The 57671-nt window shown below is 61.7% G+C and carries 49 protein-coding genes (1 of these 49 running past the window's edge); 24 read left to right on the top strand and 25 right to left on the bottom strand.

Annotated features, from left to right (window positions below):
• Nucleotides 1–370, bottom strand: partial view of a Tim44 domain-containing protein gene (locus NTD89_RS06635; protein WP_242201229.1) — the start only. The gene continues 500 nt to the left of window position 1, outside the view; only the first 370 of its 870 coding nucleotides appear in the window; it begins with the start codon at nt 368–370; the stop codon falls past the left edge of the window.
• A 225-nt stretch (nt 371–595) separates the two neighbouring features.
• On the bottom strand, nt 596–2779 hold the full coding sequence (gene uvrD / locus NTD89_RS06630) for a DNA helicase II (protein WP_242201227.1): 2184 nt from the start codon (nt 2777–2779) through the stop codon (nt 596–598).
• 279 nt (nt 2780–3058) lie between these two features.
• On the opposite strand from uvrD, the gene NTD89_RS06625 reads away from it, so the two are divergent.
• The 3 genes from NTD89_RS06625 (at nt 3059) to NTD89_RS06615 (ending at nt 7378) form a co-directional block, all read left to right on the top strand.
• Nucleotides 3059–5932, top strand: a complete 2874-nt coding sequence (locus NTD89_RS06625; protein WP_242201224.1) for a GGDEF domain-containing phosphodiesterase — start codon at nt 3059–3061, stop codon at nt 5930–5932.
• Nucleotides 5933–6094: 162 nt separating this feature from the next.
• Nucleotides 6095–6961, top strand: coding sequence for a transcriptional regulator HexR (hexR, locus tag NTD89_RS06620; protein ID WP_010168370.1), 867 nt, complete (start codon nt 6095–6097; stop codon nt 6959–6961).
• A gap of 222 nt (nt 6962–7183) precedes the next feature.
• The gene (locus tag NTD89_RS06615) at nt 7184–7378 is read left to right on the top strand and encodes a PA3496 family putative envelope integrity protein (RefSeq protein ID WP_145158291.1); all 195 of its coding nucleotides are present in this window, start codon (nt 7184–7186) and stop codon (nt 7376–7378) included.
• On the opposite strand, the gene NTD89_RS06610 is transcribed toward NTD89_RS06615, so the two are convergent.
• A complete protein-coding gene (locus tag NTD89_RS06610) occupies nt 7308–8282 on the bottom strand; it encodes a LysR family transcriptional regulator (RefSeq protein WP_145158288.1) in 975 nt (324 codons plus the stop codon). The genes NTD89_RS06615 and NTD89_RS06610 overlap by 71 nt on opposite strands.
• Before the next feature lie 195 nt (nt 8283–8477).
• Between NTD89_RS06610 and NTD89_RS06605 the strand changes: the two genes are divergently transcribed.
• Entirely contained in the window at nt 8478–9893 is a 1416-nt protein-coding gene (locus NTD89_RS06605; RefSeq protein WP_003213442.1) for an acetyl-CoA carboxylase biotin carboxylase subunit, read from the top strand.
• 11 nt (nt 9894–9904) lie between these two features.
• A complete protein-coding gene (gene oadA / locus NTD89_RS06600; RefSeq protein WP_262206790.1) occupies nt 9905–11713 on the top strand; it encodes a sodium-extruding oxaloacetate decarboxylase subunit alpha in 1809 nt (602 codons plus the stop codon).
• Nucleotides 11714–11792: 79 nt separating this feature from the next.
• On the opposite strand, the gene NTD89_RS06595 is transcribed toward oadA, so the two are convergent.
• From NTD89_RS06595 to NTD89_RS06575, 5 genes are all read right to left on the bottom strand, one after another.
• Nucleotides 11793–13106, bottom strand: coding sequence for an autotransporter domain-containing protein (locus NTD89_RS06595; RefSeq protein WP_262206789.1), 1314 nt, complete (start codon nt 13104–13106; stop codon nt 11793–11795).
• A gap of 110 nt (nt 13107–13216) precedes the next feature.
• Entirely contained in the window at nt 13217–16186 is a 2970-nt protein-coding gene (locus NTD89_RS06590) for an autotransporter domain-containing protein (protein WP_262206788.1), read from the bottom strand.
• Between the two features lie 153 nt (nt 16187–16339).
• Nucleotides 16340–17011 carry a GNAT family N-acetyltransferase gene (locus NTD89_RS06585; protein WP_262206787.1) on the bottom strand — a complete coding sequence of 224 codons (672 nt, stop codon included), beginning with the start codon at nt 17009–17011 and terminating at the stop codon, nt 16340–16342.
• 10 nt (nt 17012–17021) lie between these two features.
• Nucleotides 17022–17468 (bottom strand): GNAT family N-acetyltransferase, encoded by a 447-nt coding sequence (locus NTD89_RS06580; protein ID WP_145158276.1) that lies wholly within the window; start codon nt 17466–17468, stop codon nt 17022–17024.
• Nucleotides 17465–18103 carry an FMN-binding negative transcriptional regulator gene (locus NTD89_RS06575; RefSeq protein ID WP_145158274.1) on the bottom strand — a complete coding sequence of 213 codons (639 nt, stop codon included), beginning with the start codon at nt 18101–18103 and terminating at the stop codon, nt 17465–17467. Before NTD89_RS06575 ends, NTD89_RS06580 begins: the two co-directional genes overlap by 4 nt.
• An 87-nt stretch (nt 18104–18190) precedes the next feature.
• Here NTD89_RS06575 and NTD89_RS06570 point away from each other — a divergent pair, with 87 nt between their 5' ends.
• Nucleotides 18191–19783, top strand: a complete 1593-nt coding sequence (locus tag NTD89_RS06570) for a PLP-dependent aminotransferase family protein (protein ID WP_262206786.1) — start codon at nt 18191–18193, stop codon at nt 19781–19783.
• Here the strand turns inward: NTD89_RS06570 and NTD89_RS06565 are convergent.
• From NTD89_RS06565 to aspA, 8 genes are all read right to left on the bottom strand, one after another.
• Complete coding sequence (locus NTD89_RS06565) at nt 19739–24019, bottom strand: dermonecrotic toxin domain-containing protein (protein ID WP_262206785.1); 4281 nt, start codon at nt 24017–24019, stop codon at nt 19739–19741. The two genes, NTD89_RS06570 and NTD89_RS06565, sit on opposite strands and share 45 nt — an antisense overlap.
• Before the next feature lies 1 nt (nt 24020).
• On the bottom strand, nt 24021–24332 hold the full coding sequence (locus tag NTD89_RS06560; protein WP_262206784.1) for a hypothetical protein: 312 nt from the start codon (nt 24330–24332) through the stop codon (nt 24021–24023).
• 295 nt (nt 24333–24627) lie between these two features.
• Nucleotides 24628–25719, bottom strand: a complete 1092-nt coding sequence (locus tag NTD89_RS06555) for a polyamine ABC transporter substrate-binding protein (RefSeq protein WP_262206783.1) — start codon at nt 25717–25719, stop codon at nt 24628–24630.
• Nucleotides 25716–26750 carry a histone deacetylase family protein gene (locus NTD89_RS06550; RefSeq protein ID WP_262206782.1) on the bottom strand — a complete coding sequence of 345 codons (1035 nt, stop codon included), beginning with the start codon at nt 26748–26750 and terminating at the stop codon, nt 25716–25718. Before NTD89_RS06550 ends, NTD89_RS06555 begins: the two co-directional genes overlap by 4 nt.
• Nucleotides 26751–26882: 132 nt before the next feature.
• The gene (locus tag NTD89_RS06545) at nt 26883–27875 is read right to left on the bottom strand and encodes an AraC family transcriptional regulator (protein WP_262206781.1); all 993 of its coding nucleotides are present in this window, start codon (nt 27873–27875) and stop codon (nt 26883–26885) included.
• 50 nt (nt 27876–27925) lie between these two features.
• Nucleotides 27926–28903 (bottom strand): asparaginase, encoded by a 978-nt coding sequence (locus NTD89_RS06540; RefSeq protein WP_262206780.1) that lies wholly within the window; start codon nt 28901–28903, stop codon nt 27926–27928.
• Between the two features lie 86 nt (nt 28904–28989).
• Nucleotides 28990–30441, bottom strand: a complete 1452-nt coding sequence (locus tag NTD89_RS06535) for an alanine/glycine:cation symporter family protein (RefSeq protein ID WP_145158252.1) — start codon at nt 30439–30441, stop codon at nt 28990–28992.
• 393 nt (nt 30442–30834) lie between these two features.
• Nucleotides 30835–32259 (bottom strand): aspartate ammonia-lyase, encoded by a 1425-nt coding sequence (aspA, locus tag NTD89_RS06530; protein ID WP_025854459.1) that lies wholly within the window; start codon nt 32257–32259, stop codon nt 30835–30837.
• A gap of 182 nt (nt 32260–32441) precedes the next feature.
• On the opposite strand from aspA, the gene NTD89_RS06525 reads away from it, so the two are divergent.
• The 5 genes from NTD89_RS06525 to NTD89_RS06505 all read left to right on the top strand — a co-directional run bounded on the left by NTD89_RS06525 (nt 32442) and on the right by NTD89_RS06505 (nt 36252).
• Complete coding sequence (locus NTD89_RS06525; RefSeq protein WP_262206779.1) at nt 32442–33365, top strand: LysR substrate-binding domain-containing protein; 924 nt, start codon at nt 32442–32444, stop codon at nt 33363–33365.
• 331 nt (nt 33366–33696) lie between these two features.
• On the top strand, nt 33697–34188 hold the full coding sequence (purE, locus tag NTD89_RS06520) for a 5-(carboxyamino)imidazole ribonucleotide mutase (RefSeq protein WP_003195648.1): 492 nt from the start codon (nt 33697–33699) through the stop codon (nt 34186–34188).
• 12 nt (nt 34189–34200) lie between these two features.
• A complete protein-coding gene (locus NTD89_RS06515; protein ID WP_083356067.1) occupies nt 34201–35286 on the top strand; it encodes a 5-(carboxyamino)imidazole ribonucleotide synthase in 1086 nt (361 codons plus the stop codon).
• A 106-nt stretch (nt 35287–35392) separates the two neighbouring features.
• The gene (locus NTD89_RS06510; RefSeq protein ID WP_010168336.1) at nt 35393–35638 is read left to right on the top strand and encodes a GlsB/YeaQ/YmgE family stress response membrane protein; all 246 of its coding nucleotides are present in this window, start codon (nt 35393–35395) and stop codon (nt 35636–35638) included.
• 77 nt (nt 35639–35715) lie between these two features.
• On the top strand, nt 35716–36252 hold the full coding sequence (locus NTD89_RS06505) for a DUF3299 domain-containing protein (RefSeq protein ID WP_262206778.1): 537 nt from the start codon (nt 35716–35718) through the stop codon (nt 36250–36252).
• A gap of 117 nt (nt 36253–36369) precedes the next feature.
• Here NTD89_RS06505 and NTD89_RS06500 read toward each other — a convergent pair whose 3' ends face one another.
• On the bottom strand, nt 36370–37269 hold the full coding sequence (locus tag NTD89_RS06500) for a D-hexose-6-phosphate mutarotase (protein WP_262206777.1): 900 nt from the start codon (nt 37267–37269) through the stop codon (nt 36370–36372).
• Between the two features lie 57 nt (nt 37270–37326).
• Nucleotides 37327–37731: an acyl-CoA thioesterase gene (locus NTD89_RS06495; protein ID WP_003176975.1), complete on the bottom strand. Its 405-nt coding sequence runs from the start codon at nt 37729–37731 to the stop codon at nt 37327–37329.
• Nucleotides 37732–38185: 454 nt separating this feature from the next.
• Here NTD89_RS06495 and NTD89_RS06490 point away from each other — a divergent pair, with 454 nt between their 5' ends.
• The 9 genes from NTD89_RS06490 to NTD89_RS06450 all read left to right on the top strand — a co-directional run bounded on the left by NTD89_RS06490 (nt 38186) and on the right by NTD89_RS06450 (nt 48696).
• A complete protein-coding gene (locus tag NTD89_RS06490) occupies nt 38186–39475 on the top strand; it encodes an MFS transporter (RefSeq protein ID WP_145158243.1) in 1290 nt (429 codons plus the stop codon).
• A 263-nt stretch (nt 39476–39738) separates the two neighbouring features.
• Nucleotides 39739–40725 carry a phosphate ABC transporter substrate-binding protein PstS gene (locus NTD89_RS06485; RefSeq protein ID WP_106575903.1) on the top strand — a complete coding sequence of 329 codons (987 nt, stop codon included), beginning with the start codon at nt 39739–39741 and terminating at the stop codon, nt 40723–40725.
• A 486-nt stretch (nt 40726–41211) separates the two neighbouring features.
• Nucleotides 41212–43245, top strand: coding sequence for an ABC transporter permease subunit (locus tag NTD89_RS06480; protein ID WP_262206855.1), 2034 nt, complete (start codon nt 41212–41214; stop codon nt 43243–43245).
• A gap of 15 nt (nt 43246–43260) precedes the next feature.
• A complete protein-coding gene (pstA, locus tag NTD89_RS06475; protein WP_262206776.1) occupies nt 43261–44931 on the top strand; it encodes a phosphate ABC transporter permease PstA in 1671 nt (556 codons plus the stop codon).
• A 178-nt stretch (nt 44932–45109) separates the two neighbouring features.
• Complete coding sequence (gene pstB, locus NTD89_RS06470) at nt 45110–45943, top strand: phosphate ABC transporter ATP-binding protein PstB (RefSeq protein WP_056860879.1); 834 nt, start codon at nt 45110–45112, stop codon at nt 45941–45943.
• A gap of 111 nt (nt 45944–46054) precedes the next feature.
• Nucleotides 46055–46816: a phosphate signaling complex protein PhoU gene (phoU, locus tag NTD89_RS06465; protein WP_053258703.1), complete on the top strand. Its 762-nt coding sequence runs from the start codon at nt 46055–46057 to the stop codon at nt 46814–46816.
• A gap of 168 nt (nt 46817–46984) precedes the next feature.
• Complete coding sequence (locus tag NTD89_RS06460; RefSeq protein ID WP_262206775.1) at nt 46985–47881, top strand: response regulator; 897 nt, start codon at nt 46985–46987, stop codon at nt 47879–47881.
• 187 nt (nt 47882–48068) lie between these two features.
• Nucleotides 48069–48392, top strand: a complete 324-nt coding sequence (locus tag NTD89_RS06455) for a type II toxin-antitoxin system RelE/ParE family toxin (RefSeq protein ID WP_262206774.1) — start codon at nt 48069–48071, stop codon at nt 48390–48392.
• 4 nt (nt 48393–48396) lie between these two features.
• A complete protein-coding gene (locus tag NTD89_RS06450) occupies nt 48397–48696 on the top strand; it encodes a helix-turn-helix domain-containing protein (RefSeq protein WP_242201190.1) in 300 nt (99 codons plus the stop codon).
• Between the two features lie 45 nt (nt 48697–48741).
• Here the strand turns inward: NTD89_RS06450 and NTD89_RS06445 are convergent, their stop codons facing one another.
• From NTD89_RS06445 to phoB, 3 genes are all read right to left on the bottom strand, one after another.
• Complete coding sequence (locus NTD89_RS06445) at nt 48742–50082, bottom strand: hemolysin family protein (protein WP_010207573.1); 1341 nt, start codon at nt 50080–50082, stop codon at nt 48742–48744.
• A 259-nt stretch (nt 50083–50341) separates the two neighbouring features.
• Complete coding sequence (gene phoR, locus NTD89_RS06440; protein WP_256676331.1) at nt 50342–51628, bottom strand: phosphate regulon sensor histidine kinase PhoR; 1287 nt, start codon at nt 51626–51628, stop codon at nt 50342–50344.
• Nucleotides 51629–51710: 82 nt separating this feature from the next.
• A complete protein-coding gene (gene phoB, locus NTD89_RS06435; protein ID WP_003195617.1) occupies nt 51711–52400 on the bottom strand; it encodes a phosphate regulon transcriptional regulator PhoB in 690 nt (229 codons plus the stop codon).
• Between the two features lie 153 nt (nt 52401–52553).
• Between phoB and NTD89_RS06430 the strand changes: the two genes are divergently transcribed.
• Nucleotides 52554–52934 (top strand): hypothetical protein, encoded by a 381-nt coding sequence (locus tag NTD89_RS06430; protein WP_262206773.1) that lies wholly within the window; start codon nt 52554–52556, stop codon nt 52932–52934.
• A 234-nt stretch (nt 52935–53168) separates the two neighbouring features.
• On the opposite strand, the gene ubiA is transcribed toward NTD89_RS06430, so the two are convergent.
• The gene (gene ubiA / locus NTD89_RS06425) at nt 53169–54059 is read right to left on the bottom strand and encodes a 4-hydroxybenzoate octaprenyltransferase (RefSeq protein ID WP_262206772.1); all 891 of its coding nucleotides are present in this window, start codon (nt 54057–54059) and stop codon (nt 53169–53171) included.
• Nucleotides 54059–54622, bottom strand: coding sequence for a chorismate--pyruvate lyase family protein (locus NTD89_RS06420; RefSeq protein WP_242201184.1), 564 nt, complete (start codon nt 54620–54622; stop codon nt 54059–54061). The genes ubiA and NTD89_RS06420 overlap by 1 nt, the downstream gene beginning before the upstream one ends.
• Nucleotides 54623–54817: 195 nt before the next feature.
• Here NTD89_RS06420 and NTD89_RS06415 point away from each other — a divergent pair, with 195 nt between their 5' ends.
• The 3 genes from NTD89_RS06415 (at nt 54818) to NTD89_RS06405 (ending at nt 56637) form a co-directional block, all read left to right on the top strand.
• Nucleotides 54818–54985 (top strand): rubredoxin, encoded by a 168-nt coding sequence (locus tag NTD89_RS06415; protein ID WP_003213373.1) that lies wholly within the window; start codon nt 54818–54820, stop codon nt 54983–54985.
• 36 nt (nt 54986–55021) lie between these two features.
• Nucleotides 55022–56170: an NAD(P)/FAD-dependent oxidoreductase gene (locus NTD89_RS06410; protein ID WP_106575895.1), complete on the top strand. Its 1149-nt coding sequence runs from the start codon at nt 55022–55024 to the stop codon at nt 56168–56170.
• Nucleotides 56171–56361: 191 nt separating this feature from the next.
• Nucleotides 56362–56637, top strand: a complete 276-nt coding sequence (locus NTD89_RS06405) for an HU family DNA-binding protein (RefSeq protein ID WP_262206771.1) — start codon at nt 56362–56364, stop codon at nt 56635–56637.
• Between the two features lie 87 nt (nt 56638–56724).
• Here NTD89_RS06405 and NTD89_RS06400 read toward each other — a convergent pair whose 3' ends face one another.
• The gene (locus NTD89_RS06400) at nt 56725–57168 is read right to left on the bottom strand and encodes a hypothetical protein (RefSeq protein ID WP_262206770.1); all 444 of its coding nucleotides are present in this window, start codon (nt 57166–57168) and stop codon (nt 56725–56727) included.
• Nucleotides 57169–57178: 10 nt separating this feature from the next.
• A complete protein-coding gene (locus NTD89_RS06395; protein WP_262206769.1) occupies nt 57179–57610 on the bottom strand; it encodes an HNH/ENDO VII family nuclease in 432 nt (143 codons plus the stop codon).
• Nucleotides 57611–57671: the final 61 nt, after the last annotated feature.

Raw genomic sequence — 57671 nt, 5'->3', positions numbered from 1 at the left:
TGCGGCGACGGGCGGCGATGAAGCGGAAGATCAGGAAGGCGATGACCGCCATGATCAGGATGTCGAAGATCTGCATGCCCTGGAAGCCGCCGCCCATGAACATGGACGCAAGCAGGCCACCGGCGGCGATACCGGCCAGAGGGCCTAACCAGCGCGAAGCACCGCCGGCCTTGGCAGCCGCGCCAGCGGCACCGGCTGCACCTGCAGTTGCCGCAGCACCGCCGGCACCGGCGGAAGGAGCCATTTGGCTGGTCTGGTGAGTCGGTGCCGAGCCCATGCTTTTGCCGCCACCGAAGCGCTTGGCGTTGGCGTCGAGGCTCATCGTCAGGCCGATGCACAACGCCATGGCGATGCTAAGAAAACGTTTCATAAAGGGAATTCCCATTTGTGGATTGCACGCGCGCCATGTTGCACAGGTGTCGTGACAGTGGCTAGCGGCATAATGTTTCGGGCTTTTACGTAAGACCAATTCCGAAGGGTCTGTAGGACTAGTTACAGATATTGGCCCGAGCGGGCGAAAAACAAGGGAGGGGCACGATTCTTCACATTGCAGGCGCCCGGCTAGCCGGGCGCCTGACAGTGAGCATGCAGTGTCTCAGATCGCTTCGAGCTTGGCGTAACCCATCATCAGCCACTTGCTGCCTTCGGCGAAATTCACCTGCACCCGCGCCTGGGCACCCGCGCCTTCGAAGTTGAGGATCACGCCTTCGCCGAACACCGAATGCCTGACCTGCTGACCAAGGCTGAACTGGGTTTCCGGAATCTCGGAGCCGGCAAACAGGGTGCTGGAATTTTGCTGCTGGCCGCCGCCGAACGGGCGGCTGACGCTGTTGGACAGGCGCACTTCCTGGATCAGTCCCTTCGGCACTTCACGTACGAAGCGCGACACCTTGTTGTAGGTCTCGCTGCCGTACAGGCGTCGGGTTTCGGCGTAGGTCATCACCAGGTTCTGCATGGCACGGGTGATACCCACGTAAGCCAGGCGGCGTTCTTCCTCAAGGCGGCCGGGCTCTTCCAGGCTCATCTTGTGCGGGAACAGGCCTTCTTCCATGCCCACCAGGAACACATACGGGAATTCCAGTCCCTTGGCGCTGTGCAAGGTCATCAGCTGGATGCTGTCTTCATGCTCATCGGCCTGGGTATCACCGGCTTCCAGCGACGCATGCCCGAGGAAGGCAGCAAGCGGCGTCAGCTCTTCATCGTCATCGGTGTTTTCGAACGCGCGGGCGGCGCTGACCAGTTCTTCAAGGTTTTCTACCCGCGCCTGGCCCTTCTCGCCTTTTTCCGCTTCGTGATAGGCGATCAGGCCCGATTGCTCAATCACGGTCTGGGTCATCAAATGCAGCGGCATTTCCGCGCATTTGGCGGCCAGGTTCTCGATCAGCTCAACGAACACACCCAAGGCACCGGCAGCGCGGCCGGTCAGGCCTTTATTGGCGATCAGCAAGCGCATGGCTTCCCACATCGACACATCGGCGTGGCGCGCGTGGTCGCGGATGGCCTCGACGGTTTTCTCACCGATGCCACGCGCCGGAACATTGATCACCCGCTCCAGCGCCGCATCGTTGCCACGGCCTTCCAGCAAGCGCAGGTACGCCATGGCGTTCTTGATTTCCGCACGCTCGAAGAAGCGTTGGCCGCCATAGATGCGGTACGGAATACGTTCGCGCAGCAGGGCTTCTTCCAATACCCGCGATTGGGCGTTGGAGCGGTACAAGATGGCGATATCGTTACGCGCCAGCCCGGTTTTCAGCGCGCTTTCGATGGTTTCCACCACATAACGCGCTTCATCGTGCTCGTTGAACGCGGCGTACAGGTTGATCGCTTCGCCTTCGCCGCCGTCGGTCCACAGCTCTTTGCCCATGCGCCCGGTGTTATTGGCGATCAGTGCGTTGGCAGCCTTGAGGATGCCGGCCGTGGAGCGGTAATTCTGCTCCAGACGGATAGTGATCGCGTCCGGAAAGTCGTCGGAATACTGGTAGATGTTCTCGATTTTCGCGCCACGCCAGCCGTAGATCGACTGGTCGTCATCGCCCACCACCATCAGGCTGTCGCCACCTTTGGCCAGCAAGCGCAACCAGGCGTACTGCACGGCGTTGGTATCCTGGAACTCGTCCACCAGGATATGCCGGAAGCGCTTCTGGTAATGCGCCAGCAAGCCTGGGTTGTCGCGCCACAGGTCGAGGGCGCGCAGCAGCAGCTCGGAGAAGTCGATCACGCCGGCACGCACGCAGGCGGCCTCGTAGGCTTCATAAATGCTGCGCATGGTGGCCAGGAACAAATCGCCGCTGGCCTGAATATGTTGCGGGCGCAGGCCTTCGTCTTTCTGGCCGTTGATAAACCATTGCGCCTGACGCGCGGGCCAGCGCTGTTCGTCCAGGCCCAGCTCGCGGATCACGCGCTTGACCAGGCGCTGCTGGTCATCGCTGTCGAGGATCTGGAAGGTCTGGCTCAGCCCCGCTTCCTGCCAATGCGCCCGCAACAAGCGGTGCGCCAGGCCGTGGAAGGTGCCCACCCACATGCCGGCCGGGCTGATACCCATCAACTGCTCGATGCGGTGGCGCATCTCGGCAGCCGCCTTGTTGGTGAAGGTCACCGACAGGATGGAATGCGGGGACGCGTTTTCAACCTGGATCAACCAGGCGATACGGTGCACCAGCACTCGGGTTTTACCGGAGCCAGCACCGGCCAGGACCAACTGACGGCCAACGGGGGCTGCTACGGCCTGGCGTTGGGCATCGTTGAGGGAGTTCAGCAAAAGGGAGAGATCATCGCGCATCGGCGCATTCTAGGGTGCCCGGGGGAGTGGGGCAAATCCCAATGCCGGGTGGTCACTCGAAAACGTCGGGCGTGTTTGGAGCCGGACAAACATTCTGGCGGGGCTGATGACCGGTCGGTCATAGGCCACAGCCCGCGCAGCACCTCGCTCAAGCTGTCTGGCTCCGAGTTTTGCGGCGGATTATCGTGCGGTTTTTATGACTTGGAGCAGTTTGGCCCAAGCGTTTGCTTGTGTATGCTCCGTGCACGTTTCGGGCTCACCATTATAAGAACACTGCCTATGACTCTCAGTCCTGACCTGTTCGGCCCCTCGGCGGCGCCTGCGCAGATCATTCGTAAACGTTACGCAACCGAGATGGCGGTCGAACGCACTCGCCTGCTGTACCAGGGCTCATTGCTGCCGACTTTATTGATGTTGGTGAACGGCCTGGTCTGCGCCTGGTTGCTGTGGAACCCCAAGCAATATCTGTTGGACAGCGTGTGGCTGGTTTGGCTGCTCGCCCTGGTGGCCTTGCGCGTTATCCAAGTGGCCGCGTTTGATTCGGCCATGCCCAGCCGCCAGGCCCAACCGATCTGGCGGCGCATGTTCATGCTCGGCTCGGCGGTCAGTGGCCTGACGTTAGCCACCGCTGCCATCGCGCTGGTGCCGGCGGACAGCTTCATGCAGCAGGCCTGGGTGTTCGGCCTGATCGGCGCGGCAACGCTGTCGGCCAGCGTCGCCTACGCGGTGAGCCTGCCAGCGTTCCTGTCCTTTGCCGTGCCGTGTCTGGTGCCGGCCATCCTCTATCTGTTTTGGAACGGCACGGCGCAGCAGCAAGGTTGGGGCGTGCTTGGCCTGATCCTGCTGGGTTCTTTGAGCCTGGTGGCGTGGCAGGTCAACCGCCTGATCCAGCGTGGCCTGCTGCGACGCTTTCAGAACCAGGCGCTGATCGAGCATTTACAGCAGGCGCAGCAGCGCAGCGAGCAGTTGAATCAGGAGCTGGTGCGCGAAGTCGAGCAGCGCCGCCAGGTTGAACAGGACCTGCGCGAGGCCCAGATCGGTCTGCAAGACCGCGTGGCGCAACGCAACCAGGAACTGGACGCCGCCAGCCTGGCCCTGAACAAAAGTGAAGCGCGCCTGGCCATGGCGCTGCAGGCCAGCGAACTGGGGCTGTGGGACTGGAACCTGCAAACCGACGAAGTCCATCACACTCAGCTCAAAGAGTTGTTCGGCCTGGAACCTGAATACGTCACGGCAATGCTCAGCCACCTCAAGCCGCGCCTGCACCCCGACGACTTGCCGCTGCTCAAGCGCGCACTGGTGGAGCATCTCAAAGGCCGTACCGAGGACTATCAGGTTGAATACCGCGTGCGCCACGGCGACGGTCACTGGGTCTGGATCGAAGACCGCGGCCGCGCCGTGGAGCGCTCGCCCAGTGGGCGGGTAACGCGCATGCTTGGCACCCGCCGCGACATCAGCGCCGGCAAGGCCCTGGAAGAACAGCAGCGGCTGGCCTCGACCGTGTTCGAGGCGGCCAGCGAAGGCATCGTGATTCTTGACCCGAACTATGCGCTGATCGCCGTCAACCAGGCTTTCAGCCGTGTCACCGGCTTTGAAATCGACGACATGCTCGGCCGCAACGTCGTGGAACTGCCCAGCAGCCGCGACGCCCGTCGTCACTTTCCGGTGATTCGCCAGGCCCTGCTCAGCCACGGTACCTGGCAGGGCGAGCTGGTCGAAACACGCAAGAATGGCGAACTGTATCCCCAATGGCTGCAACTGAACGTGGTGCGCGATGTTCGCGGAAATGTCAGCCACATTGTGGGCTTCTTCGCCGATCTGTCGGCGCGGCGTGAGTCTGAGGAGCGCATGCGCTACCTCACGCACTATGACGAGTTGACGGGCCTGGCCAACCGTTCGCTGTTCCGCGAGCGACTGCGCGAAGCCCATGCGCGTGTGCGTCAGGGCGGGCGTAGCCTGGCGTTGCTGCATATCAACCTGGACCGCTTCAAGTTGCTGAACGACAGCCTGGGCCATGAAGTCGCCGACCAGCTGTTACAGAAAATGGCGCGTCGCCTGATCAACGCGTTGCCCGAGGCTGACACCATTGCGCGTCTGTCCGGCGATGAGTTCGCCGTGCTGTTCGACGCCTACGGCAACCTGTCGAGCCTGGCGCGAGTGGCCACGCGGCTGCTGGCAAAGCTGCGGGTGCCAGTGACGGTAGACGGGCATGAGCTGGTGGTCAGCGCCTCAATGGGTGTCAGCCTGCTGCCGGACAATGCGCGGGAAATTTCCGCGTTGGTCAGTCAGTCGAACATGGCCATGCAACATGCCAAGCACTTGGGCGGCAATAACTTCCAGTTCTACACCGACAGCCTGCAAGCCAGCACGCTTGAGCGTTTGCAGCTGGAGAACCACTTGCGCAAGGCCATCGACGAACGCCAGCTCACGGTGTTCTATCAGCCGAAACTGTGCCTGGCCACGGGCAAACTGAACGCCGCCGAGGCGCTGATTCGCTGGGAGCATCCGCAGTGGGGCATGGTGCCGCCGGGGGACTTTATTGGCCTGGCCGAAGAAACAGGCCTGATCGTGCCGCTGGGCGAATTTGTCTTGCGCCAAGCCTGTTGGCAGGCGTGTGAATGGCAGCGCCAGGGGTTGGCGCCGATTCGGGTGTCGGTGAACCTTTCCGTGCACCAGTTGCGCCAGGGCAAGTTGGTCAGCCTGGTGCGCCAGGTGCTCGAAGAAACCGGCCTTGACCCGCAATACCTCGAATTGGAGCTGACCGAGAGCCAGTTGCTCGACAGCGTCGAGCACATCATTGCCACCTTCCAGCAACTGCGCGACCTGGGCGTGAAGCTGGCCATTGACGACTTTGGCACCGGCTACTCGTCCCTCAGCTACCTCAAGCGTATTCCCGTGGATTACGTGAAGATCGATCAGACGTTCATTCGCGGCCTGGGCCAGGGCCGCGAAGACGCCGCGATTACGCGTGCAATCATCGCCATGGCCCATGGGCTGGCGCTCAAGGTGGTGGCCGAAGGCGTGGAAGATCAGCAGCAGTTGGATTTCCTGCGAGGGGAGCGCTGCGACGAGGTGCAGGGCTATCTGATCAGTCGGCCGGTGGAGGCCGAGGGGCTGGCAGATTTGTTACGCAAAAATGCAGACTTTCCTTAAAGACGGCCAGCCCGCCTGTGTGGCTACACGGCGGCTGCCCGCTGATTCAAAGGGCATCAGGGCGATTTAGTGATGCATCGGACGGGCAAAACGGCAATTCTTGTAGTATAACTACAAGCTTGCTACATCCCTGGCGCCTGCCAATAACAAGAGTCCTGCCCTTTGAACCTGTTGCAACATATCGCCCAGTCGCGCCACCTGTTACGCAAATCGGAACTCAAGGTTGCCGATCACGTGCTGCTTGACCCTGCGGCCGTGATGCACAGTTCCATGGCCGACCTGGCCCACAGCGTGGGCATCAGTGAGCCGACCATCGTGCGTTTTTGCCGCGCCATCGGTTGCTCCGGGTTTCAGGACTTGAAACTCAAGCTGGCCCAGAGTCTGGCGGCGGGTGCGAGCTTTGGGCAATTTGCGATTCACGAAGACGATTCCGTCGCCGACTACAGCCTGAAAATCTTCGACACCACCTTGCACACCCTGATGGAAGTGCGAGAAAAGCTCGACCCGGTGGAGTTGCAGAAGGCCGTGACCGCAATGTCCCAGGCCCAGCGCGTCGAATTTTACGGCTTCGGTGCGTCGGGCGCCGTTGCTGCGGACGCCCAGCACAAATTCTTCCGCCTGCTACTCACAGCAGCGGCTTACAGCGATCCGCACATGCAGGCGATGTCGGCGGTCACGCTGAAGCCGACGGATGTGGCGATCTGCATCTCCCAGTCCGGTCGCTCCAAAGACTTGCTGATCACCGCCAACCTGGTGCGTGAAAGCGGCGCGACGCTGATCACGCTGTGCCCAAGCCAGACGCCATTGGCAGAGCTGTCGACGGTCAACCTGGCGATCGACGTGCACGAAGACACCGAAATCTACACCCCGCTGACCTCGCGCATCGCCCACCTGGTGGTGATCGACGTGCTGGCGATGGGCGTGGCCATGGCGCGCGGCCCGAGCCTGGTCAACCACCTCAAGAGCGTGAAGCGCAGCTTGCGCAGCCTGCGTCTCTCGCCAAAATCGGTCAAAGCCCTCGACGACTGATTCAGGATCGCACCCGGTCAAAATGTGGGAGCTGGCTTGCCTGCGATAGCGTCATCTCGGTTTAACTGAAAAACCCACGGTGGCTGCATCGCAGGCACGCCAGCTCCCACAGGGAATCTCCTTCAATTCCGGAATATTCATCGTCCTGTAACCCCCACGCCGCCAAACCGTCATCCGCCGCGCCCATCCTGAACTCCCCGTACTCGCATTGGGAGACTCAACATGGCCCGGCAATACGAAGACAGCAGCACCGTCAAAACCCGTCGTCAGCAAGAAGACCAGCGCCGCATGGCGTTTCGTCGCGCAATCGAAGACCGTTGCGAAGAGCGCCAATTGCTCCAGAGCATCACGGACTACCCTGAACTCCACTGGCAGGCACCCGCGGCTGCCCAGCGAAACGCTCAGCCAACGCGCTGATCTGCACCCGCTCGCTGCGGATAAAGCCCAGGAACGCATGGGCCACCGGTGACAGGCGCTTGGCCTTGGCCTGCACCAGGCACCAACTGCGGTACAGCGGCAGTTCTTCCACCGGCAGCTCCTTGAGCCCGCCGGTGGCCAGTTCCAAGTTGATCGCGTGGCGCGTCAGCAGCGCCACGCCCAACCCCGCGCTCACGCATTCACGCTGCGCCTCGGCCGAGGCCACTTCCACCGTTTGGGTGAAATGCACGCGCTTTTCCTTGAAGTACTCCTCGCAGGCCAATCGCGTGCCGGAACCCGGCTCGCGCACCAGCAGCGTGTAAGGTTCCAGGTCCTGCAGGCGCAGCGGGCCTTGAAGGCTCAAAGGGTGGTCGAGCGGCGCCACGGCGACAATCGGGTTGTTCAGAAACGGCAGAAATTCCAGGCCCATGTCCTGCGGCACCATGGACATGATCACCAGGTCATCACGGTTGTCTGAAAGCCTTCGAATCACTTGAGCGCGATTGACCACCGTCAGGTGCAACTGCACCTCGGGGTGCTGGCGCTTGAAGGCGGCAAACAGGTGCGGCACGAAGTATTTGGCACTGGATTCGATCGCCAGCTTCAGCTGGCCCTGCAGCGAGCCCTGCATGTCCGACAGCTGCATATCGAGGTTTTCCAGGCGCCCGAAAATATCCCGGCTGGCGCGTTGCAAGGCTTCGGCGGCCTCGGTCATGTAGAGCTTTTTGCCGACGTAATCGAACAACGGCTGGCCGATCAGCTCTTCCAGCTGACGAATTTGTAGGCTTACGGCCGGTTGTGTGAGGGACATTTCCTCGGCGGCACGGCTGTAGGAGCGCAAATCACAGACTTCGTTGAAAATCTGCAACTGGCGTAATGTCATACGCATCAATGACTTACGCATTATTTGAGTCCTCTCGCCCCAGGCCGTTCGGCCAACTATAAGTGTTTACTTATACACAACCCAATAATTATTGATTTTTGTTAATCCTCCGTTGCGCCTAGTGTGTGTCTCGCGACTGTCATGAAACATTTGGTCACGCGCCGACCCGGACTCAGCGGGTCGAAGACGCAGCAATCGGCTCAAGGGAATTTCCAAGTGATAAAAAAGATCCTGATCGCCAACCGTGGTGAGATTGCCGTACGAATCGTGCGTGCCTGCGCCGAGATGGGCATTCGCTCGGTCGCGGTGTACTCGGACGCCGACCGCCATGCGTTGCACGTCAAACGTGCCGACGAAGCCCACAGCATTGGTGCCGAGCCTCTGGCCGGCTACCTGAACCCGCGCAAGCTGGTGAACCTGGCCGTGGAAACCGGTTGTGATGCGCTGCACCCCGGCTACGGTTTCCTGTCGGAAAACGCCGAACTGGCAGACATCTGCGCCGAACGCGGGATCAAATTCATCGGCCCGTCGGCCGAAGTGATTCGCCGCATGGGCGACAAGACCGAAGCGCGCCGCAGCATGATCAAGGCCGGCGTACCGGTGACGCCCGGCACCGAAGGCAACGTTGCCGACATCGCCGAAGCCCTCACCGAAGGTGACCGCATTGGTTACCCGGTGATGCTCAAGGCCACCTCCGGTGGCGGCGGGCGTGGTATCCGTCGCTGCAACAGCCGCGAAGAACTCGAACAAGCCTTCCCTCGCGTAATTTCCGAAGCCACCAAGGCCTTCGGTTCGGCGGAAGTGTTCCTGGAAAAATGCATCGTCAATCCCAAGCACATCGAAGCGCAGATCCTCGGTGACAGCTTTGGCAACGTGGTGCATCTGTTCGAGCGTGATTGCTCGATCCAGCGCCGCAACCAGAAGCTCATCGAAATCGCTCCAAGCCCGCAGCTGACCCCGGAACAGCGCGCCTACATCGGCGACCTGTCGGTGCGCGCAGCCAAGGCCGTGGGTTACGAGAACGCCGGCACCGTGGAGTTCCTGCTCGCCGAGGGCGAGGTGTACTTCATGGAGATGAACACCCGCGTGCAGGTGGAACACACCATCACCGAGGAAATCACCGGCATCGACATCGTGCGTGAGCAGATCCGCATCGCCTCGGGCCTGCCGCTGTCGGTAAAACAGGAAGACATCCAGCACCGTGGTTTCGCGTTGCAGTTCCGCATCAACGCCGAAGACCCGAAAAACAACTTCCTGCCCAGCTTCGGCAAGATCACCCGTTACTACGCGCCCGGCGGCCCCGGCGTGCGTACCGACACGGCGATCTACACCGGCTACACCATCCCGCCGTTCTACGACTCCATGTGCCTGAAGCTGGTGGTGTGGGCGTTGACCTGGGAAGAAGCCATGGACCGCGGCCTGCGTGCCCTGGACGACATGCGCCTGCAAGGCGTGAAGACCACCGCCGCCTACTACCAGGAAATCCTGCGCAACCCGGAATTCCGCAGCGGCCAGTTCAACACCAGTTTTGTGGAAAGCCATCCTGAGCTGACCAACTACTCGATCAAGCGCAAACCCGAAGAGCTGGCCCTGGCCATCGCCGCCGCCATCGCCGCCCACGCAGGCCTGTGAGGAATACAACAATGTCCAAGAAAATCTTTGTCACCGACACCATCCTGCGCGACGCCTACCAATCGTTGCTGGCGACCCGCATGCGCACCGACGACATGCTGCCGATCTGCGACAAGCTCGACAAAGTCGGCTACTGGTCGCTGGAAGTCTGGGGCGGCGCGACCTTCGACGCCTGTGTACGTTTCCTCAAAGAAGACCCGTGGGAGCGCCTGCGCAAACTGCGCGCCGCATTGCCCAACACGCGCCTGCAAATGCTGTTGCGCGGCCAGAACCTGCTGGGCTACCGCCACTACAGCGACGACGTGGTCAAAGCCTTCGTCGCCAAGGCGGCCGTGAATGGCATCGACGTGTTCCGCATCTTCGACGCCATGAACGACGTGCGTAACCTGCGCGTGGCCATCGAAGCGGTGAAAGCCGCCGGCAAACATGCCCAAGGCACCATCGCCTACACCACCAGCCCGGTGCACACCATTGACGCGTTTGTGGCCCAGGCCAAGCAAATGGAAGCCATGGGCTGCGACTCGGTCGCCATCAAAGACATGGCCGGCCTGCTGACGCCGTACGCCACGGGCGAGCTGGTCAAGGCGCTCAAAGCCGAGCAGAGCCTGCCGATCTTTATCCACTCTCACGACACGGCGGGTTTGGCCGCGATGTGCCAACTCAAGGCCATCGAAAACGGTGCCGACCACATCGACACCGCCATCTCCAGCTTCGCCTGGGGCACCAGCCACCCAGGCACCGAGTCGATGGTTGCCGCCCTCAAAGGCAGCGAATTCGACACCGGCCTCGACCTGGAGCTGCTGCAGGAAATCGGCCTGTATTTCTACGCCGTGCGTAAGAAATACCACCAGTTCGAAAGCGAATTCACCGCCGTCGACACCCGCGTGCAAGTCAACCAGGTGCCGGGCGGGATGATTTCCAACCTGGCCAACCAGTTGAAAGAGCAGGGCGCGCTGAACCGCATGAGCGAAGTGCTGGCCGAAATCCCGCGCGTGCGTGAAGACCTCGGTTTCCCGCCGCTGGTTACCCCGACCTCGCAGATCGTCGGCACCCAGGCGTTCTTCAACGTGCTGGCCGGCGAGCGCTACAAAACCATCACCAATGAAGTGAAGCTCTACCTGCAAGGCGGCTACGGCAAGGCGCCGGGCACGGTGAATGAAAAACTGCGCCGCCAGGCCATCGGCAGCGAAGAGGTGATCGACCACCGCCCGGCTGACTTGCTCAAGCCGGAAATGACCAAGCTGCGCGGCGAAATCGGCACGTTGGCCAAGTCCGAAGAAGACGTGCTGACCTACGCAATGTTCCCGGACATCGGGCGCAAGTTCCTTGAGGAGCGTGACGCCGGCACCTTGAGCCCGGAAGTGCTGTTGCCGATTCCTGAGGCCGGCGGCGTAGCGCGGGCCGGTGGCGAAGGCGTGCCGACCGAGTTCGTGATCGACGTGCACGGTGAAAGCTACCGCGTGGATATCACCGGGGTTGGCGTCAAGGCCGAAGGCAAGCGCCACTTCTACCTGTCCATCGACGGCATGCCCGAAGAAGTGGTGTTCGAACCGCTCAACGAGTTCGTCAGCAGCGGCGGCAGCAAGCGCAAGCACGCGACCGAGCCGGGCCATGTCAGCACGGCAATGCCGGGCAATATCGTCGACGTGCTGGTCAAGGAAGGCGACGTGGTCAAGGCCGGCCAAGCCGTGCTGATTACCGAAGCCATGAAGATGGAAACCGAAGTGCAGGCCGCGATTGCCGGCAAAGTTTCTGCCGTTCATGTGGCCAAGGGCGACCGGGTCAACCCTGGCGAAATCCTGATTGAAATCGAAGGCTGAGTAACAGCCTTCAAGACGACCGCTTAATCCTCGGGGGGGCAGGTGCCCCCCTTTTTTTTCGCCTGAAATAAAGCGTGGGTCAAAAGCCCATGGCCCATTGGCCCATCAACCCCTGATTGCGGCTGTTGCTGCCAACGTCAGCGGTGTAGGTCAGGCCCAACGTGTGCTGGGTCGACAGTGCAAGGTCGAGACCGGCGCGCAGGCCCAGGCTGTTGCGATCCAGGGCGGTGCCTCTGAGGGTGAAGCCGCTGTCGAAATCATCGCGTTTATCCCATGCCGAAGATTGGCGAACCGTGCTGCTGACGTCGCCATAGAGGTGCTGCCAGCGTGTACTCAAGTGGGGCGTGAGGCTCATCTGATTGCCCAGGGCATACAGGCTCGACAGGCGCAGGCCGAAAGTGCTGCCCAGGTTCTGTTGGGTTTGTTCGCCGACGTTCAGGGCCGTCACGCCACCTTTTTCCGTGAAGCTGTCGCGGTGATAGCGCTGCCAACCGAGACCGGCAAAGGGTTCGATGCTGATTGCGGCACCGCCCAGCTGATAGCCCAACTCGACGAATACGTTCTGGCTCTGAGCGCTGTACTTGCCCTTGAGTTGGTTGCGCAAGTTGAGGAAATCGACGTCGACGCTGCGTTTATTTCGCCCGTCGTGGTGGCTGTAAATCGCCCCCAGGCGCAGTGCCAGCGGGCCGTCCTGGCGCAGGGCATAGGCGCCCAGGTGCCAGCTTTCCAGTTCGGCCTTGAAACGTTTGGCGTCCAGGTTGCTGCCTGACTTGGCCCCCATGACGCCGACGCGCCAGGCGGGGTTCACCGACCAGTCGGCGCCGACCATCAAGCCTTGTGTGCGTTGCTGCAAACCGGCGCTGCCGCGATGGTCGTCGAGCTTGCCGCTGTTGCCCAGGCCGTTGAGCCACACCCGAGCGCCTTCGCGTGTCTGGCCGCTCAGCTCGCGGATCGCCGACAGCAGGTTGGCGTTCAGCTGTTTCAGGCTGTCTTGGGTGGCGGTGCCCAGGTTGGCATGCTGGCTGCCCGCCAATTGCTCAAGCACCGCGCCGACGTTGCCTGGCGCCAGGCTGCCCAGGTAACTGCCCAGGTGCTCAAGTGCATCCTGTTCCCGCTTGCCCAGCGCGCCAGACTCCAACAGTTGATCAATGGCGTAATCTAGCATGATCGCCGCCTGTTTACCGTTATGGGTGGTGGCATGCTCGACGAAGTAGAACTCATCGCCAGGCGCGGGAGGCGCGCGGTCGTGCACGGCGGGCAGGTCGCCCAGAGGGATCTCGTTAAGCCAGTCGCTGTCGTGCTCCAGGTTCCTCTGCGCCTGTGCAAACGGAGCAGCAGTGACCACCAGCATGAGGGTAAGGGCTATAGCGAACTGTTTTTGTGCGAGTGACATGTAAATCCAGCCTCATGGAATAAGAGGCCGGGAATTTAGCGAGATGACGGGGCGATAACTGTCAGGCTACCGACCCCTGATTCGCGGGAGTTGTCTTTAGTGCTGAGCGATTAAAAACTCATCTGCCATTGGCCGACCAACGCGTGATTGCGGCTGTTGCTGCCCATCTCTCCGGTGTAGCCCAGGCCCAGGCTGTGGCGCGCCGACAAGCCGACGTCCAGCCCGGCTTCGAGTAGCAGGCTGTTGCGGTCCAGGGCGCTGCCTTGGACATTGAACGCCGTGCCGCCGGCCAGGAAAGCCTGACGCGTGCTGCTGTCGACATCGCCGTAGGTGTGCTTCCAGCCGGCGCTGACACGGGGCGTGAGGCTGATGCCGTTGTCCAGTTGGCTCAGGTGCGCCAGGCGCAAACCGAATGTGCTGCTGAAATTGTCCTGGGTCTGGCCATCGACATGCAGCGCGGCGGCGCCGCCTTTTTCGTTGTAGCTGTCACGCTGGTAGCGCTGGTAGCCGAGGTTGGCGAATGGCTCGGCACTCAGGTGGCCGCTGCCCATGGCGTAGCCGAGTTCGGCAAAGGCCTGCTGGCTGTTGGCGTCATAGTCGCCTTTGGGGCGGTCGTTGAAACCGTTGAAGGCCACCGTGCGTTTGCTGTCGCCCTGGTGCCCGCTGTAAGCCGCGCCCAGGCGCAAGGCCAGAGGCCCACTCTGGCGCATGGCGTAGACGCCGGCGTGCCAGCTGTCGACGCTGCCGTCCACGCCGGAGGTGTCCAGGTCGGTCTTCGAATAACCGCCCAGCAAACCCACGCGCCAGTCGCTGTCGAGGGCCCAATCGGCTCCCAGCACCGTGCCTTTGGTGCGTTGGGTCAGGCCGTTGCTGCCGTGCTCGCCATCGAGCTTGCCGTAGCTGCCGATGCCCTGCAGCCACAGGCGACCGCGCGCGTTCGGGTCATTGAGGTTGCGCGCCTCGCTGGGTACGCCGCTGGCGGCGAGCACTGGGGTGTCGCGCTGATCAAGCCCGACCATCAAGCCTGCGCCGCCGCCCAATTGATGCATCGCCGCAAGCATGCTGTTGCCTACTTGGGCGCTGGCGCCGAGGGTGGCGCCCGTGAGGTTGGCAGTGCTGCTGCCGGCCAATTGCTCGATGGCTGCACCTGCCGTGGCGGTGGTGGTGGAGAGCAAGGCGTTATACAGCGGATTGTGGGTGCCCAGGCCTGCCAGGCTGTTGGCCGCGCTGGCGCCGTTGCCGGTACTGGCGAACTGATTGAAGGCAATGTCGTTACGGGTGTACGTCAGGCCGACTTGAGTCGGGCTGTAATCCAGGCTCGGCGTGAGGAATGCATAGTCGCTGGTGACGGTACCGAATTGACCCGTGATGCTGCCGGCTTGCAGCACGGTGTAATGGCTCTGCCATGGATACGTGCCGCTGGCAGGGTTGATTACCAGCGCCGCGCCATTGAGGTTGGCCGTGCCGCCGACCTTGAGCGGCGCGCTGCTGCCATCGGCATTCACGCCATAGGCCAGGGTCGCACCACTGCCCATGGTCACGTCGCGGGCGATGGTGGCGGTGCCCAGCGCCGTACTGGTTTGCAGCGTGCCGTTGACCACCAGGCTGCCCACCGAGCCACCCCCGGCGTAAATACCGCCGGCATCGACTGTCACGTTACCGGCAATGCCACCCTGGTTGATCAGTTTGGCACCGCTGTAAATCTCGCCGCCGTCGCTGAAATCGCCGCTGCCGGTGAGGGTCCAGGTGCCTTGTTTCACGGCCAGCCATTCGACGTTACGGCTGTCACCGAAACTGCCGCCTGCAGCATCATCCAGGCTCAGTCGGTCGTAGCCGGCGCCGCCATCCACCAGGCCGACAAAGCGGCTGCCATTGAGCAACACCAGCGTGTCATCGCCGCCGCCCAGATCCAGAGCCAGGCCATTGCTGCCGCTGATGGTGCCGCCGTTGATCACGGTGTCGGCAAAGTTGCCGACAAACTTCACGCCAAAGCCATTCAGACCCTCAATGACGCCGTGGTTTTCCAGGGTGGTCGCGGCAACGCCCGGGCCGTCGCTACCGTCGTCCACCAGGATCGCGTTGTTGGCGCCGCTGACCCGCGCACCCTTGGCGTTGTACACATAGCCGCCGCCCAGGGCGATGCCTTCGCTGCCGTTGGCAAAACCATTTTTGTCGACACCGCCGGCACCGATGCCCTGGATGATGCCGTAGTTTTCGATATGCGCGATTTTGTCGATGTCCACGCCATCGCCGTCGCCATCCGGCTGCAAACCGGAGAACGCGCCGGTGATGGTGCCGTGGTTGATCACCGTGCCGTCGCCGTCGGAGCCAAAGCCCGAGCCGTTGCGGCCAATCACCGTGCCGTAGTTGGTCAGCGACGCACCCAGGTCAGTGGTGATGCCATGGCGACCGCCGGAAATCAGGCCGTAGTTGGTCACCGTCACACCGGTGGCGGAGTCGATATCGACGCCGTCGAATTTGTCATCGCGCGAGAACGTGTCGCCGGTGGAGATCTCGCCGTAGTTGGTAATGTTCGCGTTGGCGTCGGTCTTCATGCCGTCACTGGCATCGCCACGAATCAACCCACCGGCGCGGTTGATGATCGTGGTTGTCACGTTGGCGCTGCGGATCGCATCCAGGTCCAGCCCTTGGCCGGTGGCCGAGCGAATGGTGCCGCTGTTGTCGATCAACAAACTGCCGCTGGCAAAATTGCTGTTGATGCGCAGCGCGTCATTGGCGCCCTGGATCACACCGCCCGCGAGGTTGTAGACGCTGTAGTTGCGCGCCCCGGTGAGCGTGCCCGAACTGTCGATAGCGCGCCCGCCGCTGGAGACCAGCTTGCCCGCGTTGGTGATCACCACGCCCGCACCGCTGGTGCCGTCCTTGAGCGTGACGGCCACGCCGGAGGTAGTGAGGCTGCCCGGCGCTGTGGTGGTCAACGAATCACTGCCGGTCAGGGTTTGCCCCGTGGTGGTGGGCGTGTCGATCTGCACGGTTTTGGTCGGCGCAGGCGCCGCTTCAGCAAGGCCGCTGGCCAATAACGTGATGGCGAGTGCGAGGCGGTGGGGCGAGGGGGGCATGGCGGACGACCTTGTTATGGAAACGAGTCGACCTGTATAGCGAAGGGTGGTTGCAGGAATGTGTCGGAGAGATGACAGCAGTGGGCCCGCAGCAGATCAACTGTGGGAGCGAGCAAGCCCGCTCCCACAGTGGTTTTGTGTTGTGGCTGAGAATCAGGCCCGGCACTCGACCAGTGTTTTCAGTTGGCCAGAACCATGCTGGTTCGCCTCGGACAGCCACGCTTCAAACCCCGCCCCAAGGGTTGGCCATTCCGAATCCAGGATCGAATACCACGCCGTATCGCGGTTCTGTCCCTTGACCACCATGTGCTGGCGGAACACGCCTTCAAAGCTGAAGCCCAAGCGCTGCGCCGCGTATTTGGAACGGGCATTGGCGTTGTTGCACTTCCATTCCAGGCGACGGTAGCCCTGCTCGAAAGCGTGTCTGGCCAGCAGGTACACCGCCTCGGTGCTTTTGGGCGAGCGTTGCATCGACGCGCCGAAGGTCACGTGGCCGATTTCGATGCGGCCCTGGGCCGGGACGATGGACATCAGGCTGAGGATGCCTTGCACCTCGCCGCTCTGGCGGTCGATCACGCTGAAGAAATACGGGTCGCTGTGCTGGGCATGGTTGTTGAGCCAGGCATCAAACGCGGCGCGCTCGGGGAAGGGGCCGTAAGGCAAGTAGTCCCAGAGTTTCGGATCGGCGCCCGGGCCTTCAAGGGCCCGGAACAGGCCATCGCCATGGCGCGCGGGGTCGAGTTTTTCCAGGCGGATGAAACGCCCTTCGAGCACTTGAACGGTGGGCGCGGGAACGCCTTTCCAGTCGGCGGGTGAGATAGGCATGCGGGGCTCCTTAAAGACCTTTGCGAAATTGGATAAAGCCAGGACGTTCGGCAATACGTTCGTAGAGTTGAATCGCGGTGGCGTTGGTCTCGTGGGTCAACCAGTGGACCTTGCAGCAACCGTCAGCCTTGGCGGTGGCGTAGACAAACTCGATCAGCTTGCGACCCACGCCGCTGCCGCGTTGGGCCGGCTCCACCAGCAGGTCCTGCAGGTAGCAGGAATTTTCAATGCTCCAGTTGGAGCGGTGGTAGATGAAGTTGACCATGCCCACCGCCTTGCCGTCCTGCCAGGCCAGGGCGGAATGGGTCGGCTCACTGGCATCGATCAGGCGCTGCCAGGTGCTTTGGCTGACGGCGTCGGGCAATTGGGTTTCGTAGAACCTCAAGTACGCCTGCCACAGTGGCAGCCAGGCGGCATGGTCGGCGGCGGTGACGGGGCGGATATCGATCTGGCTCATTCTGTGCCTCCTTGAGGGATAAAGCGCGCGAGCGTCTGATCGCGCACATCAATGCTGGCGGCCAAGCCCTCGCGCACGCCGTTGATATCGGCCTGGCTGCGGTTCTGGCTGAGTTTGCGTTTGCCGATCAGGCGCTCGATGGGCAGGGCGAAGCCGACGATGGCTTTGAGCATGCCGTCAATGTAGTCGGCGGGGGCATCGCTGACGCTCCAGGGCTGGGCGCGGTTGCCTTCGTGGCGGTCGGTCAGCGCCGTGACCACCGCCAGCAAGCGCTCGGCATCGGCAAATACCTCGGCCTTGCCGTACGCATGCACGGCGATGTAATTCCAGGTGGGCACCACTTTGCCGTGCTCGGCCTTGGCCGGGTAAAACGCCGGGCTGATGTAGGCGTCGGCGCCGGCAAAGATCACCAGGGCTTCGCTGCCATTTTGCAGGTCGCGCCATTGAGGGTTGGCCTTGGCCATGTGCCCGTAAAGCGTACCGTTCGGGCCCTGATCGGGGTTGAGCAGCAGCGGCAGGTGGCTGGCCTGCAGGCCCTGCTCGCCAAAGGTCACCAACTGCGCCAGGCGAGTGTGCTGGATCAGTTGCTGCAGTTCGGGCAAATCGTCGAGGGCAAAGGCGCGGGGTGTGTACATGGAAATAATCCTTGGCGAATGCCTGCATCCTAGGCAGGCTATTGGTCTGTTGTAAGAGCCAACTGGCGCCAATTTCATAGGTCCAATATGTCGTGCATCACGCCGCCGCTGTCATTCAACCCCGCTGGGATTGAGCTGGATCGCCGCCTGGGTTTAACGCGCCAGCTGTATGACGCCCTGCGCCAGCGCGTGTTGGACGGGCGGCTGGTCAGCGGCACGCGGTTGCCCGCCACCCGTGACCTGGCGGCGGCGTTGTCGATTTCCCGCAACAGTGTGGTGCGCGCCTATGACCAGCTGTATGCAGAGGGATTTATCGAGAGCCGCGTTGGCGACGGCACCTACGTTGCCCAGTTGCCGACGCCGAAAAAACTATCCACAAAAGTATCCACAGGGTTTTCAACAGGCTTATCCCCAGTCTTATCCACAAAATGCGCGGATTTGCCGGAAGATCTGGACCATGAAGTTATCCACAGCACCAGCCTGGCGCGGGTAAAAACCAACCATCTGTCCCAGCCTCCGTCGGGGCCGCCACGGGCATTTCGCGTGGGTGTGCCTGCCTTTGATCTGTTTCCGTTTGAGGTCTGGGCCAAGCTGAATGGGGCTTTTTGGCGCAAACCGGACCTTGAGCAGCTGTGCTACGGCGACCCGGCGGGTGACGCGCGCCTGCGCGGTCTGATTGCCGCTTATTTGCGCAGCTCCAGGGGCATGCAATGTGCGGCTGAGCAAATTGTGATCACCTGCGGCGCGCAACAGGCAATCAGCCTTTGTGCACAGTTGCTGGTAGAGCCGGGCGATGGCGTGGCGGTAGAAAATCCGGGCTACCGCGCCGCCGGTCACGCGTTTGCCTTGGCCGGTGGGCGCCTGCACGGCGTACCCGTGGACGGCGAGGGCATTGACTGCCAGGTGCTCAATACCCTGAGCGATTGTCGCGTGGCGTATGTCACCCCCTCCCACCAGTACCCGTTGGGCGTGGTCATGAGCCTGGCCCGCCGCCTTGAACTGCTGGCCTGGGCCGAGCGCACGGGCGGTTGGATCATCGAGGATGACTACGACGGCGAGTACCGTTACAGCGGCGCACCCTTGTCGCCCTTGGCCGCGCTGGATCGCAACGGGCGGGTGCTGTACGTGGGCACATTCGGCAAAGTGGCGTTTCCCGCGTTGCGTCTGGGTTACCTGGTGTTGCCGCCGGCCCTGGTGGATGCGTTTGCGCGGCGCCGTGCGGTCGACATGCGCCACTCGGAGGTCAGTACCCAGGCGGTGATGGCGGAGTTCATGGCGGCGGGGCACTTTCAGCGGCATATCCGGCGTATGCGACGCGCTGCGCTGAGCCGGCGTGACGCGCTGTTGAGCGGCTGGCCCGGTGAGCTGCCGGGCGTGAGCAGCCTGCCCACTGTCGCGGCAGGCTTGCACCTCACGGTGCGAGTGGACAGCCTCGCCCGCGAACAGCAACTGGTGGCGCAGGCCCACGCCGTGGGGGTCGAGGTCAATGGCTTGAGCGCCTATTGGCTGCCGGACTCCAGCACTGCTCCCGACCAGCGCGCCGGGCTGGTCTTGGGGTTTGCCGCCGTGCCGCCGGCGAGCATCGCGCAGGCGCTTGGACGGTTGTACCGCGCCTGGGAGTGTCAGCCGCCACCTTCAGCGCCGGGGCACCGGCAAGGCGGCAGTCTTGAAGAACAGTGATCGCGCCAGCAACGGCCCGATCTCACTGCGGTACACCGCGATATTGTCGCGGTCATCGGCCTTGGCCGGCGCTTCATACTTGCCGCCCAGACGCCGCTGCGATTGGGTCTTGAGGTGCGCGGCGGTGTAGGCCTCCTCGGGACTGACCAGGTCCTTGTAGTGAAAGTGGGCGTACCACAGCGCATTCGAGTGTTTGGCGTCGAGGATTTCGTACTCCTTCAAATAGCCCTTGTGGCGGCCGGAAAGCTTGCTGCGTGGGCCTGGCAGCGGTTTGATGATGATCTCGTTTTCACGGTAAAGCAGTTCGACATGCGCGGCCGTCGGTGGGCGCTGCTTGAGCATGTCGAGCCGGGTGCGCAGGCCCTCGGCGTAGAGGCGTTTGATCGCGGCATCGAGGCTGCGGTTGATCAAGGCGGCCGACGGTGAGCCGCTTTCGGTCATATTGCTGGCGGTCAATGCCTCCTCAATGTCCTCGCCGGCCTGGGCCAGCTGCGCGGCGCGGCGGTGGAAACGCTCTTCAATCTCCACGGGCAGGCGTCTTGCCTCGCCGGCCAGGCGCTGGGTGCGCGTGATGAACTGTTCGACATCGTCGAGCAGCGCCTGAGCACTGGCGATACCGGCGGCCACGTTTCGCGACTGCGCCCGCGCAGTGGGCCGCGCCCCCGTACGCTCACGCTCAACCCATACCCCGTCCTTTTTATGAAACAGAGCAATCACCTTGCCGGTCAGTGCTTGCTTGACCTCCACCAGCGGGGTCGGTTCTCCCCGTTGTGGCGGGCGTTCTTCGCCGACCACGATGCCCTGGAAGCGGGTCTTGATCACCTTTTTCTGCGGTCTGGGCACAGGCGCGGAGGGGCCGGCAATCGCCGACTCCAGGGCCTTGCGCTCGCGCAGCAGCGTGGTCATTTGTTTGACCGCCCGTTGGGCGAACTCTTCGGTGAGCTGCTGCAAGGTCTCCAGGGCCGGGCGATGCACATCCAGTGGAAAATCGGCCGGCAAATCGGCCAGGCTTTGATCCAGGCCAGTGAACTGGTCTACCAGGCTGTCGAGGACCTCGATCTGTTGATCCAGCGTGGCCAGATTGTCTGGCTGCAAGGCTTCGCACAGGCTCTGTACCGCCAGTTCCGCCCGGTCGACCATCTGGGCGATCACCGAACGCGCAGTGTCTTTGCTGGCCGAGGCGGCTTCATTCACGCAGAGGAAGCGTGACAGGGTGATCCGGAATGCCTTGAGGTCATCCAGCGTTATCTTGGGCAGCACTTGTTCGTGGCGCAGCACCAGTTCCACGCCTTTGACCCCCAGGGCGCGGGCCTCCTTGAACCGTGATTGCAGGTAACTGATGCGCTCGACCATGGCCTGGGTCGACGCGTCGACGGCACGGCAGTCTTCCAGGGCCATCGGGGTGTCTGGCAAGTCCTCGTTGTCCAGGTATTCAGACACGGTGTGCAGCCCGTCTCGAAAGCGGATCATCTGTTCGGTGGTGGCACTTCGCGCCAGGATCATCTGGTCATGCAGGTAGCCGAGCATGGCTTCCTGATACGTCGGCACGGTATCGAGAATGTTCAGCGATTTGAGCTGGGCAATCGGTACGTCCAATTCTTCCAGGCGCCTGCTGACGTGCGTCAAGTAGGTGGTGCGGGCCTCTGCGCGATCGGCCGGTGGCGCGTGATCGATGGCCTGCTGCAAACCCATCATGTCCTGGCGTCGTTGTTCGACCTGTGTGTCGAAGGCTGCCAGTTGCTCACGCAGTTCGCGGATTTTCGGCGGCCTCAGGCGCTGGCCTTTCTGTCGCCGGCTGCGCATTCCGCCGCCGCGCAGGCGCAACCGGGTGTCGACAAACCATTGGCCGAGACGGTTGCCAATCAAGGCCGGGCCTTCGCGGTTCGGGTCCTTGGGGTCGATGATCAGCACGGTGTCGTTTTCATCGAGCGTCACTTCGAACCAGCGCTGCGCCACCGGGACGTACCACGCCTGGCCCTTGGGGTAGAGGTGCAGATGAGGGCCGGGCTGGGTGATTATGTCGCCCAGCCCTGCGGGTTTGGCCAGGCTGAAACTGTCCAGTGTCGCGTCCAGGCTGTTGCGGTTACGCGTGAGGGCGCCGCGGGTGTGGAGGTTGATGTCATGGTCAGTCGGCAGGTGCGCGGTGTCGAGCGTAGGGTGCTGGATGATCGACGGTTTGGCCGGTAACGACGCTGCCGGCGGCGGGCGTTTTTCAGGCGCACGCGCCGGCGCGCGCTGCAGGCTGATGTGCAGCGCCAGGGCCATGCCCAGGGTCAGAAAAAAGTCCACGGCAGCACTCACGCCCGCTGCTTGATCGCCGCTTTCTCGGGCCTCGATAACCTGCTGCAGGTCATCCATGAGTTGCCAGATCCAGGCTGCGGCGCCCGCTGTGCGGCCCATGAACGGCAGCGCCGCATTCAGAACAATCCAGCCTGCATGCTTGAAGCTTTCCCAGCGAGCCTCGGCATTGGACACCGATTGACGGTCGGCCAGTGTCACCAGGGCGCGGGCGTTGGCGTTGTACAGCACCGCGAGGCAGTCCGCGCCCAGCGCCTGGGTGCCGAACTCAATCGGGCCGCTCATCACCATCGAACTCACCGGCTCGCTGAGCAGCGTCGGCAGGACCCAGGGTGAAGGCACGCTGCCGGGGAAGACAAACTGGGCGTAATCCTGGCGCACAGCGTCGGGCAGCCAGGCCAGTACCGACTGGCGTAACGGCGTGTCCTGCTTGATGGCGTAAAGCAGGTTGGCCTGTGAGGGAAACTGCACCAAGGGTTCGTTGGACAATGGTCGATACAACAGGCAAGGGCCACTCGCAGGGTCCTGTGGCCCAATGAGAAACATGTTATCGACGCTGTCGGTGGCGCCGCTCACGCGCCACCGGGGGCGCAGTACCAGCGGCCGGATCACCACGGTGACGCCATCCACTCGGCGGTGTTGCGCGCTGCTGGCCATGACCGCGTGCACGTAGCGATAACCCTGTTCGTCAACGTCGAACAGGCCTCGAATCTTGTACTGCAGCGCCAGCAAGGGCAGTTGCAGGCTCAGTTGTCCGGCGTACAACTGTTGGCGCCGCAAGGCTTGCTCGGGATTGGCCAGCAGCAGTGTGTTGACCCGCTCGGGGTAGTGCTTGCCGATGTCTGCCTGGGTGACCAGTTGCTCCAGGTAGTCTGCGGTCATCCACGCGGGTGTCGGGCTGCCGTTCTGGTAACTCACAGTCTTGTTGCCCAGCGGCAGCGCGACGAGGTTTTGCAAGGCCAGCTCGACCAGGCTCAAGGTCAGGGTTTGCGTCTGGCCAGGCAGCGCGACGGTCCCCCACACGACTTGGCTGGTGACCGTTATTGTCACGCGGTCCAGATCCAGTGATGAGGCCTGCGGATGGTCCTTGATGAGCGCTGTGCGCAAGGCCGTGCGGGTGAAGTCGGTGAGGGTTGGCAGTTCGTCCATGAAGGTCTTGCCGTCGCTTTGAAGGCTCAGCGCGGCCAGGTCCATCATGTAGCGCCCGTAGGCTGATTGATCGGTTTCCGAGGCCTGCAGCAGCCAGGCCGGCAATGCCCGTCGCGTGGTGCCAATACGCGACTGATCGAGACGCGCCAGCTCGGCCCCTTGCATGCCGATAGCGCGGGCGGGCAACAGCGATTTGGGGGCCGCATCGGCCAGGTCGAGATCGCCCATTGCTTCGATTTGCAAGCTGATCAGGCTGCAGGCCTGGTGTTCGAAAAAGTTGCCGTCCGGTTCCAGCAAGCGCCAGTTCAGGGTTTTGCCGGGCAAGTCGGCGATATAGGGCAGCAGTGCCTGGCCGAAGGCCTCCAGGCTGGCAAATTTTGCATAGCCGGTATCGATCGAGTAGCTGAGGATGATGGTCTGTTCACCGTGATGCGCGATCAGTACGGCCATGGCCGTAACGCTGATGTGCTGGGCGCCGCTGGCGTCCTGCGCATCGATGTCCACCAGGTAGGCGCGTGTCGCGTACGGGTCGTGGGGCTGGCGCTTGATGAACTCGGGACAGTGGAACACCGCCCGTGCCACGGCGCAGTCGTCGGCGTTCCAGCCATGAACCTCCTGCACGTTCCACACATCGCGCAGCGACTGGGCAAATAGCTGCCAGCGTGGGCCGGTGGTGCCTGCGCTCTGGTTCCAGAAATCTATCTGTTGCTCCTGGAAGGCCACGAACAGCAGCGGCGCGAGCTCATTGATCAGTCGGCCTATCGCGTCGATCCTGACGGGCAGGTGCACGTCAGGGCCATTGCCTGAGGGGGTACGCCAGGTAGTGTTCGCGATCAAGGTAAGTCACGGGCATGCGGGAGATTGCACTGCGTGTCAGGGCGCCGGTGAGGGTGTCCGTTGCCGGCTTGGCGGGGATGATGTCGCCGCCCAGTTCGAGCCATTGCGGGGCGTTGACGATGGCCAGGTCCGGGTTGATATCCAGCTCCGGATACAGCTCGCGCAGCGCCGCACGCAAGGTGGTGCAAGCCACTTCACGCAGGGACGGGCCGGTGGCCAGCTGCGCTAGTAATCCGCTGTTTTCGGTTGGAACGAGGTCTTTCATGGGCACTCCTTGGCCTTGAGAAATACGCGAGGTCGCCCGTGGGCCTCAGCGCGCAGACCCTGGCTGTAGCGGTTCCTGGCTGATCTTGCGGCGACGATCGCGCTCACGTTAGGCGCGATGAGGAGGGGGCGGGCATTACTTAGTTAGCGGCGGCGGGGAGTGTGCGTTGCCTGTGGCCAACGGGCCCAGCGACCAGGCAGGCTTGCAGCGCTGCTCGGGTGGCAGGTTCTTTTGTGAGCAGCTGGGTGGCGGACAGTCGTCTCAGGGGCACTGACTGTCCGTTGGCGGTGGGGTGTCAGGTGCCCGACTTGATCTTGGTCCAGGCCCGCGTGCGAGCGCGCTCGGCATCGCGCCCCAGTGGTTTCAAGGTGTAGAGCGTGGCCATGGCCGCCTCGGTCGGGTACAGGTTGGGGTTGTTGCGAATCGACGCATCCACCTGCTCGGTCGCGTCTTTGTTGGGGTTGGGGTAGCCGACAAAATCGCTGATCGGCGCGATCACCTGCGGTTGCAGCAGGTAGTTGATAAAGGTGTAGGCGTCCTGCGGGTTCTTGGCGCCTTTGGGGATGGCGAGCATGTCGAACCAGATCGGCGCACCTTCCTTGGGCAGGCGCATGTCCACGGTCACGCCGTTCTTCGCCTCTTTGGCGCGGTTGGCGGCCTGGGAGAAGCTGCCGGAATAGCCGACGGCCACACAGATGTCACCGTTGGCGATATCGGCCATGTATTTGGAGGAGTGGAAGTACGTGATGTAGGGGCGGATTTTCATCAGCAGCGCTTCGGCTTTTTCATAGTCCTTGGGGTTGCTGCTGTTGGGGTCAAGGCCCAGGTGTTGCAGGGCCAGCGGCAGAATCTCCGAAGGCGAGTCCAGCAGCGCGACGCCGCACTGCTTGAGCTTGCTGATGTTTTCTTCCTTGAAGATCAGGTCCCAGCTGTCCACCGGTGCGTTGTCACCCAGCGCGGCCTTGACCTTGGCCGGGTTAAAGCCGATGAGGATGGTGCCGTACATGTAGGGCACGGCGAATTTATTGCCCGGGTCGTTGGCTTCGATCAGCTTCATCAGCTTGGGATCGAGGTGGTTCCAGTTCGGCAGCTGGCTGCGGTCCAGCGGCTGGAATACGCCGGCTTCGATCTGTTTGGCCAGAAACACGTTGGACGGCACCACCACGTCATAGCCGGAGTTGCCGGTCAGCAGCTTGGCTTCCAGCGCCTCGTTGGTGTCGAAAATGTCGTACACCAGCTTGATGTCGGAGTGCTGTGCCTTGAAGTCATCCAGCGCTTTGGGCGTGATGTAGTCGAACCAGTTGTAGACCCGCAGGGTTTTCTCTTCGGCATGCGCCGCGCCACTGATAACGGCGGCGCAGAGCACGAGTGACTTGAGCATGTTCATTGGGCTGCCCCTTCAAAACCTTCGAGAACGTTGACGGCGTTGATGCCGATTTCTTCCACCGCATAACCGCCTTCCATCACGAACAGCGTGGGTTTGCCCAGCCGGGCGATACGCGCGCCCATGGCCAGGTAATCCGGGCTGTCGAGCTTGAACTGCGAGATCGGGTCGTCCTTGAAGGTGTCCACACCCAGGGACACGACGATGATGTCGGCGCCGTAGCGCGTAATTTCCTGGCAGGCCTGCTCCAGCGCGGCGCTCCAGGTGTCCCAGCCGGAGCCGGCGGGCAGCGGATAGTTGAAGTTGAAACCTTCACCCGCGCCGTGGCCCAGCTCATCGGCATAACCCAGAAAAAACGGAAATTCCGCTTCCGGATGGCCGTGGATCGAGGTGAACAGCACATCGCTGCGCTCATAGAAAATCGACTGGGTGCCGTTGCCGTGGTGGTAATCCACATCGAGAATCGCGACTTTTTTGTGGCCCTGATCGAGAAAGGCCTGGGCGGCGATGGCGGCGTTATTGAGGTAGCAATAACCGCCCATCAAGTCGCTGGCGGCGTGATGCCCCGGCGGGCGGCACAGGGCGAAGGCGCTGTGGGCGCCCTGTTGGATGGCGGCCTGGGCGGTGAGGGCGACTTGCGCCGCGCTGTAGGCCGCTTGCCAGGTGCCGTCGGTAATCGGCGCGCCGCCGTCGAAGCTGTAGTAACCGAGCTGCCCGTGCAGGCTGGTGGGCAACACGCGGCGCAAGGTGCGGGCGGGCCAGGTGTAGGGCAGCAGGTCGCCGTCCTGGCCGAATTCGGTCCAGCGCGCCCAGGCACCTTTGAAGAAATCCAGGTAGTCACGGCTGTGAATGCGTTGCAGCGGTGCCAGGCCAAAGTCCTGTGGCGCGTTGACCGGCCCCAGTTCACGGTCCTTGACCCGTTGCAGCACGTGGTCGGCACGCGAGGGCATCTCAAAGCACGGCATCAGTTGCCCGTCCATCAGTTCGCAACGGCCGTGGTGCAGGTGGTGGTCGTCCGAGTAGATCGTCAGCATTTGTTGTTCTCCGCAGGCTGTATCGGTGGATGCAGTCTTGCGGCGGACGCGGTTTATGAGAATGGCAGGAGCGGCCAAAAGGGGATGAATATGGCCAAATTGTCTGTCCGAAATTCGCCCCTCAATGGGGCGTCACGGTCGAAATTGGCTCGGCGCCACGCCACTCCAGCGGACAAACGCATGCCTGAAACTCGCGGTTTCGCTGAAGCCCAACGCCTCGGCAATCCGATAGATCGGCCATTGGTCTTCGGCCAGCAGTTGCTTGGCGCGCTCAAAGCGCAGCTCGTCAAGCAGTTCCTGATAGCTGCAGCCCAAGTCGTGCAGATGCCGACGCAGGGTGCGCGCCGAACAGTTCATTTGCTCGGCCAGGCCTTCCAGGCCAGGTGCTGCGTTGAGTTGGGCGGTGAGCAGCTGGCGAATCCTGCCCAGCCAGGCCTGGCGCCCGGTGAACTCCAAATTCTGTTTGCGGCAGCGCTCGGCCATGGCCTGGTGGGTAATCGCATCGGCCAGCGGCAGCGGCCGGTCGAGCCAGTGCTTGTCGAACGCAAAGGCGTTGGCGGTGGCCTGAAACTGCAACGGGCAAGGGAAGCGCTCGGTGTAGCGCGTGCGGTAGTCCGGGGCGTCATGTTCAAAGCGTGCGGCGAGCAGCGGCAGGGGCTGGCCGAGCAGGTCGTCGCAGATCACCTTGAGCGAGGCCAGGCACAGTTCGACGTTGAACATTTCCAGCGCAGGGTTTTCGCGGTAGTCGCTGGCGGTGAACCAGATGCGATCGCCGTCCTCTTCAAGGCTCAGCTCGAAAAGTGTTCCCAACAGCGCCGGATAACGCAGGGCCAGGCGCAAAGCGTCACCGAAGGTGGCACTGGTGAGCAGGGCGTAACCGAGCATGCCGTAGGCCGACACATGCATTTGGCGCCCCAGCTCCAGGCCGACATCCTGGCGCAGGGCCACGGCGTTGGCACACACACGCATCTCCTGATTGGTGGTGATGCGCGTGTCGGAGCGGCTCAGGTCCGCCGCGCAGATACCACTGCCGGCCAGCAGCGCCTCAAACGGCAAACCTTCGGCCTTGAAAGTGTTGAGCACCAAAGAGACGGCATTGAGGGTGGTGAGGTGGGAGTGCAGCATGGGAACTTCCAGCCAGGGGATGGCTGGAAGGGGAGCAAGTTACATGCCGGTCAGCTCAGTTCGCCGCACAGGTCCAGTTCTACCAGGCGGCGGACCTCGCTGATTTCGAGGCCGGCGCCGAGCAAGGCGTTGAGCTTGCCGAACACCGCTTCGCGGGTCATGCCGCCACCGGAAAGCACGCCCACGCCGCGCAGACGGCTGCCAGCTTCGTACACGTCCAGTTCCACGCCGCCCTCATGGCATTGGGTGATTGCGACGACGACCACACCCAGGTCCTGCGCACGCTTGAGGCTCGCGAGGAAGGCCGGGTTGTCACTCGGCCCGGTGCCGCTGCCGAAGCATTCGAGCACCAGCGCCTGAATGCCGCTGTCGATCAGCGCATCCAGTTGGCCGGCGGCGATACCCGGCACCAGCGGCAGCACGCCGACGTTGGCCAACGCTTTGGGCTGACGGTAATGCAGGGCGGCCGGGATCATTTCGGCCTGGGTGACACCCCCGTTGCGTTGCAGGGCAGCAAACGGGTGACGACCGAAACTACGGATTTTCGCGCAACGGGTCGGCGCCATCAGCGCGCCATGGAAATACAGCTGAACGCCCGGCGACAGGCCTTCGCCCAACGCGTGCAGGGCGCCACTGACGTTTTCCCAGGCGTCGCTGTCGGGCACGCCGGCGGGCAGCATGGAACCGGTGAACACCACCGGCGCCGGCAGGCCGAGCAACTGGAAGCTCATGGCCGCCGCGCTGTAAGCCAGGGTGTCGGTGCCGTGCAGGATCAGTACTGCGTCGCAGCCCTCGTCCACGGCTTCAATCACCGCGACGTGCAGGCGCTGCCAATAGGCCGGGGTCATGTTGGCGCTGTCGATCAGGGGCGCCATTTCCCGGAAGCGCCAGGCAGGCAGTGGCAGGGTGGCAAGTTGTTCGCGCATGCGCGCTTCAAAACCGGATGCCGGGGCCAGGCCGTTGGCGCTGGCTTGCATGCCGATGGTGCCGCCGGTGTAGAGCACCATGATGGTGTTAGCTGTGGTCATCGAGACTTCTCCTGAACGAAAAACGCCGCCGGGCCCAGAGCATGCCCAAGGCCGGGCGGCGTGTCATCTATCTAGGCTTGCTGCGCTCAGCGTGGCGCTTGAGCGTTCAGTTCAGCCGAGGCTTGAGCGCCAGGCTCAGGCTTCACCGGGTTCGCAGGCCAGGCCTTGCGGTCCAGGTCCAGGTCAGGGAACTGGCTGGAGTCGAACACCGGCGTCTTGATGCCCGCCGCGCGCTGGCCGTCGTAGTCGTTCAGGATGCGCATGGCGATCTTGAACAGGAACGCCAGGGCGAACAGGTTGACGAACGCCAGCAGGGTCATGGTGATGTCGGCGAAGGCGAACACGGTGCCGAGGTTCTCGATGGAACCCCAGAAAATCAGCACCAGCACCAGCGCGCGGTAGCCCATCAGCACTTTGCGGTTGTCGCCCACGATGAAGCGCAGGTTGCTCTCGCCGAGGTAGTAGTTGTACATGATCGAGGTGAACACGAACAACGCCAGGGCCACCGAGATGAACATCCGGCCCCAGTCGCCGACGACCGCCGCCAGGGAGTTCTGGGTCAGGGCAATGCCGTCGCCTTCAAAGCCCGGGGTGTAGAAACCGGAGAGCAGGATCAGCAACGCGGTGCAGGTGCAGATCACGAAGGTGTCCAGGAACACGCTGAACGCTTGCACCACACCTTGGGCGATCGGGTGTTCTACCGAGGCCACTGCCGCCACGTTAGGCGCACTGCCCAAACCGGCTTCGTTGGCGAACACGCCGCGCTTCACACCCATGATGATCGCGCTGCCCACCAGGCCACCGAAGGCCTGGTCGAGGCCGAAGGCGCTCTTGACGATGGTCGCGAGCATGGCCGGCACATGGTCGAATTGCAGCACGATCACGTACAGGGTCACGGCGATGTAGACCAGCGTCTTGACCGGCACCAGCAGGTCGGCGATCGAGGCGATACGCTTGATCCCGCCAATGAACACCAGGCCCAGCAATACCGCCAGCGCCAGGCCTGTGTAGGTGGTGTCCAGGCCGAACGCGTTGTTCAGCGAGTGGGTCACAGCGTGGGCTTGCAGGCCGTTGAAGGCGAAACCGAAGGTCACCAGCAACAGGAACGCCATGACCATACCCAGCCAGCGCTTCTGCAGGCCGTGCTGAATGTAGTAGGCCGGGCCGCCACGGTAGGTGCCTTCAGCGTCGGTGCGCTTGTACAGCTGGCCGAGGGAGCATTCGATAAAGCTCGAGGACATGCCCACCAGCGCGGTGACCCACATCCAGAACACGGCACCGGGGCCACCCAGCGTCACGGCGATACCGACGCCTGCGATGTTACCGGCGCCCACACGGCCGGCCAGGCTGAGCATCAGCGCCTGGAACGAGCTGAGCTGGCCGGAGCTGCTCTTCAGGCTGTCTTTGAACACCGAGAACATGTGGAAAAAGTGGCGCAACTGAACGAAACGCGAGCGAATCGTGAAATAGCCGCCGAGCCCGACAATGAGCACGATCAGTACTTTCCCTGAGAGGAAGTCGTTGATGACTTCGAGCATGGAGTGTTCCTCGCTGATTTTTCTAATGGCAAAAACGCAGGACGGTGCGACGCATCGCTCGGCACCAGGCAGTGCACGACGCTTCGACCCCAATCCTTTTGCGGGTGTTGTTATTCATGCGGTTTCGCGCTGTCCAGGACCTCGTTACCGACGATCTCTGACGCGAAGAGGGGCGGCACTATACCTAGGAGCGCGTGATCCGTCTGCACGGGGCGATTAAAGGTTTCAGCCAAGCTGTTGCAGGCAAGGAGGGTTTGCAGGGCGATATTGGATTTTTTATGGGCGTCATTTCACAACCTTGAGGCAAAAAAAAGGGCCTGAAGAACGAGCCTTCAGGCCCTCAAAAGGTGAGAGGTGTCTAGTCCCTCAACCTGGTGAGCAGTGCAACAACCGTCAGGCCTTCAGCGGGACCAGACGTGGGGCAATCATGTTTTCGGGGCGCAGGATGTCGTCGAGCATGGCGTCGTCGAGCAAGCCTTCTTCGCGCACCAGTTCCAGCACGCCGCGGCCGCTTTCAAGGGCGATACGCGCAATGCGGGTGGCGTTTTCATAGCCGATGTACGGGTTCAGCGCGGTCACCAGGCCGATGGAGTGCTCCACCAGTTCGCGGCAACGCGCTTCGTTGGCGGTGATGCCGACGATGCAGTGTTCGCGCAGCATGTCCATGGCGCGTTGCAGTAGGCGGATCGAGTCGAAGATCTTGAAGGCGATCAGCGGCTCCATCACGTTCAGCTGCAGTTGGCCGCCTTCGGCTGCCATGGTCAGGGCCAAATCGTTGCCGATTACCTGGAACGCCACCTGGTTCACGGCTTCCGGGATAACCGGGTTGACCTTGCCGGGCATGATCGAGCTGCCTGGCTGGCGTGCCGGCAAGTTGATCTCGTTGATGCCAGTGCGTGGGCCGCTGGACAGCAGGCGCAGGTCGTTGCAGATCTTCGACAGCTTCACCGCGGTACGCTTGAGCATGCCGGAGAACAGCACGAAGGCGCCCATGTCAGAGGTGGCTTCGATCAAGTCGGCAGCCGGGACCACTGGCTGGCCGCTGATAACGGCCAGGCGTTGTACGGCCAGGGCCTGGTAACGCGGGTCGGCGTTGATGCCGGTGCCGATGGCGGTGCCGCCCAGGTTCACTTCGGTCAACAGCTCTGGCGCCAGGGTTTTCAGGCGGGCCAGGTCTTCACCCAGGGTGGTGGCGAAGGCACGGAATTCCTGGCCGAGGGTCATCGGCACGGCGTCTTGCAGTTGGGTGCGGCCCATTTTCAGCACGTGGCTGAATTCGACGCCTTTGGCGGCGAACGCCTGGATCAGGCTGTCGAGGCTGGCCAGCAGTGCGTCGTGGCCCAGCAGCAGGCCCAGGCGGATCGCGGTCGGGTAGGCGTCGTTGGTCGACTGCGCCATGTTCACGTCGTTGTTAGGGTGCAGGTACTGATATTCGCCCTTGTTGTGGCCCATGGCCTCCAACGCGATGTTGGCGATGACTTCGTTGGCATTCATGTTGGTTGAAGTGCCGGCGCCGCCTTGAATCATGTCCACCACGAACTCTTCGTGGAAATCGCCGCGGATCAGACGGGCACAGGCTTCGCTGATGGCAGCGTGCTTGGCTTCGCTGAGCTGGCCCAACTCGCGGTTGGCGTCAGCGGCCGCTTGCTTGACCATTGCCAGGCCGACCACCAATTTCGGGTAATGCGAAATCGGAACGCCCGAGAGGCGGAAGTTGTTCACCGCTCGCAGGGTCTGGATGCCGTAATACGCTTGAGCAGGTACTTCTAGTACGCCAAGCAGGTCTTTTTCTGTGCGGAATGATGCAGCGGAGGACATGACGGAAATCATCTCGATATGGACCCGGAACTGGCCGGAACGCTGCGAATGCTAGGCTTGTGGGAGTTTTTGGGCCAATGCTGTTAAACACTGGCCTATGCACAAACGGCATAATGTCGGTGTGACCCGGTTATCATGGCGGGCGTGTGTGCCAAAATGGTGCGTACCCGTGGGAGGAAGTGATGAACCTTGAGAGCAAATGGCTGGAAGACTTCAGCGCCTTGGCGGCGACCCGCAGCTTTTCCCAGGCGGCGGAGCGGCGCTTTGTCACCCAGCCGGCCTTCAGCCGGCGTATTCGCAGCCTGGAAGCCGCGCTGGGCCTGACCCTGGTCAACCGCTCGCGCACGCCCGTCGAACTGACGGCGGCGGGGCAGCTGTTTCTGGTCACCGCGCGCACGGTGGTCGAGCAACTCGGCGAAGTGTTGCGCCATTTGCATCATCTGGAAGGCGGGCAGGGCGAGGTCATGCAAGTGGCGGCAGCGCATTCCCTGGCGCTGGGCTTCTTCCCGCGCTGGATCGCGCAACTGCGCAATGAAGGCCTGAACATCGCCACGCGGCTGGTTGCCACCAACGTCGGCGACGCGGTGCATGCGCTGCGCGAAGGCGGTTGCGATTTGATGCTGGCGTTCTACGACCCGGACGCGGCCATGCAAATGGACCCGGAAATCTTCCCGTCGCTGCACTTGGGCAACACCGAAATGCTCCCGGTGTGCGCCGCCGATGCCGACGGCAAGCCGCTGTTTGACCTGGAAGGCGAGGGCAGTGTGCCGTTACTGGCCTACAGCGCCGGGGCATTCCTGGGGCGCTCGGTAAACCTGCTGCTGCGCCAGCGCTCCCTGCGCTTTACCACCATCTACGAAACCGCCATGGCCGATAGCCTCAAAAGCATGGCGCTGGAAGGGCTGGGCATTGCCTGGGTGCCGCAACTGAGTGTGCGTGCCGAATTGGCGCGGGGCGAACTGGTGGTGTGCGGCGGGCCGCAATGGCATGTGCCGTTGGAGATTCGTTTGTATCGCTGCGCGTTGGTGCGCAAGGCCAACGTACGGTTGTTGTGGCGCAAGTTGGAAGGTGGCGCGGCGCAGTCCCCTACAGTTGAACGCGGTTAGTGTGGGAGCTGGCTTGCCTGCGATGCAGACGCCTCGGTACATCAGGCATATTCAGGTGATGCTACCGCAGGCCAGACAGCTCCCACACTGACCCCGTTTCCATGGGGAATTTGCGCTGGTTTCGCTGACCCGGGAGTCAATAAAACCGCTGGTTTGCGCCACTGGACAGATGGTCATTCCAGGGGCTGTTTATCTGGATTATTACGGTATACTGCGCGGCCTTCGGCCGGTCCAACCGGCCAAATTTCGTACAACAAGCCACGCCGGATTTCCTGCGTGGCTTGTTGTTTTTTGACGCGCCTGCGGGCGCCCAGAGAGAAGAGGCACGACGATGAGTGCATTGGTTGGCGTGATCATGGGCTCCAAGTCCGATTGGTCCACCCTTAGCCACACCGCCGATATGCTGGAAAAACTCGGCATTCCGTATGAAGTGAAAGTGGTCTCTGCCCACCGCACGCCGGATTTGCTGTTCCAGTATGCCGATGAAGCAGAATCCCGTGGCATCGAGGTGATCATCGCCGGTGCCGGCGGTGCGGCGCACCTGCCAGGCATGTGTGCGGCCAAGACCCACCTGCCGGTGCTCGGTGTGCCGGTGCAGTCGTCGATGCTCTCGGGCGTGGATTCGCTGTTGTCCATCGTGCAGATGCCGGCCGGTATCCCGGTGGCCACCCTGGCGATCGGCAAGGCCGGCGCGATCAACGCCGCTTTGCTGTCTGCCAGCATCCTGGGCGCCAAGCACCCGCAGTTTCATGCGGTGCTGAAAAAATTCCGTGCTGAGCAGACAGACAGCGTGCTGGACAATCCAGACCCACGCATCGCCTGAGGTTATTGATTGATGAAAATCGGTGTAATCGGTGGCGGCCAACTGGGCCGCATGCTGGCCTTGGCGGGAACCCCGCTGGGGATGAACTTCGCTTTCCTGGACCCGGCGCCGGACGCTTGCGCGGCGGCCCTCGGTGAACACCTGCGGGCTGACTACAGCGACCCGGACCACCTGCGCCAACTGGCCGATGAAGTCGACCTGGTGACCTTCGAATTCGAAAGCGTCCCGGCTGAAACCGTGGCCTTCCTGTCGCAGTTCGTGCCGGTGTACCCGAGCGCCGAAGCCTTGCGCATCGCTCGCGACCGCTGGTTCGAGAAGAGCATGTTCAAGGACCTGGGCATCCCGACGCCGGCCTTCGCCGACATCCAGTCCCAGGCGGACCTGGACGCTGCAGTCGCCTCCATCGGCCTGCCGGCCGTGCTGAAAACCCGCACCCTGGGTTACGACGGCAAGGGCCAGAAAGTGCTGCGTACCGCCGCCGATGTGGTCGGCACCTTCGCCGAGCTGGGCAGCGTCGCCTGCCTGCTGGAAGGCTTCGTGCCCTTCACCGGCGAAGTCTCGCTGATTGCCGTGCGTGCCCGTGATGGCGAAACCCGCTTCTACCCGTTGGTGCACAACACCCACGACAGCGGCATCCTCAAGCTGTCCGTGGCCAGCACCGATCACCCGTTGCAGGCCCTGGCCGAAGACTATTCCAGCCGTGTGCTCAAGCAGCTGGATTATGTCGGTGTGATGGCATTCGAGTTCTTTGAAGTCGACGGTGGCCTCAAGGCCAACGAAATCGCGCCGCGTGTGCACAACTCCGGGCACTGGACCACCGAAGGCGCCGAGTGCAGCCAGTTCGAAAACCACCTGCGGGCGGTGGCGGGCTTGCCACTGGGCTCCACGGCCAAGGTCGGCGAAAGCGCCATGCTCAACTTCATCGGCGTTGTGCCGCCGGTTGAGCGCGTGATCGCGATCGATGATTGCCATCTGCATCACTACGGCAAGGCCTTCAAGGCCGGACGCAAGGTCGGCCACGCCAACCTGCGCTGCAAGGACCGTGCGACGCTGCAAGCCCAGATCCTCAAGGTCGAAGCGCTGATCGCCGAGCAATAACCTGAGGATCGGCGGGAACCATTGGTCACCGCCGTCTCTCTGATTGCAGGATGGCAAAGCCTGACTAGGCTTTGGCATGACTCACATTCAATCAGAGGGAAATGCCATGGGTATCATCGGAACCATCTTTATCGGCTTGATCGTCGGCCTGCTGGCGCGTTTCCTCAAGCCAGGCGACGACAGCATGGGCTGGATCATGACCATCCTGCTGGGTATCGCAGGTTCTCTGGTCGCCACCTACGGTGGTCAGGCCCTGGGCATCTACCAGGCAGGTCAAGGCGCAGGCTTTATCGGTGCGCTGATCGGCGCCATCGTGCTGCTGGTGATCTACGGTCTGCTGCGTAAAAAGTAATTAAGCGACAAAGCCCTCTGCGCTGCGCAGGCGCAGAGGGCTAGAATGCTCGCCACCTGTACTTGCCGAGCCTCACCATGCGCCGTCTTCTGTTGACTCTCTTCTTGCTGGGCTCTGGCCTGGCGCACGCTGGCGAACTGCCGGAAACCGACTGGCTCGACCTGATGCCGCTGTCGGACCAGAAAGCCCTCGAAGCCATGCCCGAGATCGACCACAACTCCCCCGAAGCCCAAGGCACGTTCACCGACAAAGGTGGCCTCAAGCAAAGCAAAGGCTTGCCGGCGGTGATGTATTCGACCAAGACCGTGGCCGCCATGAATGGCAAGAACATCCGCATCGGCGGCTACCCGGTACCCCTGGAAACCGACGCCAAGGGCCGCAGCACGCTGTTCTTTTTGGTGCCGTACCCAGGCGCCTGCATCCACGTGCCGCCTCCGCCGCCCAACCAGTTGGTGCTGGTGCGTTATCCCAAGGGGTTGAAGCTGGATGACATCTACACGCCGTTGTGGGTTACCGGCACGCTGAAGGTGGAGAAGGTCAATAACGATTTGGCGGATGCGGCGTATGCGCTGGATGCGGGGAAGGTGCGGGCAGTGAAGGAATCCGACCTCTAAGCCACAACGCAAATCAGTGTGGGAGCTGGCTTGCCTGCGATGCGGCCACCTTGGTGTGACTGATACACCGCGGTGATGCTATCGCAGGCAAGCCAGCTCCCACATTTTGCTCGTTATTTACAAGGCGAGACTTGTGATGCTCACGCCCAGTGTGTGGCTTTCACCCGGCGCCAGTGCCACCACATCATCCAGCACATTCGCCGTTTCGATGCACAGCATGCCCTGCCAGCCGTCATCGGCCATGTCGTCGAACGCCTTGGCGCGTTCGGTCCAGGGGTTCCAGATCACGGTCGAGTTCGAGCCTTGGCTGGTGAGCTGGAGACGACGCTGCCAGTCTTTATCGACAATGCTCAACTGCGCCGGCGTGTCCAGGTAGATGCGGTCGGTCTCCGCGCTGAAGTGCAGCAGGCCCGACTGGGTCTTTTCGCTCCAGCCGTCGGCGGTGTCGATATAGGCCAGCCCGTCCAGGCCTTCGACCTGCACGTTGCGTACGTCGCTCACGGCGAAATAGGTGTGCAGCGCCTGGCTGAGGGTCACGGTGTCGCTGCCACGGTTGTGGCTGGTCAGGCGGATATGCAGTTGATCGTCCAGCAGCAGGCTCAGCTTCAGGCCGACCTGATGCGGCCAGCCGGGAAAGCCGCCCGCCGGCACCGGCAATACCAGGTCGACGCGCAATGCCTGGCCTTCAAGTTCGGTTGCAGCCAGTTCCCACAGTGCCGTGCGCACAAAACCATGGGCACCCGCGGGTTGGTCGCTTTGGCGCATCGCCTTCACGCTTTGCGGGTTACGGTCGAATACGCCAAACCATGGCCAGCACACCGGCACGCCGGTACGAATGCCTTTGCCCTGCTTAAACACCGCCTCAGGGTTCGGCCAGATCACTGGCTGCTCGCCCTGGCGCTGGTAACTGAAGATGTGCGCGCCCTGTTGGGCCACCATCACTTCGGCACCGTTGTGGCGGACGCGCCAGCAGTCCAGCTCGTCGATTTTCACGGTTTCAACGTGGGGCGTAGGCATAGCAGTGCTCTCTCATGGCAGGCAATGGGGCAATTGACCGTCAAAACCCGGCGATGTTTAACGCGCGCGCGATGGCACCGAGCGGGTACGGCCGCTGCCGTCGATGGCGACAAACACAAATACCGCCTCGGTCACCTTGCGCCATTCGCTGGACAGCGGGTCGTCGCTCCACACCTCGACCATCATCTGGATCGAACTGCGGCCGATTTCCAGGGCCTGGGTATAGAAGGACAATTGCGCGCCGACCGCCACCGGCACCAGGAACGCCATGCGATCGATCGCCACCGTGGCGACACGTCCGCCGGCCACTTTGCTGGCCATGGCGGTGCCGGCCAGGTCCATCTGCGCGACCAGCCAGCCGCCGAAGATATCGCCAAAACCGTTGGTTTCACGCGGGAGTGCGGTGATTTGCAGGGCGAGATCGCCTTGCGGGATAGGATCTTCTTGTTCGAGTTCGATCATGCCGAGGGTGCCTCTGACCCGTGACGCTTCATGGGTATTTCAAGTGGATAGCCGTCTCTGGAAAAACGTTTCAGCACCAACATACACCGCTCGATGCGTTTCTCGTAAGGCGTACTAAAGGGAAACTCTGCCAAATCGGCTGGATGGCACCCAACGACGTTTTGGCACAGCAGCCCCTCAAGACTGGGGTTCTTGCGCTTGCAGGGGCCGAGTATATCGAGACGCTGGCGCCACGACGACCTCCCGGCGCTCATTTGGTCGGCAAATCCTGGCTGTAATGCGGCTTTTTCCCGCAACTGTGCTTCTGATGGCTAATAAAGGGAAGAAACGGGTGTTAACGCGCGCCTGCAAAGTGTTATTCGGTGGGCGCTGTGCTTTTTCAAGCGATTTGCTATCTTGCCAGACCCGCCGCAAGTCCCGGGCTTGCCGTCATTACTATAAGAGAAGCCTTGCCATGTCCTCCGTGCCCGCAAGCAGCGCGCAACCGTCGCGCCCGCTGACCCGCAACGACTACAAAACCCTGTCGCTGTCTGCCTTGGGCGGGGCGCTGGAATTTTACGACTTCATCATTTTCGTGTTTTTCGCCACCGTGGTCGGGAAACTGTTCTTCCCCGTCGATATGCCGGAATGGCTGCGCATGATGCAGACCTTCGGCATCTTTGCCGCCGGTTACCTGGCTCGTCCGTTGGGCGGCATCATCATGGCGCACTTTGGCGACCTGCTCGGCCGCAAGAAGATGTTCACGTTGAGCATCTTCATGATGGCCGTGCCGACCCTGATCATGGGCCTGCTGCCGACCTACGCGCAGATCGGCCTGTGGGCGCCGCTTCTGCTGCTGTTGATGCGCGTCATCCAGGGCGCGGCCATCGGCGGCGAAGTACCGGGCGCCTGGGTGTTTGTCTCTGAACACGTACCGCCGCGCCATATCGGCTATGCCTGCGGCACCCTGACCAGCGGCCTCACCGCCGGCATCCTGTTGGGGTCGCTGGTGGCCACCGCCATCAACACGCTCTACAGCCCGGAACAAGTGTCCGATTACGCCTGGCGTATCCCGTTCCTGCTGGGCGGCGTGTTTGGCCTGCTCTCGGTGTACCTGCGCCGCTGGCTGCATGAAACGCCGATCTTCGCCGAAATGCAGCAGCGCAAAACCTTGGCCGCCGAGCTGCCATTGCGCGCGGTATTGCGCGACCACCGTGGCGCCATCGTGCTGTCGATGCTGTTGACCTGGTTGCTGTCGGCCGGTGTTGTCGTGGTCATCCTGATGACCCCGACCGTGCTGCAAACCGTCTACCACTTCAGCCCGACCATCGCATTGCAAGCCAACAGCCTGGCCATCGTGACCCTGAGCCTGGGCTGCATCGCTTCCGGCGCCCTGGCTGATCGTTTTGGCGCTGGCCGCGTGCTGGTCATCGGTTGCCTGTTGCTGTTGGCAACGTCGTGGACGCTGTACCACAGCCTGATCGATCACCCCAACTGGCTTTTCCCGCTGTACACCCTGACCGGCCTGTTTGTCGGGGTGATCGGCGTGGTGCCTTACGTGATGGTGAAAGCCTTCCCGCCGGTGGTGCGTTTCAGCGGGTTGTCGTTCTCCTACAACGTCGCCTACGCCGTGTTTGGTGGTTTGACGCCGCTGGCGGTGTCGCTGCTGATGAAGGAAAGCCCGATGGGCCCGGCCTACTATGTCGCCGTGCTGTGTGTGATGGGGATGCTGGTGGGTGGCTACCTGTGGAAGCGCGGGCGCTAAAACCCTGCGATGACGCTGTGGCGAGGGCATTCGCTCGCCACAGGGTTTATGGTTGGCCAACGATTACAGAGTATTTCTGAAACACCGCTTCATGCGCTTCAACCTCCTCGCAAGTCCCGGATTTACTGGTCTTTCCCCTTCCTGTCAGGTTTTTCACAAATGCTGGCCTTTCATCTAATTGTCACATTGCGGACATAGAGTGTTCACACGGCCTACCGATACTTGGCCCCGATCCAACTATCCCTATCTGCTAGGAGCAAGGCATGAAACTGAAACGTTTGATGGCGGCAATGACTTTTGTCGCTGCTGGCGTTGCGACCGCTAACGCGGTAGCCGCTGGTGTTGACCCGGCAATTCCGGCTTACGCCAAGACCACCGGTGTATCGGGCAACCTGTCCAGCGTTGGTTCCGACACCCTGGCTAACCTGATGACCCTGTGGGCTGAGTCCTATAAAAAGGAATACCCGAACGTCAACATCCAGATTCAGGCTGCCGGCTCCGCCACTGCACCGCCTGCGCTGACTGAAGGCACCTCCAACCTGGGCCCGATGAGCCGCAAGATGAAGGACACCGAACTGGCGGCCTTCGAGCAGAAGTACGGCTACAAGCCAACCGCTATCCCGGTTGCCGTGGATGCCCTGGCCGTGTTCGTGCACAAGGACAACCCGATCCAGCACCTGACCATGGAACAAGTCGACGCGATCTTCTCCTCGACGCGTCTGTGCGGCGCCAAAGCTGATGTCAAAACCTGGGGCGACCTGGGCGTGACCGGCGACCTGGCCAACAAGCCGGTGCAACTGTTCGGTCGTAACTCGGTATCCGGCACCTACGGCTACTTCAAGGAAGAAGCCCTGTGCAAAGGCGACTACAAACCTAACGTGAACGAACAACCAGGTTCGGCGTCGGTTGTGCAGTCGATCAGCTCCTCGCTGAACGGCATCGGTTACTCGGGCATCGGTTACAAAACCGCCAGCGTGAAGACCGTGGCCCTGGCCAAGAAAGGCAGCACTGACTTCATCGAAGACAGCGAAGAAAACGCCCTGAACGGCAAATACCCGCTGTCGCGCTTCCTCTACGTGTACGTCAACAAAGCCCCGAACAAGCCTCTGGCTCCGCTGGAAGCTGAGTTCGTGAAGCTGGTTCTGTCCAAACAGGGCCAGGAAGTGGTCGTCAAAGACGGCTACATCCCGCTGCCAGCCAAAGTGGCCGCCAAGGCCCTGGCTGACCTGGGTTTGAAAGAAGGCAACTAAGCCTGCAAGACCTGGTGTAGATGCATGCTTTTGTGTGGGAGCGGGCTTGCCCGCGATGCTGGCGACGCGGTGTAGCGTTGAGACCGCATTGATGCCATCGCGGGCAAGCCCGCTCTCACATTAAACCGTCTACACCCCTAATTTTTTAGTCCGCTGCCAGCTCTGCTACGCGGCGGCTTTGCTGCGTCACTGCATTGTCATCTTTCTGTCATACAGGATCGCTAGGGTGTGCGCATGAATGATCTGGCCAATTCCACCATGACGACGACTTCTCCTCCCAAGCGCATTGATTTCAATACGCCTGAGCTGCAACGCAAGCGCCGCATTCGCGCGCTCAAGGATCGCCTGACCCGTTGGTACGTGTTGATCGGCGGCCTCGCCGTCCTCGGCGCCATTACCCTGATTTTCTTCTTTCTTGCCTACGTCGTCGCGCCACTGTTCCAGGGCGCCTCGCTGACCAAGGAAGATGCGCTGACGCCCGCCTGGATGCAGGACGCCGGCAAGCCGTTGATGATCTCCCTCGAAGAGCAGAACCAGGTTGCCATGCGGGTTTCCGACAAGGGCCAGGCGCTGTTCTTTGATGTGGACACGGGTGCTGAACTCAAGCGTGTCGACTTGCCGCTGCCGGCAGGCGCCAGCGTTGCGTCCATTGGTGAAGACCAGCCGGGCAGCCCGCTGGTGATCCTGGGTTTGTCCAATGGCCAGTCCCTGGTGTTCCGCCACACTTATAAGGTGTCCTACCCGGACGGCAAGAAAACCATCACCCCGGCCATTGAATACCCTTACGGCGAAACGCCGATCGTGCTCGACGAGCAGGGTCGCCCGCTGGAGCACGTCGCACTTAACGCCACCGATTCCTCGCTGGTCGTTGCCGGTTCCGCAGGTTCCTACTTGAACGTGCTGAGCCTGAGCCGCGAAGAAAACATGATGACTGGCGAAGTCACCAGCGAGCAGAAGCGTATCGAGCTGCCGCAAATGACCGAGCCGGTTAAGGCGATCTTCATCGACCCACGCCAGCAGTGGCTGTACGTGATCAACGGTCGTGCCCTTGCTGACGTCTTCAGCCTGCGCGACAAGAGCCTCAACGGTCGCTACAAACTGCTCGAAGACGGCAACGCCGAAATCACCGCCAGCACTCAGTTGGTGGGCGGTATCTCGCTGATCGTGGGTAACTCCAAAGGCGGCCTGGCCCAGTGGTTCATGGCCCGCGACCCGGACGGCGAGCAACGCCTGAAACAGATCCGTACCTTCCAGATGGGCAGCGCGCCTATCGTTGAAATCACCGCTGAAGAACGTCGCAAAGGCTTCACCGCCCTCGACGCATCCGGCAAGTTCGGCGTGTTCCACAGCACCGCGCACCGCACGCTGCTGGTCGACCCGGTGGTCGATGGCCAAGGCGTGTTCGGCCTGTCGCCACGCGCCAACCACGTCATCGTCGAAGCCGGCGGCAAGCTGCAACCGCTGCTGCTGGACAACCCGCACCCGGAAGTGTCCTGGAGCGCGTTGTGGAGCAAGGTCTGGTACGAAAACTACGACGAGCCTAAATACGTCTGGCAATCGACCGCCGCCAACACCGACTTCGAACCCAAGATGAGCCTGGCGCCGCTGACCTTCGGTACCCTGAAGGCCGCGTTCTACGCCATGTTGCTGGCCGCACCACTGGCAGTGGCCGCCGCGATCTACACCGCCTACTTCATGGCCCCGAGCCTGCGCCGCAAGGTCAAGCCGGTGATCGAACTAATGGAAGCGATGCCGACGGTGATCCTCGGCTTCTTCGCCGGCCTGTTCCTGGCGCCGTATGTCGAAGGGCATTTGCCGGGGATTTTCAGCCTGCTGATGCTGTTGCCGATTGGCATTCTGGTGGCCGGCTTCGTGTTCAGCCGCTTGCCTGAGTCGATCCGCCTGCGCGTTCCCGATGGCTGGGAAAGCGCGATCCTGATCCCGGTGATCCTGTTTGTGGGCTGGCTCTCGCTGTACATGAGCCCGTACCTGGAAACCTGGTTCTTTGGCGGCGACATGCGCATGTGGATCTCCCACGACCTGGGCATCACCTACGACCAGCGCAACGCTCTGGTAGTCGGCCTGGCCATGGGTTTTGCGGTGATCCCGAACATCTACTCCATCGCCGAAGACGCCGTGTTCAGCGTGCCGCGCGGCCTGACCCTGGGCTCGTTGGCCCTGGGCGCCACGCCATGGCAGACCATGACCCGCGTCGTCATCCTGACCGCCAGCCCGGGGATTTTCTCGGCGCTGATGATCGGCATGGGCCGTGCGGTCGGTGAAACCATGATCGTGTTGATGGCCACCGGTAACACCCCGGTGATGGAGATGAACCTGTTCGAAGGCCTGCGCACCCTGGCGGCTAACGTCGCAGTGGAAATGCCCGAATCGGAAGTCGGCGGCAGCCACTACCGCGTGCTGTTCCTCTCGGCGCTGGTGCTGCTGTTGTTCACCTTCATCATGAACACCCTCGCCGAGCTGATTCGTCAGCGTCTGCGCAAGAAATACTCGTCGCTTTAAGAAAGGTAGAAGTCTGTGAAACAGAACTCCCTGAATGGATGGTTCAAGAGCGGCGCCCCGGGCGTCTGGATCAGCGGTGGCGCGGTGTCCATCGCGGTCATCATGACTATTGGTTTGCTGGCCGTGATTGCCGTGCGTGGCCTGGGCCACTTCTGGCCGGCCGACCTGATCCAGGCCAACTACAACGTGCCGGGCCAGGAAAACCATATCGTCATCGGCGAAGTGGTACAGAAGGAAGAAGTGCCACGCGAGCGCCTGAAAAGCGCTGGCCTGCCGGTGCCCGACCAGGGCCCGGAGTTCATGACCCGCGAGCTGATCAAGGTCGGCAACCGCGACCTGAACGGCAACGACTTCACCTGGATCGTCGGCGAGTGGCTCAAGGACCAGACCAAGCCGGCCAACCTGATGGCCATCGAGCGGCGTGAGTGGGGCAACTTCTACGGCACCCTGGTCAACGTCAAACAGGACGGCAAGGTCATCGCCGAAGGCGAAGCCGCGTGGCCGGAGCTGCAGGCCCGCGTTGACCGCGTGAACAAGCTGGCTGCGCAACTCAAGAGTCTGGAAAAAACCGACATCGGCGCGATCAACGCCGGGCTGGAGCGTATCCGCCTGCACGGCCGCAAGCTGGAGCTGGAAGGCAAGCTCGACGCTACCGCCCAAGCTGATATGGACTCGGGCCGCGCAGAATTGAACAACCGCTACAAGGACATCGAAGCGCGCCTGGCGGACCTGCACACCCAGTTCAACCGCGACAGCCTGACGGCGCGCGACGCTAACGGCAAAGAAGTGGAAATCGGCATCGGCAAAGTGGTGCATGCCTACCAGCCGAACGCCATGGGCACGATGACCAAGGTCGGCTTCTACTTCAGCAAGGTCTGGGAATTCCTCAGCGATGACCCACGGGAAGCCAACACCGAGGGCGGGATCTTCCCGGCGATTTTCGGCACCGTGATGATGACCCTGATCATGGCGATGATCGTGACGCCGTTCGGCGTACTGGCGGCGGTGTACCTGCGTGAATACGCCAAGCAGAACACCCTGACGCGGATTATCCGCATTGCGGTGAACAACCTGGCGGGCGTACCGGCCATCGTCTACGGCGTGTTCGGCCTGGGCTTCTTTGTGTATGTACTGGGTGGCTCGGTTGACCGTCTGTTCTTCGCCGAGGCCCTGCCGGCACCCACGTTCGGTACGCCGGGCCTGCTGTGGGCCTCGCTGACCCTCGCGCTGCTGGCGGTGCCGGTCGTGATCGTGGCCACCGAAGAAGGCCTGGCGCGGATTCCTCGCACCGTGCGGGAGGGTTCGTTGGCACTGGGCGCGACCAAGGCAGAAACGCTGTGGAAGATCGTGCTGCCGATGGCCAGCCCGGCGATGATGACCGGCATGATCCTCGCCGTGGCCCGCGCCGCCGGTGAAGTGGCGCCGCTGATGCTGGTGGGTGTGGTGAAACTGGCGCCGTCGCTGCCGGTGGACGGCAACTACCCGTACCTGCACCTGGACCAGAAAATCATGCACCTGGGCTTCCATATTTATGACGTCGGCTTCCAGAGCCCCAACGTCGAAGCCGCGCGGCCACTGGTGTACGCCACCGCCTTGCTGCTGGTGCTGGTGATCGCCACGCTCAACTTGTCGGCGGTGTGGATTCGTAACCACCTGCGCGAAAAATACAAGGCGCTGGATAGTTAACACGGCCCAATGTGGGAGCTGGCTTGCCTGCGATGCAGGCAACTCGGTTGAACAGGTACACCGCGGTGATGCCATCGCAGGCAAGCCAGCTCCCACACTTAACCGCGTCACACGCAGATTTTTGAGTAAACCGCTCCGGCGGTTCAACGAAACGAATTGGTAGCACAGGGAGCATCCCATGCAACACGAAACCCACACCCACGGCATCAACATGTCGGCCCTGGGTCGCGACAAGCAGAGCCTGAGCCTGGCCCAGGAAACCGTGGCCATCGAAGTGCCGGGCCTGAGCCTGTACTACGGTGAAAAGCAGGCGCTGTTCGACGTCAGCATGAACATCCCCAAGCAGCGCGTGACCGCCTTCATCGGCCCGTCCGGCTGCGGCAAGTCGACGTTGCTGCGCACCTTCAACCGCATGAACGACCTGGTCGACGGTTGCCGTGTAGAAGGCGCGATCAACCTCTACGGCACCAACATCTACCGCAAGGGCGAGGACGTGGCCGAGCTGCGCCGCCGGGTGGGCATGGTGTTCCAGAAGCCCAACCCGTTCCCCAAGACCATCTACGAAAACGTGGTCTACGGCCTGCGCATCCAGGGCATCAACAAGAAACGCATCCTCGACGAAGCCGTTGAATGGGCGCTCAAAGGCGCGGCACTGTGGGATGAGGTCAAGGACCGCCTGCACGAGTCGGCCCTCGGTTTGTCCGGCGGCCAGCAGCAACGTCTGGTGATCGCCCGCACCATCGCCGTGGAGCCGGAAGTGCTGCTGCTCGACGAACCGTGCTCGGCACTCGACCCGATCTCCACATTGAAAGTCGAAGAGCTGATCTACGAACTCAAATCCAAGTTCACCATCGTCATCGTGACCCACAACATGCAACAGGCGGCGCGGGTTTCCGACTACACCGCGTTCATGTACATGGGCAAGCTGGTGGAATTTGGCGACACCGATACCCTGTTCACCAACCCGGCGAAGAAGCAGACCGAAGACTACATCACCGGTCGCTATGGCTAGCCCCAGCTGCACGCCGCACGTTTCAAGCGGCAAGTAAAAGCAGTTTGATCAACGACACACATCAGCTTGCAGCTTGTAGCCTGCGGCTTACAGCTTTTGCGGAGCAAACCCATGATTAGCAAAGAAGGCCTTACCCATCACATCTCCGCGCAGTTCAACGCCGAGCTTGAGGAAGTGCGCAGCCACCTCCTGGCGATGGGCGGGCTGGTGGAGAAGCAAGTCAACGACGCCGTCACCGCGCTGATCGAGGCCGACTCGGGCCTGGCCCAGCAAGTGCGTGAGATTGATGACCAGATCAACCAGATGGAACGCAACATCGACGAAGAATGCCTGCGCATTCTGGCGCGTCGCCAGCCGGCGGCGTCTGACCTGCGTTTGATCATCAGCATTTCCAAGTCGGTGATCGACCTGGAGCGCATCGGTGACGAAGCCACCAAGATCGCCCGTCGCGCCATCCAGTTGTGCGAAGAAGGCGAAGCGCCGCGCGGCTACGTGGAAGTGCGCCACATCGGCGACCAGGTGCGCAACATGGTGCGCGATGCCCTCGACGCTTTTGCGCGCTTCGACGCCGAGCTGGCATTGTCGGTAGCGCAGTACGACAAGACCATCGACCGCGAATACAAGACCGCACTGCGCGAGCTGGCCACCTACATGATGGAAGACCCGCGCTCTATCTCGCGGGTCTTGAACATCATCTGGGTGCTGCGTTCGTTGGAGCGTATCGGCGACCACGCGCGCAATATCTCGGAACTGGTCATTTACCTGGTACGCGGTACCGACGTGCGGCACATGGGCCTCAAGCGCATGAAAGCCGAAGTTGAAGGCACGGCCGATCAAATCCCTAATGTTCCGGGCGAATCTGACGATAAGTAAGGTTGCCCGAGAAATTAACGCCCGGCCTTTGGTCGGGCGTTTTCGTTTGCGGCATCTGAATTTTTTGCGCGGCAGGAACGATAAAGTCCTTCTGTGAATCGCGAGTTTTGGCAAAATGCCATCAGTCAGGCGTTTTGCGTGCCGAAGTTTTTATAGGATGAAGGGTCGATGAGTAAAGTCAGTGTATTGGTGGTGGACGACGCCTCGTTTATCCGCGACCTGGTGAAGAAGTGCCTGCGCAACTACTTTCCGGGGATCAAGATCGAAGATGCGGTGAACGGCAAAAAGGCGCAATCCATCCTGATGCGCGAGACCTTCGACCTGGTGCTGTGCGACTGGGAAATGCCCGAGATGTCAGGCCTGGAGTTGCTGACCTGGTGCCGTGAGCAGGCCCATCTCAAAGCCATGCCGTTCGTGATGGTGACCAGCCGTGGCGACAAGGAAAACGTGGTGCAGGCCATTCAGGCCGGCGTCTCCGGCTACGTCAGCAAGCCGTTCACCAAAGAGCAATTGCTGAACAAGGTCAAGCAGGCCCTGCACAAGATTGGCCGCCTCGACGCGCTGATCGCCAGTGCGCCGACCAAAATGAATTCGGCTTTCGGCAACGACTCCCTGAGTGCCCTGACCGGCGGCAAGCCTGAAGCCGTCAAACCGGCGCCGGTGGCTGCGCCAAGCAAAGGCCTGCTCAACAGCCCGCCGGTGCAAACGCCAGCGGCAGCGCCGGCCGGCGGCCGTGGCCAAGGCCAGCTGCGCCTGTCCAGCGGCACCCAGCAATGCGTGATCAAGGCGCTGAGCATCAAGGAAGCGCTGCTGGTGGTACGTCGCGGTGAAGTCCTGCCGCAGGTACTGGAAAGCGCGGTGCTCGACCTTGAGCAAGGCGACAACGCCGAAGTGGCACGCCTCAACGGCTACCTGCACGCCGTCGTCGCCTACGAGCCCAAGCCCGACAGCGACTGGCTGCAACTGACCTTCCGGTTTATCGACCAGGACGCGCAGAAACTCGACTACATCTCCCGCCTGATCGCACGCGGCACGGCGCAGAAGCACTTTGTGCCGGGTGCGTGATTGACTGCATAACGGGAATCAACCGACCGTCTGATTCCCGGTGCTTGGCTTGATTTATATCTGTTTCGATATAGGCTCTCGATAACGCATCAGTGTTATCGAGCTTTTGCTATGCCTTGAAACAAAGCTCCACCGCCATGGCCTGAATCGTCTATTACGCTTTTTCTTTCCAGCAAAGGAGAAGCCAATGCCCAGGCACAAGGATGTGGTGTTTCTAGGAAGCTCACTCAAGGATCTCAAGGAATTTCCTCTCGACGCCCGAAGGGCAGCCGGTTTTCAGTTGGATCTTCTGCAACAGGGCGAACAGCCTTTTGATTGCAAGCCTATGAGAACTATCGGACGGGGCGTCAGTGAGATTCGGATCACTGAGCAATCAGGCGCGTTTCGAGTGTTCTATGTGGTCAATCGCCCAGAGGCTGTCTATGTGTTGCACGCGCTGCGCAAAACCACCCAGAAAACCGAAGGGCGCGATATCGAACTGGCGCGTGCCAGATTGCAGGAGTTAGGTTAAGCCTATGACAGACCCAAAGATTCACACCGAACGCTTCAGCAACGTCTGGGATGCTCTGGAGGACACTCCCCAGCAAGCCGCCAATATGCGCCTGCGCTCAAAGTTGCTGCTGGCGTTGTGCAACACCATCCGCAGTTGGGAGCTCTCTCAGAAAGCGGCCGCTGAGCGGCTCAATATCAGCCAGCCTCGGCTCAATGACGTCCTCAATGGCAAGATCGACAAGTTCTCGCTGGACGCGTTGGTCAATTTGTCTGCCGCAGCGCAGTTGGAAGTCGATATCTGCTTCTCCCCGCTGCCGGCCTAATCATCGGCGCGGGGGCGAGTTGCTCACCCCCCGCGCTCTATCTGATCAATCCAGCAACAGCACCTTGGCCAGCACGATCTTCGGCCCTTTCATCTTCTTGATGATGATTCGCAAGCCTTCAACCTCCAGCACTTCTTCCTCTTCCGGCACGCGTTTGAGGGTGTCGTAGATCAGCCCGGCGAGGGTTTCGGCTTCGATGTGGTCCAGGTCGACACCCAGCAGGCGTTCTACCTTGAACAGCGGCGTGTCGCCACGCACCAGCAGTTTGCCCGGCTGGTAGGCGAGGATGCCGCGCTCGGCCTTGCGGTGTTCGTCCTGGATATCGCCGACCAGCACTTCCAGCACGTCTTCCATGGTCAGGTAGCCGATGATCTTGCCGTCGGCTTCCTCTACCAGAGCAAAGTGCGCGCCGCCTTTGCGGAACTGCTCCAGCAACTGCGACAACGGCATATGGCGCGATACGCGCTCCAGCGGGCGGGTCAGCTCGGCCAGGTTGAACGACTCGGGGATGTGGTCCAGTGCCGCCAGTTCCAGCAGCAAATCCTTGATGTGCAGCAGGCCGACAAACTCATTGCGCACCGCGTCATACACCGGGTAGCGGCTGAATTTGTGGCGGCGGAACAGCGCGAGGATTTCCTTGAGCGGGGCGTTGAAGTCCAGGGTGACCAGGTCTTCGCGAGAGTTGGCCCAGTCCACCACTTCCAGTTCGCCCATTTCCACGGCGGAGGCGAGTACACGCATGCCTTGGTCGCTCGGGTCCTGGCCACGGCTGGAGTGCAGGATCAGCTTGAGTTCTTCACGGCTGTAATGGTGCTCATGGTGCGGGCCAGGCTCGCCTTGGCCGGCAATACGCAAAATTGCGTTCGCACTGGCGTTGAGCAGGTAAATCGCCGGGTACATCGCCCAGTAGAACAGGTACAACGGCACCGCGGTCCACAGCGACAGCAACTCGGGTTTGCGGATGGCCCAGGATTTAGGGGCCAATTCACCCACCACGATGTGCAGGTAGGAGATCACAAAGAAGGCGGCAAAGAACGACACGCCCTTGATCACTTCCGGCGACTCTACGCCCACCGCGCCCAGCAACGGCTCGAGGATATGCGCAAAAGCCGGCTCACCGACCCAGCCCAGGCCCAGGGAGGCGAGGGTGATACCCAACTGGCAGGCCGACAAGTAGGCGTCGAGCTGGCTGTGCACGGTGCGCAGGATCTGCCCGCGCCAGCCGTTCTTGTGGGCGATGGCCTCGACCCGGGTGGCGCGCAGTTTGACCATGGCGAATTCCGCCGCAACGAAGAAACCGTTGAGCAGTACCAGGATCAGTGCAAAAAGAATCATGCCGAAGTCGGCGAAGAGTGTAGCGAGGGTGATGCCAGGGGAAGGGTCCATGATGGGGTTTTGCAGGTTCCGTGTGTTCAATAAGGAGTGACAGAAGTGCCTGAAAGGCAGGCGCAAGTCGGCCAATGTAGCGGCTGACGGGGCGCTTGCCTAGTGCCCGCTGCCGGGCGGGGCCTGCAGAAACGATCCAAATCCAATGTGGGAGCTGGCTTGCCTGCGATAGCGGACTGTCAGTTGGGGGTATGTTCAGCTGACCCACCGCCATCGCAGGCAAGCCAGCTCCCACACTTAGCCCGCCATCGTTCTCAGGTTATTCATCATTCCCGACCAGCCGCGAACGGGTCACCTGTGTCGGCGGAAAGTGGCAGGTAAACGTGCTGCCATGCCCCAGCACGCTGCTGATTTCCAGCCGTGCGCGATGGCGCAACAGCACATGCTTGACGATGGCCAGGCCCAGTCCGGTGCCGCCGGTGTTGGAGTTACGGCTGGAGTCCACACGGTAGAAACGCTCGGTCAGGCGCGGCAAGTGTTTGGCGTCGATGCCGATGCCGGAGTCCTGCACGCTCAGGTGTGCGCCGTGTTCATCGGCCCACCAGCGAATGCGGATATTGCCCTTGTCCTGGGTGTACTTCACGGCGTTGAACACCAGGTTGGAAAACGCGCTGCGCAATTCGCCCTCGCTGCCTTTGAGCAGCACCAACGGGTCGGCTTCCAGGGTGATCTGCTGCCCGCGCTCGCCGGAAAGCGCCTGGGCGTCATTCTTGATGGTCTGCAACAGGCTCTGCACGGCGACGGGATGGTTGTCCGACGGGTAATCGGTGGCCTCAAGCTTGGCCAGCAACAGCAGGTCGTTGAGCAGCGTCTGCATGCGTGAGCCTTGCTGCTGCATTTGCTGCAGGGCGCGGCTCCAGCGCGGGTTGATCTCGTCGACGTTGTCCAGCAGCGTCTCCAGGTAGCCGCAGATCACCGTCAATGGCGTGCGCAGCTCGTGGGAGACGTTGGCAACGAAGTCTTTGCGCATCTGTTCCAGCTGGTGGATGCGGGTCACATCGCGCACCAGCATCAGGTGCTCGTTGTTGCCGTAGCGCGTCAGGTACAGCTGGATGCGCACGCGGTCATTGGTGGGCGAGGGGATTTCCAGGGCTTCTTCGTAATTGTCCTGTTCGAAGTACTCCTTGAAGCGCGGGTGACGCACCAGGTTGGTCACCGGCTGGCCGCTGTCCTGGGGCGTCTTGAGGCCCAGCAGGGTTTCGGCGGCGCGGTTCCACCATTCCAGGTTGCCATCGCTGTCGAGCATGATCACCGCGTCCTTGAGCGCGGCGGTGGACTCCTGCACCCGGTCGATCACCGCCTGCAGGCGCCCGCGAACGCGTTGGTCGCGACGTTGCAAGTGGTAGATGCTGTCGAACACCTCGCCCCACAGGCCGTAGCCGTCGGGTGGTGCTTCGTCGGGTTTGTGCTGGCGCAGCCATTCATGCAGGCGCAGCAGCTGCTTGAGGGTCCAGCCCAGGTACAGACCGATGCCGACGGCCAGGCTCCAGCCGTATTGGCCGCTGACCAGGCCGACCACCAGGCAGCCGGTGATCAATAACAGCATGTGGCGGATCAGGGTGCCATGCCAGTTCTGGTTCACTTAAACATGCGTCCTTGTCAGCTGTTAAGGAAAGGGAAGGGCTGGCTCAGCCTTTGGTGGAAAAGCGGTAGCCGGTGCCGCGCACGGTTTGTACCAGATTCTCGTAAGCGTCGCCCAAGGCTTTGCGCAGGCGGCGGATATGCACGTCGACGGTGCGCTCTTCCACGTACACGTTGCCGCCCCACACCTGGTCCAGCAGTTGGCCACGGGTGTAGGCGCGTTCCTGGTGGGTCATGAAAAATTGCAGCAGACGGTATTCGGTCGGGCCCATCTCGGCTGGCTTGCCATCGATGGTCACGCGGTGGCTGATCGGGTCCAGAATCAGGCCGTCGACTTCGATCGGCGCTTCGCCATCGGTAGGGCCAGCACGGCGCAGCACGGCCTTCAGGCGGGCAACCAGCTCGCGTGGCGAAAACGGCTTGGTGATGTAGTCATCGGCGCCGACTTCCAGGCCCTGGATCTTGTTGTCCTCTTCGCCTTTGGCGGTGAGCATGATGATCGGGATGTCCCCGGTCAGCTCGTCACGCTTGAGGCGGCGTGCCAGCTCGATGCCGGAGGTGCCGGGCAGCATCCAGTCCAGCAGGATCAGGTCCGGCTTGCGGTCGACGATGATGGCATGGGCCTGCTGGGAGTTCTCCGCCTCCAGGCAGTCATAGCCGGCCATTTCCAACGCAACGGCGATCATCTCGCGAATGGGCGCTTCGTCGTCAACGATCAGAATGCTCCTGCCAACCATGCCTAAATCCTCTTGTCATTTAACTGTCTTGCGCCGCATTAGATAACGGAATTATTGCAGTCGTGTGACAGTAATTTAGTCGCTTGGGCAATTCTCGGCACTCTGGACTACCCTTTGGGTCCGAATCCTGACAACCACAAAAGGAAGGTTCCGATGACTCAAACTACTTTTTCCTGGAAAGCCCTGCTGGTAACGGCCGCGTTGACGCTGCCGACACTGGCATTCGCGGCAGACCCTGCGATGACCAAAGACGGCATGTTGGTGGACCACAAGGGCATGACGCTCTACACCTTTGCCAAAGACGCCGATGGCAAGTCCATGTGCAACGACAAGTGCGCCACCAACTGGCCGCCGTTGATGGCCGAATCCACCGACAAGCCAATGGGCAAGTGGACCGTGATCACCCGTGATGACCAAAAAAGCCAATGGGCCTACAGCGGCAAGCCGCTTTACACCTTCGTGATGGACAAAAAGGCCGGTGACATGACCGGTGAAGGCAAAATGGACGGTGCCTGGAAGGTCGCCAAGCCCTGATCGCTTAGCGGCCAGTGAGCTAATTGTGGCGAGCAGGCCTGTTAGGGCTAACAGGCTTGTTATGGTTTGAGGGCTTGTTGTGGCGAGCGGGCTTGCCACGCGTTGGGCTGCGAAGCAGCCCCAAAACCTGACGCCTCGGTCTTTCTGACGCAATGCGGTGGTCCTGAAAAGGGCCGCTGCGCGCCCCAACGCGGGGCAAGCCCGCTCGCCACGACAAGCCCGTTCGCCACAGGGTCAACGGAACGCGTAGTCCGCCACAATTCCGACAAAAATCGCCAACCCGGCCCAGTGGTTGTGCAAAAACGCCTTGAAGCATTTCATGCGGTCCTTGTCGCGGGTGTACCAGAATTCCCAGGCAAAGCAGCCTGCCGCCGCCAGCAACCCCAGGTGGAACCAGCCGCCCAGCTCGAACCGCATACCCGCCAGCACCAGGCAGACCAGCGACAGGCCTTGCAAGGTGAGGATGATCACGCGGTCGGCATCGCCGAACAGAATGGCAGTGGATTTCACGCCGATCTTCAAGTCGTCGTCGCGGTCGGTCATCGCGTAATACGTGTCATAGCCCACCGTCCACAACAGGTTGGCGATGTACAGCAGCCACGCCGTGGCAGGCAGGTGACCGGTCTCGGCGGTGAACGCCATCGGCATGCCCCACGAAAACGCCGCGCCCAATACTACCTGCGGGTAATAGGTGTAACGCTTCATGAACGGGTAGCTCGCCGCCAACGCCAGGCCGCCGAGTGACAGCAGGATGGTGGTGGCGTTGGTCAGCAACACCAACAGGAAGCTGATGCCCATCAGCACCGCAAAAAACACCAGCGCCTCTTTGGAACTGATCTTGCCGCTCACCAGTGGGCGTTGTTCAGTGCGTTTCACGTGACCGTCGACCTTGCGGTCGGCCCAGTCATTGATCACACAGCCGCCGGCGCGGGTCAGCACCACGCCGAGCACGAAAATCACGATATTGAGCAAGGACGGCGAGCCCTTGCCGGCAATCCACAGTGCCCACAGCGTCGGCCACAACAGCAGGTAGATGCCGATGGGCTTGTCCATGCGGGTCAATTGAATGAAATCCCAGGCCCTGGGGTTCAGGTGGTTCAGGGACTTGAGCAGACGTTGATACATCAGCAGTTCTCCGCACGGTCATGCAACGCCTGCCAGAAGCGCGGCAGGAAAATTTCCGCCACCAGCACGCTCAGCGACCCGCGATCAAAGCGCGAGCGGCGTCCCCACAACCCGTCGGCCTGGTCCGCGGTCGGCAGCCATTGCCGTGGGTAGTGGCACACCTCGATGGCCTGGCGGGTGAAGGCGTGGTCGCAAAACAGCAACTCGCCCAGCGAACGGCTGCCCAGTTCGTCCATGTGCAACCCGTCGCCTTGCAAGGCACTGCGCGCCGCCACGCTGCGCGCGAACACCCACGGCTGACCATGGCCGCGCAGATACACCTCGCGCACCCAACCGACAGTGGCCGGGGCCAGGCTCAGCGCCGCGCATTCATCGTCGCGCAACGGCTGCCAGCCTTCGAACAGCGGCGTCACGCTGAAGCCATCGTCGGACAGCCCCGTCAGCCGCCGCGTCAGCGAGCCTTCGTCGAACAGCCAGTCAAGGGTCAAGGGCGCTGGCAGTGGGCTCAGAAGGCTCTGGGTCAGCCATTGGCAAGCATCGGGAGGGGCGATTGAGTGCGGCACGGTGAGTCAGTATTGGCAGCAAAAGAGGCGGCGAGCTTACCATGGCATCCTGAGCTTTTGCCGGGCTGAACCGGCCGTTTGCGCCGAACATGCTTGCATCTGCCGGCTCCGATCAGTACAAAACGCCCTGAGCCGCACGGCAACGTTGGTCTATCGACCGTCGGCCAAGATGCCTGGACCCTGAGGAAGCAAGTAATGAAGAAGTGGCAATGTGTAGTCTGCGGCCTGATTTATGACGAAAAAGATGGCTGGCCGGATGACGGTATCGCACCGGGCACCCTGTGGCAGGACGTTCCGGAAGACTGGCTGTGCCCGGACTGCGGCGTGGGCAAAATGGATTTCGAAATGATCGAAATCGGTTAATCATCGATTTTTGAAACGTACTTCAAGGAGAAAGGAATGAACGCACCTGTCGTGATCATCGGCACAGGATTGGCCGGTTACAACGTGGCCCGGGAGTTTCGCAAGCTCGACAGCGAGACCCCGTTGCTGCTGATCACCGCAGATGACGGGCGCTCCTACTCCAAGCCCATGCTCTCCACCGGCTTTGGCAAGAACAAGGAAGCCGACGGCCTGAGCATGGCCGAACCGGGCGCCATGGCCGAGCAACTCAAGGCCGAAGTGCGCACCCACACCCGCATCAGCGGCATCGACCCGGGCCACAAACGCCTGTGGATCGGCGAGGAAGCGGTGATCTACCGCGACCTGATCCTGGCCTGGGGCGCAGAAACCGTGCGTGTCCCGGTTGAAGGCGACGCGGCTGAGCTGATTTTCCCCATCAACGACCTCGAAGATTACGCGCGCTTTCGCGCCGCCGCCGCCGGCAAACGCCGCGTGCTACTGCTCGGCGCCGGCCTGATCGGCTGTGAGTTCGCCAACGACCTGATCCTCGGCGGCTATGAAATCGACCTGGTGGCGCCGTGCGAGCAAGTCATGCCGACCCTGCTGCACCCGGCGGCAGCCGCCGCCGTGCAAGCCGGGCTGGAAGGCCTCGGCGCGCGTTTCCACCTGGGCCCGGTGCTCAATCGCCTGCAGCGCACGGCTGATGGCCTGGAAGCGCACCTGTCGGACGGTGAAGTGATTCACTGCGACCTGGTGGTCTCGGCCATCGGCCTGCGCCCACGGGTGGACCTGGCTGCCGCCGCCGGCCTGCAAATCAACCGTGGAATCATGGTCGACCGCCACCTCAAGACTTCCCACGCCAACATCTACGCCCTGGGCGACTGCGCCGAAGTCGATGGTCTGAACCTGCTCTATGTGATGCCGCTGATGAGCTGCGCCCGCGCCCTGGCCCAGACCCTGGCCGGCAACGCCACGGCCGTGAGCTACGGGCCGATGCCGATCACCGTGAAAACCCCGATCTGCCCGCTGGTGGTTTCCCCACCGCCACGCGGCACCGAAGGCGTGTGGAGCGTCGAAGGGCAGGGCGCCGACATCAAGGCCTTGTGCCGCGACGCCAGCGGCCGCCTGCTCGGCTACGCCCTGACCGGCAGCGCCGTGATGGAAAAACTGGCCCTGAACAAAGAACTTCCGCCGTTACTGGCGTAAATACCGGTCGTTCTGTCGGAATCAGCACGTTCTTACCTCTATAAAGGTCGCCGCGAGACTGGCGGAGCGTGCGTGGGCATGCCATCCTCACTCCCGTCTGCCGCAGAGTAGAGCCTGCGGCGCCTTGGGCGCTGCTCCACAAGAGAGCAGCACGGACATAACAACAAAAAACCGTCAAAGAGGCTTCACTTATGCGTAAACCAGAACTCGCAGCCGCCATCGCTGAAAAAGCGGATCTCACCAAAGAACAGGCCAACCGCGTACTCAACGCCGTTCTCGAAGAAATCACCGGCGCCCTGCATCGCCAGGACAGCGTCACCCTGGTTGGCTTCGGCACCTTCCTGCAACGCCACCGCGGCGCCCGCACCGGCAAAAACCCGCAAACCGGTGAGCCAGTGAAAATCAAGGCCAGCAACACCGTTGCATTCAAGCCGGGCAAGTCGCTCAAAGACAGCGTCAACCCGTAATCGCGGGACCGTCTGAAGGGAGGCGGGATGGGAAAAAAATGGGCACGCCGACTGGGTTGGGTGCCCATTTTTTGTGGGGACGAGCAATCAATGCTTCTTTTTCTTTTCATCCAGATAGAAATTCAAATATTTCTTTGGTCTTTCTTGAAAGGCGCGTGCCTTACCGAATTTATAAGCTTCATCAAAGTATTTATACGCCTCGGCACTTCTTCCCAGTTCGAGAGATACCATCCCCACATTAATTAATGGACCAGTATCTATATCCGACTCTCGGCCCTCAAGAGTCTTTTGAGCCCATGGCTCGGCTGCGTTGAACTCGCCATTTTCGAAGTGAAGGTTGAAGAGGGAGCCAGTGACCCAAGACGATAAGGGGGTCCACTCAAGCTTTGGTTCCGGCAGTAAACTCCATGCCTTTTGGTATAGGGTGTGCGCTTCAGTTTTACGGTTTTGTTCATCGAGATCGTTGCCTGCCGCCATAGTGGCCATGATCTCATCTGCCAGTGTTGGATTCTCGTCCGCCAAATCTTTCATACAATAATCCTTAATAATATTTAGGCTTTTCTGCGGGGCCGATAAAGTCACCGGGGTCTTTGTACCTGTCAGTCAGCAGCGCGCCTTTGGATCGGTTGTGGGAATAATATTTCAGCTCGTAGTTATCAGGGTCATGCATCCAACCCCGTACTTCTTTTGTTTTAGCTCCGTGATAACCGCCTTTGCTGTTCCAATACTTAACGGCGTCGGTTTTATGAGCCATATCCGCGTCTTTGATCGAATACCATTTTTTATCAGTACTCTGGAACCGCATGTTTTTTCCGGAGCCAATTATTTTGCCTTCAGCTCTCATCCTAGCAATTACGGCTTTTCCTGTGCGGCTGCCTTTACCTGGTGTTCTACCCACTGAGTTCAGGCGGCAGGACAACCCTAGTGGGTCGTTCCAACCGAACGGGTTGAGCGCGTACGCGTAGAAATTCAATCCCCCCGTTTAACCCAATCGGATCCGGCGTCGAAAACCGCCCCACACCCGGTAAGTCGCT

It is taken from the genome of Pseudomonas sp. 14P_5.3_Bac1 (assembly GCF_025466135.1).
Classification (GTDB): domain Bacteria; phylum Pseudomonadota; class Gammaproteobacteria; order Pseudomonadales; family Pseudomonadaceae; genus Aquipseudomonas.
This window is presented reverse-complemented; position numbering and strand designations above follow the sequence as displayed.

What these genes read in the sequence shown, in the direction of transcription:
- uvrD (WP_242201227.1), bottom strand. Translation starts at nt 2,779, where the DNA reads ATGCGCGATGATCTCTCCCTTTTGCTGAACTCCCTCAACGATGCCCAA.
- NTD89_RS06625 (WP_242201224.1), top strand. Translation starts at nt 3,059, where the DNA reads ATGACTCTCAGTCCTGACCTGTTCGGCCCCTCGGCGGCGCCTGCGCAG.
- NTD89_RS06615 (WP_145158291.1), top strand. Translation starts at nt 7,184, where the DNA reads ATGGCCCGGCAATACGAAGACAGCAGCACCGTCAAAACCCGTCGTCAG.
- NTD89_RS06610 (WP_145158288.1), bottom strand. Translation starts at nt 8,282, where the DNA reads ATGCGTAAGTCATTGATGCGTATGACATTACGCCAGTTGCAGATTTTC.
- oadA (WP_262206790.1), top strand. Translation starts at nt 9,905, where the DNA reads ATGTCCAAGAAAATCTTTGTCACCGACACCATCCTGCGCGACGCCTAC.
- NTD89_RS06595 (WP_262206789.1), bottom strand. Translation starts at nt 13,106, where the DNA reads ATGTCACTCGCACAAAAACAGTTCGCTATAGCCCTTACCCTCATGCTG.
- NTD89_RS06590 (WP_262206788.1), bottom strand. Translation starts at nt 16,186, where the DNA reads ATGCCCCCCTCGCCCCACCGCCTCGCACTCGCCATCACGTTATTGGCC.
- NTD89_RS06585 (WP_262206787.1), bottom strand. Translation starts at nt 17,011, where the DNA reads ATGCCTATCTCACCCGCCGACTGGAAAGGCGTTCCCGCGCCCACCGTT.
- NTD89_RS06580 (WP_145158276.1), bottom strand. Translation starts at nt 17,468, where the DNA reads ATGAGCCAGATCGATATCCGCCCCGTCACCGCCGCCGACCATGCCGCC.
- NTD89_RS06575 (WP_145158274.1), bottom strand. Translation starts at nt 18,103, where the DNA reads ATGTACACACCCCGCGCCTTTGCCCTCGACGATTTGCCCGAACTGCAG.
- NTD89_RS06570 (WP_262206786.1), top strand. Translation starts at nt 18,191, where the DNA reads ATGTCGTGCATCACGCCGCCGCTGTCATTCAACCCCGCTGGGATTGAG.
- NTD89_RS06560 (WP_262206784.1), bottom strand. Translation starts at nt 24,332, where the DNA reads ATGAAAGACCTCGTTCCAACCGAAAACAGCGGATTACTAGCGCAGCTG.
- NTD89_RS06555 (WP_262206783.1), bottom strand. Translation starts at nt 25,719, where the DNA reads ATGAACATGCTCAAGTCACTCGTGCTCTGCGCCGCCGTTATCAGTGGC.
- NTD89_RS06550 (WP_262206782.1), bottom strand. Translation starts at nt 26,750, where the DNA reads ATGCTGACGATCTACTCGGACGACCACCACCTGCACCACGGCCGTTGC.
- NTD89_RS06545 (WP_262206781.1), bottom strand. Translation starts at nt 27,875, where the DNA reads ATGCTGCACTCCCACCTCACCACCCTCAATGCCGTCTCTTTGGTGCTC.
- NTD89_RS06540 (WP_262206780.1), bottom strand. Translation starts at nt 28,903, where the DNA reads ATGACCACAGCTAACACCATCATGGTGCTCTACACCGGCGGCACCATC.
- NTD89_RS06535 (WP_145158252.1), bottom strand. Translation starts at nt 30,441, where the DNA reads ATGCTCGAAGTCATCAACGACTTCCTCTCAGGGAAAGTACTGATCGTG.
- aspA (WP_025854459.1), bottom strand. Translation starts at nt 32,259, where the DNA reads ATGTCCTCCGCTGCATCATTCCGCACAGAAAAAGACCTGCTTGGCGTA.
- NTD89_RS06525 (WP_262206779.1), top strand. Translation starts at nt 32,442, where the DNA reads ATGAACCTTGAGAGCAAATGGCTGGAAGACTTCAGCGCCTTGGCGGCG.
- purE (WP_003195648.1), top strand. Translation starts at nt 33,697, where the DNA reads ATGAGTGCATTGGTTGGCGTGATCATGGGCTCCAAGTCCGATTGGTCC.
- NTD89_RS06515 (WP_083356067.1), top strand. Translation starts at nt 34,201, where the DNA reads ATGAAAATCGGTGTAATCGGTGGCGGCCAACTGGGCCGCATGCTGGCC.
- NTD89_RS06510 (WP_010168336.1), top strand. Translation starts at nt 35,393, where the DNA reads ATGGGTATCATCGGAACCATCTTTATCGGCTTGATCGTCGGCCTGCTG.
- NTD89_RS06505 (WP_262206778.1), top strand. Translation starts at nt 35,716, where the DNA reads ATGCGCCGTCTTCTGTTGACTCTCTTCTTGCTGGGCTCTGGCCTGGCG.
- NTD89_RS06500 (WP_262206777.1), bottom strand. Translation starts at nt 37,269, where the DNA reads ATGCCTACGCCCCACGTTGAAACCGTGAAAATCGACGAGCTGGACTGC.
- NTD89_RS06495 (WP_003176975.1), bottom strand. Translation starts at nt 37,731, where the DNA reads ATGATCGAACTCGAACAAGAAGATCCTATCCCGCAAGGCGATCTCGCC.
- NTD89_RS06490 (WP_145158243.1), top strand. Translation starts at nt 38,186, where the DNA reads ATGTCCTCCGTGCCCGCAAGCAGCGCGCAACCGTCGCGCCCGCTGACC.
- NTD89_RS06485 (WP_106575903.1), top strand. Translation starts at nt 39,739, where the DNA reads ATGAAACTGAAACGTTTGATGGCGGCAATGACTTTTGTCGCTGCTGGC.
- NTD89_RS06480 (WP_262206855.1), top strand. Translation starts at nt 41,212, where the DNA reads ATGCAGGACGCCGGCAAGCCGTTGATGATCTCCCTCGAAGAGCAGAAC.
- pstB (WP_056860879.1), top strand. Translation starts at nt 45,110, where the DNA reads ATGCAACACGAAACCCACACCCACGGCATCAACATGTCGGCCCTGGGT.
- phoU (WP_053258703.1), top strand. Translation starts at nt 46,055, where the DNA reads ATGATTAGCAAAGAAGGCCTTACCCATCACATCTCCGCGCAGTTCAAC.
- NTD89_RS06460 (WP_262206775.1), top strand. Translation starts at nt 46,985, where the DNA reads ATGAGTAAAGTCAGTGTATTGGTGGTGGACGACGCCTCGTTTATCCGC.
- NTD89_RS06455 (WP_262206774.1), top strand. Translation starts at nt 48,069, where the DNA reads ATGCCCAGGCACAAGGATGTGGTGTTTCTAGGAAGCTCACTCAAGGAT.
- NTD89_RS06450 (WP_242201190.1), top strand. Translation starts at nt 48,397, where the DNA reads ATGACAGACCCAAAGATTCACACCGAACGCTTCAGCAACGTCTGGGAT.
- NTD89_RS06445 (WP_010207573.1), bottom strand. Translation starts at nt 50,082, where the DNA reads ATGGACCCTTCCCCTGGCATCACCCTCGCTACACTCTTCGCCGACTTC.
- phoR (WP_256676331.1), bottom strand. Translation starts at nt 51,628, where the DNA reads ATGCTGTTATTGATCACCGGCTGCCTGGTGGTCGGCCTGGTCAGCGGC.
- phoB (WP_003195617.1), bottom strand. Translation starts at nt 52,400, where the DNA reads ATGGTTGGCAGGAGCATTCTGATCGTTGACGACGAAGCGCCCATTCGC.
- NTD89_RS06430 (WP_262206773.1), top strand. Translation starts at nt 52,554, where the DNA reads ATGACTCAAACTACTTTTTCCTGGAAAGCCCTGCTGGTAACGGCCGCG.
- ubiA (WP_262206772.1), bottom strand. Translation starts at nt 54,059, where the DNA reads ATGTATCAACGTCTGCTCAAGTCCCTGAACCACCTGAACCCCAGGGCC.
- NTD89_RS06415 (WP_003213373.1), top strand. Translation starts at nt 54,818, where the DNA reads ATGAAGAAGTGGCAATGTGTAGTCTGCGGCCTGATTTATGACGAAAAA.
- NTD89_RS06410 (WP_106575895.1), top strand. Translation starts at nt 55,022, where the DNA reads ATGAACGCACCTGTCGTGATCATCGGCACAGGATTGGCCGGTTACAAC.
- NTD89_RS06405 (WP_262206771.1), top strand. Translation starts at nt 56,362, where the DNA reads ATGCGTAAACCAGAACTCGCAGCCGCCATCGCTGAAAAAGCGGATCTC.
- NTD89_RS06400 (WP_262206770.1), bottom strand. Translation starts at nt 57,168, where the DNA reads ATGAAAGATTTGGCGGACGAGAATCCAACACTGGCAGATGAGATCATG.